This window comes from Streptococcus sp. FSL L8-0526 (assembly GCF_038007145.1).
GTDB classification, from domain to species: Bacteria; Bacillota; Bacilli; order Lactobacillales; family Streptococcaceae; genus Streptococcus; species Streptococcus thermophilus.
Window position 1 is genome coordinate 1 of the sequence record NZ_JBBOWP010000002.1, and the last position, 57,671, is coordinate 57,671.

General features: G+C 39.0%; 59 protein-coding genes, 1 other RNA gene, 4 pseudogenes and 1 riboswitch. Of the genes and pseudogenes, 54 read left to right on the forward strand and 10 right to left on the reverse strand.

Translation table 11 applies throughout. The features are described from left to right. Positions 1-104: 104 nt before the first annotated feature. The 11 genes and pseudogenes from gpsB to NSQ85_RS07235 form a co-directional block, all read left to right on the forward strand. Entirely contained in the window at positions 105-437 is a 333-nt protein-coding gene (gpsB, locus tag NSQ85_RS07185; RefSeq protein ID WP_011680702.1) for a cell division regulator GpsB, read from the forward strand. A 15-nt stretch (positions 438-452) separates the two neighbouring features. Continuing rightward, an RNA gene (rnpB, locus tag NSQ85_RS07190) (RNase P RNA component class B) lies at positions 453-821 on the forward strand. A 149-nt stretch (positions 822-970) separates the two neighbouring features. Next, entirely contained in the window at positions 971-2,137 is a 1,167-nt protein-coding gene (locus tag NSQ85_RS07195; RefSeq protein WP_340781569.1) for a THUMP domain-containing class I SAM-dependent RNA methyltransferase, read from the forward strand. 2 nt (positions 2,138-2,139) lie between these two features. Further along, complete coding sequence (locus NSQ85_RS07200; RefSeq protein WP_340781570.1) at positions 2,140-4,002, forward strand: cell division site-positioning protein MapZ family protein; 1,863 nt, start codon at positions 2,140-2,142, stop codon at positions 4,000-4,002. 109 nt (positions 4,003-4,111) lie between these two features. Then, complete coding sequence (locus tag NSQ85_RS07205) at positions 4,112-7,207, forward strand: DEAD/DEAH box helicase (RefSeq protein ID WP_340781571.1); 3,096 nt, start codon at positions 4,112-4,114, stop codon at positions 7,205-7,207. Between the two features lie 155 nt (positions 7,208-7,362). Beyond that, entirely contained in the window at positions 7,363-8,079 is a 717-nt protein-coding gene (locus tag NSQ85_RS07210; RefSeq protein WP_179972588.1) for a hypothetical protein, read from the forward strand. A 26-nt stretch (positions 8,080-8,105) separates the two neighbouring features. After that, entirely contained in the window at positions 8,106-9,434 is a 1,329-nt protein-coding gene (gene murC, locus NSQ85_RS07215) for a UDP-N-acetylmuramate--L-alanine ligase (RefSeq protein WP_340781573.1), read from the forward strand. A gap of 60 nt (positions 9,435-9,494) precedes the next feature. Beyond that, positions 9,495-9,986, forward strand: a pseudogene (locus NSQ85_RS07220) (GNAT family N-acetyltransferase). A 99-nt stretch (positions 9,987-10,085) separates the two neighbouring features. Further along, entirely contained in the window at positions 10,086-12,059 is a 1,974-nt protein-coding gene (gene mltG, locus NSQ85_RS07225) for an endolytic transglycosylase MltG (protein ID WP_340781576.1), read from the forward strand. Between the two features lie 82 nt (positions 12,060-12,141). Further along, a complete protein-coding gene (gene greA / locus NSQ85_RS07230) occupies positions 12,142-12,624 on the forward strand; it encodes a transcription elongation factor GreA (protein ID WP_179972591.1) in 483 nt (160 codons plus the stop codon). Between the two features lie 315 nt (positions 12,625-12,939). Beyond that, positions 12,940-13,519, forward strand: a pseudogene (locus NSQ85_RS07235) (IS3 family transposase); the annotation flags it as partial. A 54-nt stretch (positions 13,520-13,573) separates the two neighbouring features. Here the strand turns inward: NSQ85_RS07235 and yidC are convergent. Together yidC and NSQ85_RS07245 are read right to left on the reverse strand one after the other, a co-directional pair. Next, complete coding sequence (gene yidC / locus NSQ85_RS07240; RefSeq protein WP_179974206.1) at positions 13,574-14,491, reverse strand: membrane protein insertase YidC; 918 nt, start codon at positions 14,489-14,491, stop codon at positions 13,574-13,576. 86 nt (positions 14,492-14,577) lie between these two features. Beyond that, positions 14,578-14,856 carry an acylphosphatase gene (locus tag NSQ85_RS07245; protein WP_179974207.1) on the reverse strand — a complete coding sequence of 93 codons (279 nt, stop codon included), beginning with the start codon at positions 14,854-14,856 and terminating at the stop codon, positions 14,578-14,580. A gap of 102 nt (positions 14,857-14,958) precedes the next feature. Between NSQ85_RS07245 and NSQ85_RS07250 the strand changes: the two genes are divergently transcribed. The 3 genes from NSQ85_RS07250 to NSQ85_RS07260 all read left to right on the forward strand — a co-directional run bounded on the left by NSQ85_RS07250 (position 14,959) and on the right by NSQ85_RS07260 (position 17,014). Next, complete coding sequence (locus tag NSQ85_RS07250) at positions 14,959-15,696, forward strand: TrmH family RNA methyltransferase (RefSeq protein WP_340781577.1); 738 nt, start codon at positions 14,959-14,961, stop codon at positions 15,694-15,696. Between the two features lie 131 nt (positions 15,697-15,827). Further along, complete coding sequence (locus NSQ85_RS07255) at positions 15,828-16,301, forward strand: HDIG domain-containing metalloprotein (protein WP_037623183.1); 474 nt, start codon at positions 15,828-15,830, stop codon at positions 16,299-16,301. Between the two features lie 23 nt (positions 16,302-16,324). Further along, on the forward strand, positions 16,325-17,014 hold the full coding sequence (locus tag NSQ85_RS07260; protein WP_024704174.1) for a Bax inhibitor-1/YccA family protein: 690 nt from the start codon (positions 16,325-16,327) through the stop codon (positions 17,012-17,014). Positions 17,015-17,124: 110 nt separating this feature from the next. Here NSQ85_RS07260 and NSQ85_RS07265 read toward each other — a convergent pair whose 3' ends face one another. Next, positions 17,125-17,403, reverse strand: a complete 279-nt coding sequence (locus NSQ85_RS07265) for a hypothetical protein (RefSeq protein WP_024704175.1) — start codon at positions 17,401-17,403, stop codon at positions 17,125-17,127. A gap of 392 nt (positions 17,404-17,795) precedes the next feature. After that, entirely contained in the window at positions 17,796-18,134 is a 339-nt protein-coding gene (locus tag NSQ85_RS07270; protein ID WP_179974209.1) for a hypothetical protein, read from the reverse strand. A 187-nt stretch (positions 18,135-18,321) separates the two neighbouring features. Between NSQ85_RS07270 and NSQ85_RS07275 the strand changes: the two genes are divergently transcribed. Next, the gene (locus NSQ85_RS07275) at positions 18,322-19,575 is read left to right on the forward strand and encodes a diaminopimelate decarboxylase (RefSeq protein WP_179974210.1); all 1,254 of its coding nucleotides are present in this window, start codon (positions 18,322-18,324) and stop codon (positions 19,573-19,575) included. Between the two features lie 29 nt (positions 19,576-19,604). Here NSQ85_RS07275 and NSQ85_RS07280 read toward each other — a convergent pair whose 3' ends face one another. Continuing rightward, positions 19,605-19,928 carry a TetR-like C-terminal domain-containing protein gene (locus tag NSQ85_RS07280; protein ID WP_232087351.1) on the reverse strand — a complete coding sequence of 108 codons (324 nt, stop codon included), beginning with the start codon at positions 19,926-19,928 and terminating at the stop codon, positions 19,605-19,607. A gap of 458 nt (positions 19,929-20,386) precedes the next feature. Between NSQ85_RS07280 and NSQ85_RS07285 the strand changes: the two genes are divergently transcribed. From NSQ85_RS07285 to yidD, 10 genes are all read left to right on the forward strand, one after another. Next, the gene (locus NSQ85_RS07285; RefSeq protein WP_179972593.1) at positions 20,387-20,632 is read left to right on the forward strand and encodes a YneF family protein; all 246 of its coding nucleotides are present in this window, start codon (positions 20,387-20,389) and stop codon (positions 20,630-20,632) included. A 64-nt stretch (positions 20,633-20,696) separates the two neighbouring features. Further along, positions 20,697-21,512: a glutamate racemase gene (racE, locus tag NSQ85_RS07290; RefSeq protein WP_179972594.1), complete on the forward strand. Its 816-nt coding sequence runs from the start codon at positions 20,697-20,699 to the stop codon at positions 21,510-21,512. Beyond that, complete coding sequence (locus tag NSQ85_RS07295; RefSeq protein ID WP_340781580.1) at positions 21,505-22,479, forward strand: nucleoside-triphosphate diphosphatase; 975 nt, start codon at positions 21,505-21,507, stop codon at positions 22,477-22,479. The genes racE and NSQ85_RS07295 overlap by 8 nt, the downstream gene beginning before the upstream one ends. Further along, positions 22,461-22,982: a metallophosphoesterase gene (locus tag NSQ85_RS07300; RefSeq protein WP_179974212.1), complete on the forward strand. Its 522-nt coding sequence runs from the start codon at positions 22,461-22,463 to the stop codon at positions 22,980-22,982. The genes NSQ85_RS07295 and NSQ85_RS07300 overlap by 19 nt, the downstream gene beginning before the upstream one ends. Beyond that, entirely contained in the window at positions 22,979-23,461 is a 483-nt protein-coding gene (cbpB, locus tag NSQ85_RS07305) for a cyclic-di-AMP-binding protein CbpB (RefSeq protein ID WP_179974213.1), read from the forward strand. Before NSQ85_RS07300 ends, cbpB begins: the two co-directional genes overlap by 4 nt. Next, positions 23,415-24,176 carry a site-specific tyrosine recombinase XerD gene (xerD, locus tag NSQ85_RS07310; RefSeq protein WP_014607947.1) on the forward strand — a complete coding sequence of 254 codons (762 nt, stop codon included), beginning with the start codon at positions 23,415-23,417 and terminating at the stop codon, positions 24,174-24,176. The genes cbpB and xerD overlap by 47 nt, the downstream gene beginning before the upstream one ends. Continuing rightward, positions 24,176-24,889 (forward strand): segregation/condensation protein A, encoded by a 714-nt coding sequence (locus NSQ85_RS07315; RefSeq protein WP_179974214.1) that lies wholly within the window; start codon positions 24,176-24,178, stop codon positions 24,887-24,889. The genes xerD and NSQ85_RS07315 overlap by 1 nt, the downstream gene beginning before the upstream one ends. Further along, positions 24,882-25,463 (forward strand): SMC-Scp complex subunit ScpB, encoded by a 582-nt coding sequence (scpB, locus tag NSQ85_RS07320; protein WP_179974215.1) that lies wholly within the window; start codon positions 24,882-24,884, stop codon positions 25,461-25,463. Before NSQ85_RS07315 ends, scpB begins: the two co-directional genes overlap by 8 nt. Positions 25,464-25,555: 92 nt before the next feature. After that, entirely contained in the window at positions 25,556-26,284 is a 729-nt protein-coding gene (locus tag NSQ85_RS07325) for a pseudouridine synthase (protein ID WP_179974216.1), read from the forward strand. Continuing rightward, the gene (gene yidD / locus NSQ85_RS07330; RefSeq protein ID WP_179974217.1) at positions 26,281-26,529 is read left to right on the forward strand and encodes a membrane protein insertion efficiency factor YidD; all 249 of its coding nucleotides are present in this window, start codon (positions 26,281-26,283) and stop codon (positions 26,527-26,529) included. The genes NSQ85_RS07325 and yidD overlap by 4 nt, the downstream gene beginning before the upstream one ends. Before the next feature lie 22 nt (positions 26,530-26,551). Here the strand turns inward: yidD and NSQ85_RS07335 are convergent. Together NSQ85_RS07335 and trkA are read right to left on the reverse strand one after the other, a co-directional pair. Continuing rightward, positions 26,552-27,990 (reverse strand): annotated as a pseudogene (locus NSQ85_RS07335) (TrkH family potassium uptake protein). Between the two features lie 6 nt (positions 27,991-27,996). Then, positions 27,997-29,343 carry a Trk system potassium transporter TrkA gene (trkA, locus tag NSQ85_RS07340; protein WP_340781587.1) on the reverse strand — a complete coding sequence of 449 codons (1,347 nt, stop codon included), beginning with the start codon at positions 29,341-29,343 and terminating at the stop codon, positions 27,997-27,999. 289 nt (positions 29,344-29,632) lie between these two features. Between trkA and NSQ85_RS07345 the strand changes: the two genes are divergently transcribed. The 3 genes from NSQ85_RS07345 to NSQ85_RS07355 all read left to right on the forward strand — a co-directional run bounded on the left by NSQ85_RS07345 (position 29,633) and on the right by NSQ85_RS07355 (position 31,663). Continuing rightward, on the forward strand, positions 29,633-30,142 hold the full coding sequence (locus tag NSQ85_RS07345) for a tRNA (cytidine(34)-2'-O)-methyltransferase (RefSeq protein WP_179974219.1): 510 nt from the start codon (positions 29,633-29,635) through the stop codon (positions 30,140-30,142). Positions 30,143-30,248: 106 nt separating this feature from the next. Then, positions 30,249-30,371, forward strand: a riboswitch (FMN riboswitch). 81 nt (positions 30,372-30,452) lie between these two features. Further along, on the forward strand, positions 30,453-31,010 hold the full coding sequence (locus NSQ85_RS07350) for an ECF transporter S component (RefSeq protein WP_179972601.1): 558 nt from the start codon (positions 30,453-30,455) through the stop codon (positions 31,008-31,010). A gap of 2 nt (positions 31,011-31,012) precedes the next feature. Further along, positions 31,013-31,663 (forward strand): phosphatase PAP2 family protein, encoded by a 651-nt coding sequence (locus NSQ85_RS07355; protein WP_340781589.1) that lies wholly within the window; start codon positions 31,013-31,015, stop codon positions 31,661-31,663. 170 nt (positions 31,664-31,833) lie between these two features. On the opposite strand, the gene NSQ85_RS07360 is transcribed toward NSQ85_RS07355, so the two are convergent. Beyond that, positions 31,834-33,009 (reverse strand): IS256-like element IS1191 family transposase, encoded by a 1,176-nt coding sequence (locus NSQ85_RS07360; RefSeq protein ID WP_179972202.1) that lies wholly within the window; start codon positions 33,007-33,009, stop codon positions 31,834-31,836. A gap of 170 nt (positions 33,010-33,179) precedes the next feature. Between NSQ85_RS07360 and NSQ85_RS07365 the strand changes: the two genes are divergently transcribed. The 5 genes and pseudogenes from NSQ85_RS07365 (at position 33,180) to NSQ85_RS07385 (ending at position 36,791) form a co-directional block, all read left to right on the forward strand. Then, positions 33,180-34,079, forward strand: a complete 900-nt coding sequence (locus NSQ85_RS07365; protein WP_179974221.1) for a helix-turn-helix domain-containing protein — start codon at positions 33,180-33,182, stop codon at positions 34,077-34,079. A gap of 173 nt (positions 34,080-34,252) precedes the next feature. Continuing rightward, the gene (locus NSQ85_RS07370; protein ID WP_179974222.1) at positions 34,253-34,867 is read left to right on the forward strand and encodes a cysteine peptidase family C39 domain-containing protein; all 615 of its coding nucleotides are present in this window, start codon (positions 34,253-34,255) and stop codon (positions 34,865-34,867) included. Between the two features lie 17 nt (positions 34,868-34,884). After that, entirely contained in the window at positions 34,885-35,499 is a 615-nt protein-coding gene (locus NSQ85_RS07375; RefSeq protein ID WP_179974223.1) for an ABC transporter transmembrane domain-containing protein, read from the forward strand. 285 nt (positions 35,500-35,784) lie between these two features. Then, a pseudogene (locus NSQ85_RS07380) lies at positions 35,785-36,353 on the forward strand (ATP-binding cassette domain-containing protein). Positions 36,354-36,479: 126 nt separating this feature from the next. Next, entirely contained in the window at positions 36,480-36,791 is a 312-nt protein-coding gene (locus NSQ85_RS07385) for a DUF805 domain-containing protein (protein ID WP_095559231.1), read from the forward strand. 220 nt (positions 36,792-37,011) lie between these two features. On the opposite strand, the gene NSQ85_RS07390 is transcribed toward NSQ85_RS07385, so the two are convergent. Together NSQ85_RS07390 and NSQ85_RS07395 are read right to left on the reverse strand one after the other, a co-directional pair. Continuing rightward, positions 37,012-37,359 (reverse strand): DUF4153 domain-containing protein, encoded by a 348-nt coding sequence (locus NSQ85_RS07390; protein WP_232086208.1) that lies wholly within the window; start codon positions 37,357-37,359, stop codon positions 37,012-37,014. Continuing rightward, complete coding sequence (locus NSQ85_RS07395) at positions 37,284-37,586, reverse strand: hypothetical protein (RefSeq protein ID WP_232086872.1); 303 nt, start codon at positions 37,584-37,586, stop codon at positions 37,284-37,286. The genes NSQ85_RS07390 and NSQ85_RS07395 overlap by 76 nt, the downstream gene beginning before the upstream one ends. 999 nt (positions 37,587-38,585) lie before the next feature. On the opposite strand from NSQ85_RS07395, the gene NSQ85_RS07400 reads away from it, so the two are divergent. From NSQ85_RS07400 to NSQ85_RS07500, 21 genes are all read left to right on the forward strand, one after another. Beyond that, positions 38,586-39,101 carry an AmiS/UreI family transporter gene (locus NSQ85_RS07400; RefSeq protein ID WP_179974225.1) on the forward strand — a complete coding sequence of 172 codons (516 nt, stop codon included), beginning with the start codon at positions 38,586-38,588 and terminating at the stop codon, positions 39,099-39,101. Between the two features lie 24 nt (positions 39,102-39,125). Continuing rightward, positions 39,126-39,428 (forward strand): urease subunit gamma, encoded by a 303-nt coding sequence (locus NSQ85_RS07405; protein ID WP_179974226.1) that lies wholly within the window; start codon positions 39,126-39,128, stop codon positions 39,426-39,428. A gap of 11 nt (positions 39,429-39,439) precedes the next feature. Next, positions 39,440-39,751, forward strand: a complete 312-nt coding sequence (locus NSQ85_RS07410; protein WP_002886559.1) for an urease subunit beta — start codon at positions 39,440-39,442, stop codon at positions 39,749-39,751. A 15-nt stretch (positions 39,752-39,766) separates the two neighbouring features. After that, positions 39,767-41,485, forward strand: a complete 1,719-nt coding sequence (gene ureC / locus NSQ85_RS07415) for an urease subunit alpha (RefSeq protein WP_179974227.1) — start codon at positions 39,767-39,769, stop codon at positions 41,483-41,485. Positions 41,486-41,625: 140 nt separating this feature from the next. Beyond that, entirely contained in the window at positions 41,626-42,078 is a 453-nt protein-coding gene (gene ureE / locus NSQ85_RS07420; RefSeq protein WP_179974228.1) for an urease accessory protein UreE, read from the forward strand. Then, entirely contained in the window at positions 42,068-42,781 is a 714-nt protein-coding gene (locus NSQ85_RS07425) for an urease accessory protein UreF (protein ID WP_002946398.1), read from the forward strand. The genes ureE and NSQ85_RS07425 overlap by 11 nt, the downstream gene beginning before the upstream one ends. Positions 42,782-42,809: 28 nt before the next feature. Next, positions 42,810-43,424: an urease accessory protein UreG gene (gene ureG / locus NSQ85_RS07430; RefSeq protein WP_002889928.1), complete on the forward strand. Its 615-nt coding sequence runs from the start codon at positions 42,810-42,812 to the stop codon at positions 43,422-43,424. Between the two features lies 1 nt (position 43,425). Next, positions 43,426-44,265 carry an urease accessory protein UreD gene (locus NSQ85_RS07435; protein ID WP_179974229.1) on the forward strand — a complete coding sequence of 280 codons (840 nt, stop codon included), beginning with the start codon at positions 43,426-43,428 and terminating at the stop codon, positions 44,263-44,265. Positions 44,266-44,268: 3 nt separating this feature from the next. Next, a complete protein-coding gene (gene cbiM, locus NSQ85_RS07440; RefSeq protein ID WP_002949556.1) occupies positions 44,269-45,246 on the forward strand; it encodes a cobalt transporter CbiM in 978 nt (325 codons plus the stop codon). Beyond that, positions 45,243-46,022: an energy-coupling factor transporter transmembrane component T gene (locus NSQ85_RS07445; protein ID WP_011225458.1), complete on the forward strand. Its 780-nt coding sequence runs from the start codon at positions 45,243-45,245 to the stop codon at positions 46,020-46,022. The genes cbiM and NSQ85_RS07445 overlap by 4 nt, the downstream gene beginning before the upstream one ends. 1 nt (position 46,023) lies before the next feature. Then, positions 46,024-46,737, forward strand: a complete 714-nt coding sequence (locus NSQ85_RS07450) for an energy-coupling factor ABC transporter ATP-binding protein (protein WP_179974230.1) — start codon at positions 46,024-46,026, stop codon at positions 46,735-46,737. A 180-nt stretch (positions 46,738-46,917) separates the two neighbouring features. Continuing rightward, positions 46,918-47,766, forward strand: a complete 849-nt coding sequence (locus tag NSQ85_RS07455) for an amino acid ABC transporter substrate-binding protein (protein ID WP_179974231.1) — start codon at positions 46,918-46,920, stop codon at positions 47,764-47,766. A 160-nt stretch (positions 47,767-47,926) separates the two neighbouring features. Beyond that, entirely contained in the window at positions 47,927-48,832 is a 906-nt protein-coding gene (locus NSQ85_RS07460; RefSeq protein WP_179972606.1) for a MetQ/NlpA family ABC transporter substrate-binding protein, read from the forward strand. Between the two features lie 61 nt (positions 48,833-48,893). Beyond that, positions 48,894-50,267, forward strand: a complete 1,374-nt coding sequence (locus NSQ85_RS07465) for a M20/M25/M40 family metallo-hydrolase (RefSeq protein ID WP_179974232.1) — start codon at positions 48,894-48,896, stop codon at positions 50,265-50,267. Further along, positions 50,260-51,327 (forward strand): methionine ABC transporter ATP-binding protein, encoded by a 1,068-nt coding sequence (locus tag NSQ85_RS07470; protein WP_084828480.1) that lies wholly within the window; start codon positions 50,260-50,262, stop codon positions 51,325-51,327. The genes NSQ85_RS07465 and NSQ85_RS07470 overlap by 8 nt, the downstream gene beginning before the upstream one ends. Then, on the forward strand, positions 51,327-52,019 hold the full coding sequence (locus NSQ85_RS07475; protein ID WP_084825771.1) for a methionine ABC transporter permease: 693 nt from the start codon (positions 51,327-51,329) through the stop codon (positions 52,017-52,019). The genes NSQ85_RS07470 and NSQ85_RS07475 overlap by 1 nt, the downstream gene beginning before the upstream one ends. Before the next feature lie 122 nt (positions 52,020-52,141). Continuing rightward, positions 52,142-53,350: a serine/threonine transporter SstT gene (gene sstT / locus NSQ85_RS07480; protein WP_179974233.1), complete on the forward strand. Its 1,209-nt coding sequence runs from the start codon at positions 52,142-52,144 to the stop codon at positions 53,348-53,350. 152 nt (positions 53,351-53,502) lie between these two features. Further along, entirely contained in the window at positions 53,503-54,351 is an 849-nt protein-coding gene (locus tag NSQ85_RS07485) for an SAM hydrolase/SAM-dependent halogenase family protein (protein ID WP_014607963.1), read from the forward strand. Positions 54,352-54,360: 9 nt separating this feature from the next. Continuing rightward, positions 54,361-54,906 (forward strand): ECF-type riboflavin transporter substrate-binding protein, encoded by a 546-nt coding sequence (locus NSQ85_RS07490; RefSeq protein WP_002946071.1) that lies wholly within the window; start codon positions 54,361-54,363, stop codon positions 54,904-54,906. A 65-nt stretch (positions 54,907-54,971) separates the two neighbouring features. Continuing rightward, positions 54,972-56,648 (forward strand): ABC transporter ATP-binding protein, encoded by a 1,677-nt coding sequence (locus NSQ85_RS07495; RefSeq protein ID WP_179974235.1) that lies wholly within the window; start codon positions 54,972-54,974, stop codon positions 56,646-56,648. Next, positions 56,641-57,471, forward strand: coding sequence for an energy-coupling factor transporter transmembrane component T family protein (locus NSQ85_RS07500; RefSeq protein WP_179972614.1), 831 nt, complete (start codon positions 56,641-56,643; stop codon positions 57,469-57,471). The genes NSQ85_RS07495 and NSQ85_RS07500 overlap by 8 nt, the downstream gene beginning before the upstream one ends. Positions 57,472-57,671 lie beyond the last annotated feature (200 nt).

Consider the following 57,671-nt stretch of genomic DNA (forward strand, 5'->3'; position numbering starts at 1 on the left):
TAATTGCGTTTTAAACTTGCATTTTTATATTTTTTTCTGTATCATGAAAACAATAGACTGTAAAGTATTAGTAAGTTAGATAAGACAAGTATTGGAGAAGAATAATGGCTAAGATTAATTTAACGCCCAAGAAAATCTACGAACAAGAATTTAAAACAAGCATGCGTGGATACGATAAAACAGAAGTTGATGAGTTTCTAGATGATGTGATCCAAGATTACACTGTCTACATTGCTCTAGTTAAGGAATTGCAAGAAGAAAATGCAAAACTGAAGGCTAAGGTGACATCGGCTTCTGCAAGCCGTCCCGCATATGCAAGTGCGACAAGTGAACCATCACATGCCACTGGCAATATTGCTTCGGCTTCAAACTATGATATCTTAAAACGTATCAGTCGTTTGGAAAAAGAGGTCTTTGGAAAACAAATCGTCGAATAAAACTGGTTTTGTGCAATTTTCGGATAATCGCATGGTTGCAAGTCTTCCATGAGGAAAGTCCATGCTAGCACTGGCTGTGATGCCAGTAGTGTTTGTGCTAGGTGAATCAATAAGCCTAGGGACTTGATTTTCAAGTTACGGCGAGCGAACCGGCTAAGTCTTCGGATAGGTTTTAGTAGCTCTGAAAGTGCCACAGTGACGGAGTTTTTAGGGAAACCTAAAAAGTGGAACGCGGTAAACCCCTCAAGCTAGCAACCCAAACTTTGGTAGGGGCACGGGATGGCCGGAAACGAACGGACCATTCTGACTGCTATGCAGTAGACAGATGATTATCGAAGGAAGTGGTTACCTAGTCACTTCTGGAACAGAACATGGCTTATAGAAAATTGCATATAGGTGGGGCTGGGACACATGTCTCAGCCTTCTTTTAGCAAGAATCGTCTCTTTTGCGTCTACCATCTAAGGGCAAGAGTGAATAATAAGCTATAGCTTATGGAAATTTGTACTCGTAATAATTAGGTAAAAGGATGACAATGAAAGAAACATTTACATTAGTTGCAACTGCTGCAGCCGGACTTGAAGCTGTGGTTGGACGTGAACTACGTGAGTTGGGGTATGAGACCCAGGTTGAAAATGGTAAGGTTCGTTTCCAAGGTGATGTTCGTGCAATTGCTGAAACTAACCTTTGGTTGAGAGCTGCAGACCGTATCAAGATTGTGGTGGGTGAGTTTCCAGCACGTACTTTTGAGGAGCTTTTTCAGGGAGTTTTTGCTTTGGACTGGGAAAATTATCTTCCCTTAGGTGCAAAGTTCCCAATTTCAAAAGCTAAATGTGTTAAATCAAAGCTTCATAATGAGCCGTCTGTTCAGGCGATTTCTAAAAAAGCTGTCGTTAAAAAACTACAGAAGTATTTTCACCGTCCGGAAGGAGTACCTCTTCAAGAAACAGGTGCGGAATTTAAGATTGAAGTTTCAATCTTAAAGGATAAGGCTACTGTTTTAATTGATACTACAGGCGATAGTCTTTTTAAGCGTGGTTATCGTACTGATAAAGGTGGGGCACCTATTAAAGAAAATATGGCAGCTGCTATTCTTGAACTTAGCAACTGGTATCCTGACAAACCTTTGATTGATCCAACTTGTGGTTCGGGGACCTTCTGTATTGAAGCTGCTATGATTGGAATGAATATCGCACCAGGTTTTAATCGTGATTTTGCTTTTGAGGCATGGAATTGGGTGGGTAAAGATTTAGTACAGTCAGTACGAGATGAAGCTGATAGTAAGGCAAATTACGATGTTACATTAGACATTATGGGGTGTGATATTGATAGCCGTATGGTTGAGATTGCTAAGGCTAATGCTCGCGAAGCTGGTCTTGAAGATGTTGTTAAATTCAAACAAATGCGTTTACAGGACTTGAAAACAGATAAAATAAACGGTGTCATTATTTTAAATCCTCCTTATGGGGAGCGCTTGTTGGATGACAAGGCCGTGGATATCTTGTATAATGAAATGGGTCAAACTTTTGCGCCCCTTAAAACGTGGAGCAAGTTTATCTTGACCAGTGATGAACAATTTGAAAGTAAATACGGCATGAAAGCTGATAAAAAACGTAAGCTTTATAACGGAACACTTCGCGTTGATTTGTATCAATATTTTGGAGAGCGTGTTCGCCGTTCTGAGGCTAGAAAGGTAAATTAAACGTGTCTGAAGATAAAACACAAAACAGCTATGAAGAAAGCCAAGAGTTAGATTTCCAAGATGCCAAGGAAATGACAGTCGGTGAGGCTGTCCGCAAAGAAGCTGAGATTAATGCTGGTGTGACCGAAACAGATAGTATTTTGGATAAGTATATTAAGCAACATCGTGAAGAAATTACCCCACAAAAATTTTCAAAGAAAATTGAAGCAGATGGCGATACATCACCCTTGGATGCCTTCATTCAAAAGCAACGTCAGGAATTTGCTGATTCAGGTTTGATTGGTCAAACATTGGCTAATGAGTCAACTAACTCAACGACTGCTGACGAAACAGTAACACCTATTACATCTGGTTTTGGCACAACTGAAACTAAGGCAGATGATACTCAAGCTCCTGTTGACTCTGAAATCACTGTGAAACCAGAAAGTGAAAGCTCTGAAACCATCATAACATCAACTAATGCTGATCGTTTTATCACGTCAGAAACAGAAAAATTCGATCTTGGTGAAGCCCTTGCTGCGACGACTACCTCAACTAATCAACAAGTTGATAACACTGCTATGGTAGACAATGTTGATGATCCGGAACCAGAAAGTACTTTACCTGCTGATGACGAGGCTTCTGAACCACAAGCTTCTAAACCTCTGTTGGAAGATGTTGAAGTCTCAGAAACAATCGACTCAGAAGCTATTGCCACAACAGTTGCTGGTGCAACAGGAGTTAAAGCTGATGAAGCAAAAGCGACACCAAAAGTGTCTATGACAGTTAGTCGTCCATCAGCAGAAGATAAAATCTCTTCAGGGTCTATTTCTCCATCTCATAAAGGTGTCTTTGATGGTGATATTCCAGTTTATCGCCGTAAGGGTGTTGTTATCGGTGCTCTCACGGTTCTTGCTCTAGCTATAATTGGTGGGAGCTATGCTCTTTATAAAGCAACACATAGCCAATCTGCGAAAACTACAAGCACTGCTTCTTCAGCAGTGATATCATCATCAAGCAAGGGCGCATCAGCTTCTGATAATAAAGCCTTCGAAGACATGTATAAGAATTTCTTCACAGATGATGAGCAAACAAAACTAGCTAATGATCAATTTGGTAAGCTATCAGACTTGGAAAAACTACTTAAAAAATTGGAAAAAACCAAGTATTATGATGCAGCTAAGACCAAATACGATAACTTGAAGAAACAAATCGAAGCTATTGAAAAAGTCAATAGTAAGTTTGAATCAGATGCTCTTGTAGACGGTAGCTATAATGCCTCTACCTCAGTTAAATCTGATGCAAAATTTAATGATCTTTCAGAACGTGTAACAAATACTGGCAATGCTAGTCTTGATAGCATTATCCAAGAAGTCATTAAGGGCGGTAAAACGCAGCTTGAAGAAAAGGATAAGGCTGCAAGTACAACGTCTGCAGCGACAGCTTCTGAAAGTGTTAATACTGCTACTCCTTCGGAAGCTAACACATCTGGAGCAGCTAGTTCAGGTGTAACAGGTGCGGCTGGTGGAGTTTCTAGTGGTACAGCTGCAACTTCAACAGTTGTGACACGTGGCATCATGAATTACAATCCATCTATCCTTCAACGTGATCGCTCTCGTGTGCCTTATAATGCAAACGTAGTAGCGGATACAAGTAATCCAGCTTGGATTTGGGCTAATGGTGTTCTTGATAAGATTATTGCAACATCTCACTCACGTGGGTACTTCTCGGGAGATAACTTTATCCTTGAGCCAGTCAACATCATCAACGGAAATGGTTACTACAACATGTACCTTCCAGATGGAACTTATCTCTTTAGTATCAACTGTAAGACAGGTTACTATGTAGGTAATGGTTCAGGTCACGCAGATAAACTTGATTATTGATAAAAATCGACGACACTCCCTAGGGAGTGTTTTTTTGTTTTATCTTTGTGAAGTCCGAGTTTATAAGAGTTTTGTGCTATAATAGGGGGATAAGATAGGGGTGAATACTATGGCGAAATTGATGCCGGGTAGAGTCCGTAATGAGGGGATTAAACTTTTTGAAAAGGGTTTAATTGCCATTAATCAGGTCTCAGAAACTCAGTTGGACACGACAGTTGGCCAACATCATTTAATTTATGCACTCGATGATCCTGAAATCATGTGTGACTGTGATTTTTTCGCTCAAAAAGGCTATTGCTCCCATTTAGCAGCGGTTGAGTATTATCTAAAAAATGCTAAGGAGGGCCAGTATCTCTTAGCAAAATTAGAGGAGAAACAAGAGTCCGCCCAGGACCAAGATCGGGGGCGTTCTTTTGGTGGTTTATTTTTAGAGGGCCTTTCTCTGAATGAGGATGATACTGTTAGATATAGCCTCACGGTAGAGGGAGAGGAATCTACCTTTGGTTCAGAGATTTGGTGGAGTTTACGTTTACGTCGATTACCAGACGAACGTTCTTACGTTATTCGAGATATCCCAGCCTTCCTCAAGATTATAGAGACTGAAGGCTATTATCAGATAGGTAAGAATTACTATGAACCTCTATCACTCATTCAGTTTGACCAGGCTTCACAAGCATTTTTAGACTTTTTAGGACGGATGATTCCAGATGAAGCCAAAACAAATTTAACCTTTATTTTACCGAATAATGCACGACACTTTAGTCTCCCCTATGTTTTTTTTGAGGAGGGATTGAGGTTGATGCAAGATTTGGATGGCTTCAGGTTTGAATGGGAAGGTATTGAATATCGCTGCTTTTTGGTAGAGGACTTGACTGCTGAAGCCAATCTTTTCTCGTTTGATATTTGTGTTGAGCCCAAAATGATTGAATTGACTGTTACTGAAAAAAATAGCCAAACATTTTTTAATAATCGTATTATCTTTTATCAGGGTGTTTTCTATCGTCTTAATAGAAAACAGCAAAAAATTTTGCTTGGCTTACGTTCTCTCCCTATCGGAAGCGATTTGAATAAACATGTCAGTTTTAATCTAGAAGAACAAGCTATCTTAGCTGCTAGTCTTTCTGATTTTAAGACTATGGGACCGGTTAAAGCCCCAAAAGCGTTTAATATCAAAGATTTCACCCCGAGATTTCACTTTGATTTGAAAGGTGAACGCGAGGTTGTGCTCACATTGGCTTTTGATTTTGATGGATATGTTGTGGATAATCGTTATGAGTTAAGTCATTTAGGCTTTACTAGTAACTATCGTCATGAACAGGCTATTTTTCGTTTGATGGTTAAACATGGATTTACCCCTGATTTTCAGTCATCTAAACGCTTAAATAGCAATCAAGAGCTCTATGATTTCTTTATAAATACCCTACCAGCTTTTGAAAATGCAGGGCCAGTTCTTATTGGACAGGAGTTGTGTGATTTACGTGTTGAACAGAGTCCACAAATTCAGGTAGAGCGTCAAGGAAATCTATTAGATATTTCGTTTGATTTTTCAAGTCTCAATGATGAGGATGTGGATCATGCTTTAGAAGCTTTGATGGCCAGAGCGCCCTACTTTGTTAATCGTAGTGGTCAGTTGATTGTCTTTGATGAGGGGACACAACGTATCAATGAGAGTCTAAGAACTTTGAGGGCCCGTTATTCGGGGCAAGGGCATCTAGAACTCCATCAATTAGCTGCCTATCAATTGATGGACTCTCTTTCAGAAAATGATTCTGTTCGTTTTTCAGAAGATTTTCAACAGCTAGCGCAACATTTGAGAAAACCAGAAACGTTCGACTTGCCGTCCTATCAGGTAGAAGTTGACCTTCGTCCTTACCAAGAAAGAGGAGTTCAATGGCTATCAATGTTGCATCACTATAGTTTTGGTGGTATTTTAGCCGACGATATGGGGTTGGGGAAAACTTTACAGACCATTGCTTATCTTTCTGCACATTTAGAGGATGGACAACGAGTCTTGGTTCTATCGCCATCGAGTTTAGTTTACAATTGGCAGGATGAGTTTAAAAAATTTGCTCCTCAGTTAGATGTAGCAGTTTCTTATGGACTTAAGCCAAAACGTGATGAGATCATTGCAGAAGATCATCAGATTATTATTACTAGCTATGCTTCATTCCGTCAGGATTTTGATGTTTATAAGGCTGGTCAGTATGATTACCTCATTCTAGATGAGGCACAGGTCATGAAGAATACTCAGACGAAGATTGCTCAATATTTACGTGATTTTTCTGTTCCGCATTGCCTAGCTCTATCTGGAACACCTATTGAAAATCATTTGTCGGAGATTTGGTCTATTTTCCAGATTGTTTTACCGGGGCTTTTACCAGCTAAGAAAACTTTTCTTAAGCTAACACCTATGGAAGTGGCACGGTACATTACTCCGTTTATTCTTAGACGTAAAAAGGATGAGGTTCTTCCTGATTTACCGAACCTGATTGAAATTACGCACCAAAGTGAATTGTCGGATAGTCAAAAGTCTATTTATTTAGCACAATTGCAACAAATGCAACAAGGTTTAATTTCAGCAAGTGATCAGGAAATCAATCGTCGTAGGGTGGAAATCTTGTCAGGAATTACCCGCTTACGCCAAATCTGTGACACGCCAGCCCTCTTTATGGATTACGCTGGTGACAGTGGAAAATTAGATAGTCTTAGAGACCTACTTAGTCGAATTAAGGAATCAGACCATCGTGTCCTTATTTTTTCACAATTTCGTGGGATGTTAGATATTGCAGAGGAACTTTTACAAGAGTTAGGTATTTCCTCTTATAAGCTAACAGGGTCGACCCCATCTGATAGTCGTCAGGAGATGACCAGAGCCTTCAATCAGGGGAGTCGAGATGCCTTTTTGATTTCTTTAAAAGCAGGGGGGGTAGGGCTCAACTTGACTGGTGCTGATACAGTTATTCTGATTGACCTTTGGTGGAATCCAGCGGTGGAAATGCAGGCTATTAGTCGTGCTCATCGTATAGGTCAGGAACAAAATGTCAAAGTTTTCCGTTTGATTACAAGAGGTACTATCGAAGAGAAGATTCTTGAGCTTCAAGAAGGTAAGAAAAATCTCGTTACAACAGTATTAGATGGCAATGAAAGCTGTGCTAGCATGACAGTTGAGGATATTAAAGAAATTCTTGGTATTGCAATATCTTAATCTGTTATATTTAATATTGGAATACTAAGATATAAAAATGACACTAGGCAAATCTTTTGAATTAGGCTATAATAGAATATTGCAAGACGTATCTCCCCATTCCCGATTGTTTATATTAAGATACGCATCATCTCGAAAATGAAAGGAAGTCTTTTATGTATCGCCAAAGACGACAATTTCCGCTGATTCCGGACGGAGAATCTTGCTTGCAAGACCCTATCCCTATGCGTCTATACGAAAATGAAGATTTAATCACTAATATCCGTGGTCCTTATCAGGATAAGGACTATAACGATTCCTTGCTGAACCATGATTTCTTGTCAGCTAATCCTCATAAACGTAAGCAGGCTCCAGACCGAGCTGAAACACAAGAGGATGGAATGACTTATGCTGAAGAAGCCCGTGAAAAGGCGAAGCGTGACGTACGTGATAAACACAAAAAATACCTACGCCAAGAAGTTCAATCAACTAAATCTACGAATATCCGTTCACTAGCTGCTAAGCCTAAGGTAGAAAATAAGCCAAGCTTTGAGGCTACTGTTGAGGCAGTTGCTGTAACGACGGATAAGGAGCCAATGACGGCGTCTATCTTGGGAGCTCCTGTAAGTGCTATTAAGAGAACATTAGCACCTAATGGTAAACACTCAAAAATCCATCACTTGGCAAATCGTCTGAAACAAGATACTTATATCTTGGCAGAAGTGGCTCCGACTTATCAACAACCTAGTAATCCATGTCGTAAGAACGTCAAGAAAAATAGCTATGACTTCTTGAAACATAGCCAGATTTATAATTACCCAGAACGTCAAATTCACCGTGAACACCGAATTGCTCAAGAACTAAATTTGACGCATTTAGAAGATGCAAATTAATAGCAGTTTGATTGCAAGGAGAAACTATGTCAAAAACTTATCATTTTATTGGAATTAAAGGATCTGGTATGTCGGCTTTGGCTTTGATGCTCCATCAAATGGGACATAAGGTTCAAGGTTCCGATGTGGAAAAATACTACTTCACTCAACGTGGTCTTGAGCAAGCGGGCATTCCAATCCTTCCTTTCGATGAAAAAAACATCACTGAAGATGTTGAATTGATTGCTGGGAATGCTTTTCGGGAAGATAACAACGTTGAAATTGCTTATGCCATTAAAAATGGTTATAAGTTCAAGCGTTACCATGAATTTTTGGGTCATTTCATGAATCAGTTCACTAGCTTCGGTGTGGCTGGTGCACATGGTAAGACCTCTACGACAGGACTTTTGTCACACTCTATGAAAAACATCACAGATACGTCATACCTTATCGGTGATGGAACAGGACGTGGTTCTGCCAATGCGCAATACTTTGTCTTTGAAGCAGATGAATATGAACGTCATTTCATGCCGTACCATCCTGCTTACTCAATTATCACTAACATTGACTTTGACCATCCAGATTACTTTACAAGTATTGATGATGTTTTCTCGGCATTCGATGATTATGCAAAGCAAGTACAAAAAGGGCTCTTTGTTTACGGTGAGGATTCTAACCTCCGTAAAATTACATCCAATGCACCAATCTATTATTTTGGATTTGAAGAAAATGATGACTTCATGGCAACAGATATTATTCGTACAACCACGGGGTCTAACTTCAAGGTGAAGCATGATGGACAAATCATAGGGGAATTCCATGTACCAGCTTACGGTCGTCACAATATCTTGAATGCAACTGCGGTTATTGCTAACTTGTATGTAGCTGGTTTTGACATGGATTTAATTGCTAAACATCTAAAAACTTTTTCAGGGGTTAAACGTCGTTTCACAGAGAAAATTATTAGTGATACTGTTATCATCGATGACTTTGCTCACCACCCAACTGAAATTATTGCAACACTAGATGCAGCACGTCAAAATTACCCATCTAAAGAGATTGTTGCTATTTTCCAACCACATACTTTTACCCGTACCATTGCTCTTCTTGATGACTTTGCTGAGGCTTTAAATGAAGCGGATGCTGTCTACCTGGCACAAATTTATGGTTCTGCGCGTGAAGTTGACCATGGTGATGTAAAGGTCGAAGATCTTGCCGCTAAGATCAATAAACCTGCCAAAGTGGTTACAGTTGAGAATGTTTCACCTCTCCTTGACCATGACAATGCTGTCTATGTCTTTATGGGAGCTGGGGACATCCAACTTTATGAACGTTCATTCGAAGAGCTCCTAGCAAGCTTGCAAACCCACATGTAATATATTAAGGGCTGTAGCGATTTCGCTCGGCTCTTTCTCTTGGATAGAAAGGAATTTTAGATGATTATTCGACACGCTAGAACGAATGATTGGACTGATGTTGTTCGTATCGAATAAGATAATTTTTCGCCTGAAGAGGCTGCTACACCAGAGGCTCTTGCAGAGCGTTTAGAGACAATTTGCGATACTTTCCTAATTGCTGAAATTGATGGCACTGTAGCTGGTTATATCGAAGGACCTGTGATTTCGGAACGTTATCTTACAGATGACTTGTTCTACAAGGTAACTCCTAATGCTAGCCATGGAGGCTATATCGCGGTTACTAGTTTATCTATCTCCAAAGACTTTAAAGGGCAAGGTGTTGGAACATCCTTGATTGCAGCTTTTAAAGATCTGGCTATTGCTCAAAAACGTCAAGGGATTAGCTTGACTTGTCATGATTACCTGATTACCTACTATGAGATGAATGGTTTCATTGACGAAGGTGAGTCCAAATCAAACCAAGGCGGTAGTATTTGGTATAATATGGTCTGGGAGAACCCAGAAGGCTAGCAATACCAGTGTCACGTTACTGTGACAAAGAACCAATTGATTTGCATTAACTGACTTTTTAAGATATAATGGCGTTTGTTACTATAGAGGAGGTATGCCTTGACGGACAAGCATAATGAATACTCGGAATCTGCTGAAGATAGCCTAAGCTTTAAAAATCAGATTCTTCGAGATTTACAAGAAGCGACACGGCTCCGTTCTCTTCGTGAGGAGGAGCATAAAAAAAGTGCAACTATGCCCGAGACACCACTTTCAATGTCAGCTGATAGCCATGCAATAGATTCTGGATCAGCGTCAAATAAAGTAAGTAACCAAAATTTGAGTTCTCATTCTGTTGCTCATAGTGCTATAGCTAAAACTATGACTTCTGAGACGGTTCGAGATTTTCAAGATAGTGTTGACTTGTCTTCTAATTCTCAAGCTGATTCTTCAGCCCCTGATGTCCATTCAAACGTAATATCAAGTCCTAAAGAGCAAGTTGATAAGGAGAAAAATTTAAGTATTCCTCAGGAGACTGAAATATTGAAACGTCGTTTTAAACGTCCAGTTTGGGAAACTAGTCTTAACGCGGAATCAAAGGAAGAATATATTCCTGCAGATGTTGCTAAGGAGCTTATTGAAGCTAAGGCTAAAGAATCTATCTACACGAATCCTAAAGAATTGGTGTCCAAGATGACATCAGAACGTCAAAAAGAAGCATTTTTGCGGGAACATCATATAGTAAGTAATCACTCTGAACCAGTAAGGGTTCAGTCAGATCTAGTAACTGATGACAAAGAGGGTGATGAGAGTATTGCTTTAGCAGACTCTGAAAAATCTAACAAAAAGAAACGTAAGAAAGTGAAGAAGAAAAAGTCTTCGCCAAAAGATGTTAAACAGGACGGAATCATCAACGAAGAACCGATTTCACGCTCCAACCGCAATCAAAAACGCGATAAAAATAATCGTCGTGCAGGACGAATTGCAAGAAATATCATTGTCTTCTTGATTCTTATCTTATCATTAGCTGGATTCTTTGGTTATCGATATGTTAGTGATGCAGTTGGTGCAAAAGATGTCAAGTCGACTAAGTTTATTAGTGTTGAAATTCCTGAAAATTCAGGTAGCAGTTACATCGGTCAGTTGTTGGAATCAGCTGGTGTCATTAAATCTGGTAAAGTCTTTAATTACTATACCAAGTTTAAGAACATTTCAAATCTAAAAAGTGGTTACTATAACCTTCAGCCTAGTATGACTATGGATGAAATTATTGAGGCACTTCAGAAAAAAGGAAGTGATAAGCCTCAGGAACCATCTCTGGGTACAGTCTTGGTTAAAGAAGGATACACCATTGAGGAAATCGCCAAGGCGGTTGAAGTTAATTCATCAGCTAAAAAAGGTAAACATTCATCTACTGGACTTAAGGAAAAAGACTTCTTGAGACTTATGAAGGATGATGCTTTCATTACTAAGATGAAAGCGAAGTACCCAACCTTGTTGGCAAACCTTCCGAATTCTACAGATGCTAAGTATGTCCTAGAGGGGTATCTGTTTCCAGCGACTTATAATATTCATGACGATACGACGGTGGAATCTTTGGCAGAGGAAATGCTATCTACGATGGATACCCATCTATCACCATACTATGCAACCATTTCATCAAGTACCCACAACGTTAATGAAATCTTGACTCTAGCTTCTCTTGTTGAAAAAGAGGGAGCAACTGATGATGACCGTAAAAACATTGCTAGCGTTTTCTATAATCGTCTTAATTCAGACATGGCCTTGCAAAGTAATGTCGCGGTTCTTTATGCTCTTGGAAAACTTGGTCAAGAAATAACCTTGAAAGAAGATGCAACGATTGATACGAATATTAACTCCCCTTATAATGATTATGTTCATAAAGGGTTGATGCCTGGTCCTGTAGATAGTCCTAGTCTGTCGGCAATAGAAGCGGTCATCAATCCATCTTCTACCAAGTACATGTACTTTGTGGCGGATGTATCAACTGGTAATGTCTATTTTGCTGAGAGCTATGAAGAGCACCAGCATAATGTTGAAACTTATATTAATAGCAAACTAAAAGATAAATAGTCTGATTGGTTAATTAAAATTCAGTAACCGACTACTGTGTTTGATTTCAAACCAACTGGCTAAAAATAGGAAAGAGAAAAAAATGGCAGAAAAAACATATGTAATGACCCTAGCAGAAAAAAAACAACTTGAAGCAGAATTGGAGGAGTACAAACTCGTACGTCGTCCGGAAGTTGTAGAACGCATCAAGATTGCCCGTTCTTATGGTGACCTTTCAGAAAACTCTGAGTATGAGGCCGCTAAAGATGAGCAAGCCTTTGTTGAAGGTCAAATTCAAATTCTTGAAACAAAGATTCGTTACGCAGAAATCGTTGATAGTGATGCTGTTGCTAATGACGAAGTTGCGATTGGTAAAACAGTTGTTGTGCAAGAAGTTGGTACAAGCGACAAAGATACTTACCATATCGTTGGTGCAGCCAGTGCTGATATTTTCTCAGGTAAAATTTCAAATGAAAGCCCAATTGCTCAAGCCTTAATTGGTAAGAAAGTTGGAGATAAAGTAGCTATCGAATCACCAGCAGGTAGCTACTCTGTTGAAATCCTTAGTGTAGAAAAAACATCCTAAGCAAATGTTAGGACAAAATTGTCTAGTATTTAAATAAACATCGAAATACCTACATGATGTAGTAGCTTTTTGATCTTTGTGGGAGTGAGGCAGAACATTTGTTCTGTCTCACTCCCTTTTTAGTTACCAGAGATATTAGGAGCTAGATTAGTCTTAGTTTATCTATAAGAAGACACTCTTGAAGTTTTTTGAACTAAATCCCAAAAGTTAGACAGAAACAATCTACCTTTTGGGGTGTTTTATTATGAAATTAGCTTATGAAGATAAAGTTCAAATATATGAATTGAGAAGACAAGAGGGAGAGTACCTAAAATGGGGCGTAAACGCAAGTATTCTTCATACCAAGGAGAAGTTGGCAAGAAAGCAGATAACCTTATTCAACGGCAGTTTGAAGCATCCAAACCAATGGAAAAGTGCTACACAGGTGTGACAGAGTTTGCTATTCCAGCAAGCAACCAAAAACTCTATCTATCACCAGTTTTAGATGGTTTTAATAGCGAAGTTATCGCCTATAATCTTTCTACGTCGCCCGACTTAGCACAAGTAAAAATGATGTTGGAACAAGCCTTGAACATAGGAGCATTATGAAAATACAATTCTCCATAGTGACCAAGGATGGAAATACCAACATGATTTCTATCATCATTTTTAGAGAATAAAGGGATCCAACCGTCCATGTCACGTAAGGGAAATAGTCCAGACAATGGTATGATGGAGTCCTTCTTTGGCATTCTTAAGTCTGAGATGTTTTATGGTTACAAGAAGATGTTTCACTAACTTGAGCAATTGGAACAAGCTATTATAGACTATATTGATTATAACAACAAACAAACGCATTAAGGTAAAACTAAAAGGACTCAGTCCTGTGCAATACAGAACCAAATCCTTTGGATAAATTAGTTGTTTAACTTTTTGGAATCAGTATATTCTTCCAAGAGTGTTTTGTAGCCTATTTACGATTTTGCTTACCAGCGTTACGATTTTTTTTGGCTTTATTTGCAATTGCTTGGGTATTTTTTGGAGTAACATCTTTACGCTTGTTTGGTGTTGTACGAGGGGCTTTTGGAGGATTCTTTTTGAACTCTTCAGCAACTCTCTCTTTTAAGCGAGGTTTGATGATATAGTTAGTAATCAACTGCTGGATAATAGAGAAGATACCACCAACGAACCAGTAAAGGATTACGGCTGCAGGTGAGCTGATACCAAAGAAAATCATCATGATTGGCATGCTGTACATAGTCGCCGCCATTTGCTTACGTTGCTCCTCAGGAACTTGTTGAATAGACAACCAAGATTGGAAATAGTAAAGAGCGGCAATGATGATAATCAATGGGAAGTCACGATCACCGAGGTTAAACCAGAGGAAGTCATCCTTGAGTACACCAGGAGTGTAACGTGCTGCATAGTAAAGCGCTGAGAAGAATGGAAACTGAATCAATAGAGGAAGACAGCCAATACCGCCCATCAAGCTAAGACCGTTTTCACGTTGAGCTTGCATGAGTTCAGATTGAGCAGCCAATTTTTCTTCTTGAGTTTTAGCGTTACGCAAACGTTCGTTGATTGGTTCCAAGATAGGAGCTAGGTACTCACGTTTTGCTGATTGGTAGGCTGCACTACGAGATTGGTGAAGACCAAGTGGTAATATAATCAAACGAACAATGATAGTTACGAAGATAATACCAAGACCAAATCCCAGACCAAGATTGTTTGCGAAGTAGGTGATGACGTGGCTCATAGGACGACCAAGTAGGTTCCAGACCCAGCCAGTGGGATTACCAGACTTATCAAGGCTCACACATCCTGATAGGAAGAGAAGCATGCTGGCAGCAAGCCCCATAAGGGCTAGACGTTTTTGAATTTTATTCACAATATCATTCCTTTTGTTTTTTAGTTATACTTTTCTATTTTACCCTTTTTTAAGGAAGAGAACAAGCTAAAAACGGAGGCATCATCTTAATTTGCCACGCGAAAATCACTGTAATTTGAGAAGTTAGCCATGGTTACATCAACATAGGTAACATTAGACCATTTTGAAGGTCCTTTTCGAACTTCTTGGATAAACTTAGCTAACTTAGCAGGTTTATCTGATTGCGCTAGAATTTCAACAGTTCCATTATCGTTGTTCCAGACTCGACCGTAAATATCTCCAATTTCGAGTGCTAATGCATAGGTTGAATAACGAAAACCAACACCTTGGACTCTTCCTGAGACTAATAATCTTACTTTTTGCATGGTCCATGACCTCCTTTTGAAAACTCTTTCTTTCAGTATAATCCTTACTATAAAGTCGGTCAAGTCCTAGATTTATCAAGAAATTTCTGCTATAATGAGTGTATGGAAGTCATTCAATCAAAGCAAAATGCTAGTATCAAGACTGCTAGAAAATTGTTGCAACGCAAGCACCGTAAAACCAGTTATCTTATAGAAGGATGGCATCTCTTCGAGGAAGCAAAGGTAAGTGGTGCGCATATTCTTCAAATTTTTGTGCTTGAGGAGATGGCTGACCGTGTAGCTAATATGTCTAAGGTTAAGTTGGTTAGTCCGGAGGTTCTTAAGGAGCTTTGTGAAACTCAGACGCCTCAAGGGATTGTTGCAGAAGTTGCTAAACAAACTCAAGCTTTGCCAGACTCTCTTTCAGGGAAGTATCTGCTCTTGGAGGATGTTCAGGATCCTGGTAATGTTGGGACAATGATTCGAACAGCAGATGCTGCAGATTATGATGGGGTCTTTTTATCAGATAAATCCGCTGATATTTATAATCAGAAGACCTTACGTTCTATGCAGGGAAGTCATTTTCATCTGCCAATCTACCGTGGACCGATTCTTGAGATGGTTGAAACTTGTAAAAAACAAGATTTACCAGTCTTAGCAACGACTCTCTCAGAGGTTTCCGTTGACTATAAAGCAGTTAAGACAGACGGTAATTTTGCCCTAGTGATGGGAAATGAAGGTCAGGGAATCAGTAAGGAAATGGCTGAGTCCGCTAATCAACTGGTACATATTAACATGCCAGGCCAGGCAGAGAGTCTTAATGTTGCTGTTGCTGCAGGGATTCTCATGTTTAGTCTCTAGGTCCTAAGGATGATTTTATTGAAAAACATTCGCCTTTTAAAATAAATTTAAGCTCTAGTGATATAATGAAGAAGTATTAGAAACATTCGTGAGGTATTATTGTGAATCGACCAGAAGATGATAAAGAATTCATGGAAGTTGTTGGACATTTAATTTCACACCCACGTTTTCAAAAATTGGATGGGATTGTCCAACATTATCATTCGACACGTTTGGAACACTCGGTTAATGTTAGTTACACCAGCTACAAGATTGCAAAAAAATTAGGTTGGGATGCTGAGAGCACTGCCCGAGGTGGTCTCTTGCATGATTTTTTCTATTATGATTGGCGAGTAACCAAATTTAATAAGAGTCACGCTTGGGTGCATCCACGGATTGCTGTTCGTAATGCTAGAAAGCTTGTTAATTTAAACAAAAAAGAAGAGGATATCATCCTCAAACATATGTGGGGAGCAACTATTGCACCGCCGAAGTATAAGGAATCTTATATCGTTACCATGGTGGATAAGTACTGGGCTGTTAAAGAAGCAGTGACACCTTTACGAAATCGTATTAAAGATACTAAGTTTTTCCGTCGCAAGACTCTACAAAGTAAACACAATTAATTTATTAAACTCAGGAGATATTTATGAAATCAAATGCAATTTATACAACTAGTGATGCAGGATTAAATCGCTTTTTTGGGAAGGTTTATGGCCTTGTTGGTATTGGGGTAGGGCTTTCAGCAGTCATTTCTTATCTGATGTTATTCCCTCTCTCTCATCTTTTTGTCAACATTCTCATGAATTATTCTTGGATCTATATGGCAGCTATTTTTATTGAGTTAGCCTTGGTTTTTTTGGCTAGTGGTGCTGCACGAAGAAATACGCCTGCGGCTTTGCCTTTATTCTTAGTTTATTCCGCTCTGAATGGCTTTACACTTAGTTTTATCATCGCTCAATATACGCAAGCTATTGTTTTCCAAGCTTTCCTAAGTACTGCCATTGTCTTCTTTGTCATGGCACTTATCGGAGTTTCTATTAAGCGTGACTTGTCAGGAATGGTCAAATTCCTTATGGCAGCTTTGATTGGAATCATTGTGGCTAGCTTAGTTAATATTTTCTTTGCAAGTAGCACGATGAGTTTTGTGATTAGTATTGTATCGGTTCTCATTTTCTCTGGTTTAATTGCTTATGACAATCAGTTAATTAAAAAGGTTTATTATAGTACTAATGGTCAAGTCACAGATGGATGGGCGGTTTCTATGGCGCTTAGTCTTTACTTGGATTTTATTAATTTGTTCTTGAATATCTTGCGAATCTTTGCAAGGCGTGACTAGTTTAAAAAATCAGCCGTTCGGCTGATTTTTTTGTGTTTAACGTTTTTTGTAATTGTTTCTTGTTGACCTGTATAGGTGTAGGAGAGTAGATAGTAATCTCATTTTTCGACCTAGCCATCTTTGTCGGAAAAGGCCCACTTATCGTCTTTTTTAGTGAGTTCAACTGAGCAATCCTTAAAGATATTTGTTTCGTCTGTCTTTGCTACTAATGGACTTACTTTTTTGATTGAATTAGGTAAATAAGTTTCCATGCAGTATTGTCTAGTCAATTGGTCGCGATTTCCAGCGTTAGCACCATTGCTTTGTAGGTGGTTTTTAAGATCGTCAATAAGACTTGGATGGTTAGCCGCATATGCATCATCTGCAGATTTCATACTGATAGTTGACATGTCAATGTTAAACTCCGTTTTATCTTTAGTAACGAAAATGTTGTCAACAGAGTAACTACCCCGTTCACGGTTAGAAGTTTGAGTCCATCCGAAAACTTTTGAAATTTCATCTCCAGTTGGTTTGATATGATCAGTTTCATCATAGCTATATTGAAGACTATCTGAGAAATATTGACTAAGTTCACTCTTAGCCTTGTCTAAGTCAGTAGAAACAAATTTATTGTAATTTTTACTTTCTCCACCCAGAAGAACTGCGTTGAAATAAGCATCAACATTTTTTTAACATTGGTAGTTGTTTGACCATCGAAATTTTTTTGGACTAGTTAAAACAGTCTGCCCCTCTGTCTTTTCATCTTTTGATTTAAAATAGAGTTTATATTTTTAATCGTTGTTCATTTCGAAAAAGAGAGACTGGTCTTGTAGTCATTAGCCTCAACTTTTCCAAAGTCATCTGTAGCATTCTCTATGTTATTATTTTTGGTGAAGAGAGTAGGTAGGTCATCTTTGTCAATCTTAGTTGCTGTGACTTTTTTACCATCCTCATCTTTGAGGTAAAATTGTTTAGCAGATGTTTTTAGCTCATTTTTCATATCTTCAGAAATTTGCTCAAGTTTGAGTGAGGCTTCAACCAACGTCTGATTATCTTTAAGTTTTAGGGCTCTTCTGGACATATAGACAATGGCGTTAACAGAAAGCTTAGCATCGAGTTTTGGTTTGGCACATGCTGACAATGTAAAGACAGCTATTAGAGAAATCGCCCCAGAATAAAGATATTTTTTTTATATATAATCCCCATTAGTTCATTAAGGTTATACGTCTATTGTATTATGAAATATCCCTTGAGATTATTAGAAATTTGGGTTTCAAGCCTTTTCTTATGCTATAATAAGGTTACTATTGTAAAAAATGGAGAATAAAATGACAAAAACACCCTTTATTACGGCGGATAAACTCGATCAAATCACTGCAGAATTTCCAACACCTTTCCACCTTTACGATGAAAAAGGTATTCGTGAAACAGCGCGTGCAGTCAATGCAGCCTTTTCATGGAATCCTGGTTTTAAAGAATTCTTTGCAGTAAAGGCAACACCTAATCCAGCAATTCTCAAAATCTTGAAGGAAGAAGGGTGCGGTGTAGATTGTGCGACTGATACAGAGCTTGTCATGAGTAACAAAATTGGTTTTGATGGTACTGCTATTAGTTTTACGTCTAATGATACACGAGCAGAAGAATTTGTTTACGCGCGTGATATCAATGCGATAATTAACCTTGATGCTTACGAAGATATTTTCTTTTTGGAAGAGTCTGCAGGGCTTCCTGAAACGCTTTCTTTACGCTTTAACCCAGGTGGTGTCTTCTCACTTGGTACAGATATTATGGATCATCCTGAAGAATCTAAATTTGGGATGACTAAGGAGCAACTTTTCAAAGGTTATGCCTACCTTAAAGAAAAAGGGGTGAAATCATTCGGTTTGCATGCCTTCTTGGCGTCAAATACAGTAACGAATGAGTACTATCCAACCTTGGCTGCTCAACTCTTTGAATTGGCTGTAGAAATCAAGAATGAGCTTGGTATCAGCCTTGACTTTATCAACTTATCAGGTGGTGTTGGGGTAGACTACACGCCAGCGAACAAGCAAAACGATATTGCTGCTATCGGCGAAGGTGTTCATACTAAATTTGATGAAATCCTTGTTCCAAATGATCTTGGGGACATCAGTATTTACACTGAACTTGGTCGTTTCATGACAGCGCCACACGGACTCCTTGTTACTAAGGTTCTCCATATTAAGGATACTTATCGACGTTATGTTGGTGTTGATGCTTCTGCAGTTAACTTGCTTCGCCCAGCAATGTACGATGCCTACCACCACATTACTAATATGTCTAATCCAAATGGTGATATTCAAGTGGTTGATGTCACAGGTTCGCTTTGTGAAAACAATGACAAGTTTGCTGAGAACCGTGAATTGCCTGAGGCTCGTATTGGGGATACCTTGGTTATTCATGATACTGGTGCCCATGGTTTTTCAATGGGTTATAACTATAATGGCCGTCTTCGTTCGGCAGAAATCCTCTATCAAGAAGATGGAACAGCGCGAATGATTCGTCGTGCAGAGACTATGAATGATTATTTTGCGACACTTGATGGATTTGATTTTGAAATTTAACAAAAAAGGCTAGACCTAGGAGGTCTAGCTTATTTTGCTTTAATAATAATTGCTTCAAGAAGTATATTGGCCGTCCCTTCTGGAGATTCAATGCAGCCTTCCTTTAGCCAGAGTGCCAAAATGGTAACAATGGTAATGACGTAAACTTCCGAAGAATACTTGACTGGAATATGATAGCTTCTTTCCATAAGTTCTGTGACATTTTCAATATCAGAGTTAAGGATGGTCTCGACAATGAACTCACAAATCAATTCATTGATGTTTGGAGTATGTGTCATTAATTTGCGACAGAGCTTATGATTTTCCTTAAGATATCGTAGCATCTCGGTTAAAACACCTTTTTGATAGGTCATATACTTTTGCAGAATACTTGAAACTTTATCTAAAATCTTAGATAAGGTAGTTTCAACCAAGTTATCTTGATTTGAATAGTAGTAGAAGGTTGGTCTGCTGAGATTTACTTTTTTTGATGATGTTTATGGTGTTGATTTGTTCGAGTGAACTCTCTTCTGAGAGTTCAGTAAATGCATTGACAATTTTTTTGTTTGGAAATAGTTGCTTCCTTTAGCATAAGTAAGCCCCTTTATATAAACATAATAATTTCAAGACTTATATAAAAACCTAATTTTTCCCTGAAATCTTACAAGTATTTCGTAGTTGTAAGCAAAAGAAGCTGAAACTCTCATTTTATCAGTATTTTAGAGAAGTAATTTTTTTGGCAGACTCGTTAAGAAACTAACGTCTTATTTGTCAGTAAGGCCTATTTTTGCTATAATATAAGGTAAATCAACGTTATAGGAGAATTAAATTTATGAACACCGTCCTTTGGATTATTCTTGTTTTTGTAGCCCTTTTGGGTGGCTTCTACGGAGGCGCATATTTTTCCCGCAAACAAATTGAGAAAGAATTAGCTGAAAATCCTCGTTTGAATGTGGACGCTGTTCGTACAATGATGTCGGCAGCAGGCCAAAAGCCTAATGAAGCTAAAGTGCGTCAAACATATAATCAGATTATTAAACAACAAAAACAAGCACTTGCAGATAGCAAGAAAAAATAATGGTGGGGAGCTGGGACGTGAATCTCAGCTTTTTACTTGTAATGTAAGGGGATAAGGAGACAAGATGGATAATCGACCTATAGGATTTTTGGATTCTGGTGTCGGAGGCCTGACGGTAGTACGTGAACTTAAACGTCAGTTGCCTCACGAGTCCATTGTTTATATTGGTGATTCTGCTAGGGCTCCATATGGCCCTAGACCAGCAGGACAAATCAGAGAGTATACCTGGCAGTTGGTTAAATTTCTCCTGACTAAAGACGTAAAGATGATTGTTATTGCTTGCAATACGGCGACAGCAGTGGTTTGGGAGGAAATTAAAGAGGCTTTAGACATTCCAGTACTAGGTGTGGTTTTGCCTGGTTCTAGTGCTGCCATTAAGTCTAGTCGGTCTGGTCAAATTGGTGTCATTGGTACTCCTATGACAATTTCGTCTAATATCTATGAGCAAAAAATTAAGCGTCTGGCGCCACAAATAAATGTCCTGAGTTTATCCTGTCCCCGTTTTGCCCCAATTGTTGAATCAAATGAAATTAATTCAAGTGTGGCTAAAAAGATTGTCTATGAAAGCATGGCTCCTTTAGTTGATAGGGTAGATACCTTGGTTTTGGGTTGCACCCACTACCCACTTTTACGCCCGATTATTCAGAATGTTATGGGGCCAAGTGTCAAATTAATTGATAGCGGAGCTGAAACTGTTCGTGATGTTTCTGTCTTGCTCAATTACTTTGAAATTAACCGTAGTCGTGAGGTCGAAGACAAGACGGAAGAATACTACACCACAGCTAGTGTGCTTGGTTTTAAAGAAATTGCTGAGCAGTGGCTGGGTGAGGAAGTTACTGTCCAACATGTAGATTTGGATAAGGAGTTAGAAAATGACTAAATCAATTTTTGAATATAAGGATGATCAAGACTGGTACTTGGCTAGTTTTGGAAGCTATAATCACTTGACATGTTTTGGTGATGATGAGGCCTATGAACAATATGTTGACTTTTTTCAGGGCTTGACTAACACCTTGGCTGTTAGTGGTTTTCAGTTACATGTTGTTAAACACTCATCGGATCTTCGCTTAGTGTCTTTTATCTTGGATTGTTTGAAAGAGGAGCTTGGTCGAGACTTGGTTGTTACGCAACATCAAGGAACTTTGCTTGTAAGTGAAGGGGATAAGCTTCTCTATGTCCACGTACCTAGAGAAGGTATATGCTTGGATGATTTCTTTGGTTCTGACAATAAATCAGACTTTGGTGATGTTTTGTTGATTGCGACACGCAACGAAGGAAAAACCAAGGAGTTTCGGAAACTCTTTGGAAAGCTTGGTATTAAGGTAGAAAATCTTAATGATTATCCAGATCTTCCTGAGGTTTCTGAAACTGGTATGACCTTTGAAGAAAATGCACGCTTGAAGGCGGAAACTATTTCGAAATTAACTGGGAAGATGGTTCTTTCAGATGATTCAGGTTTGCAGGTAGATGTTCTTGGAGGTTTGCCGGGTGTGTGGTCTGCTCGTTTTGCGGGTCCAGAAGCTACCGATGCTGAAAATAATGCTAAGTTACTGCATGAACTTGCCATGGTACTTGATAATAGCAAACGCTCTGCCCAGTTCCATACAACCTTAGTTGTTGCAGCACCTGGACGTGATAGTTTGGTTGTTGAAGCAGACTGGAAAGGTTATATTGGCCGAGAACCTAAAGGTGACAATGGTTTTGGTTATGATCCCCTTTTCTTAGTTGGTAATACGGGTAGGACAGCAGCAGAGCTTTCTACAGAGGAGAAAAATGAACAATCTCACCGTGGACAAGCTGTTAAGAAACTTATGGAGGTATTCCCAGCATGGCAGAACAAACAATAATCGTAATGAGCGACTCCCATGGAGAACGTGATATTTTAGTAGAAATAAAAAAACGTTATCAAGGGAAGGTAGATGCCATTTTCCATAATGGAGATTCTGAGTTAGAATCAAGTGATTCTGTTTGGGAAGGTATCCATGTGGTTCGTGGTAACTGTGACTATGATTCAGGTTATCCAGAACGTTTGGTCGTGAAACTTGGTGATGTGATTATTGCACAAACGCATGGTCATCTCTTTGGGATTAATTTTACCTGGGACAAGTTGGATCTTTGGGCACAACAAGAGGATGCTGATCTCTGTCTATATGGGCATTTACATGTGGCAGCAACTTGGCGAAATGGTAAGACAGTGTATATCAATCCAGGTTCTATTTCACAGCCACGTGGCCCAATCCATGAGAAACTCTATGCTAAGGTGATTATAAACGATGCAAAGATTCGTGTGGAGTATTACACACGTGACCATGAACTTTATTCAGAACTTACACAGGAATTTGAACGATGATTGCTAAAGAATTTGAAGATTTTTTGTTGGCTCATTTAGACAACTATTTGATCCCATCAGATCAAGTTACTATTTTTATTGATAGCCATAACGCTGATCACGTGGTTCTGCTTTTGACAAGCAATGGTTATTCACGTGTGCCCGTTTTGACTAAGGACAAGCATTATCTTGGGACAGTATCTTTGGCGGATATCAAGCGTTACCAAGATGAACATAACTTGCAAGAGTGGGAGATGGTTAATCGCGATATCGGACCGATGACTTCAGATGTTGTGGCAACAGTGAAAGATGATGCTAATCTGAGTGAGGTAATGCATAAGCTTGTTGATAATCCTTTCCTTGCAGTAGTTGACAGCCAAGGTATTTTTAAAGGGATTATTACACGAAAATCAATTCTCAAGGCAGTTAATAGCCTCTTACATGACTTTACACATGACTATATCATCATTCCAAAAACAACTGACAACTCAGATTACTGATTTTCTAGCTAGGAAGACCATTTCTGATAGCTCAAAACAAGCTTACGCTTATGATCTTAAGCAGTTCGTAAACTGTCTTCCAGGACGAGTAGATCAAACCAGTCTCAAGCTTTATGAAAATCAACTCAAGGAGTGGAAGCCTTCTGTGCAAAAACGCAAGCGCTCGGCTGTTAATCAGTTTTTGCTTTATCTTTATCAAAAGGGTGAGCTAGAGGAGTTTTTTAAACTGTCAGAGACTGCACCACTCCCTTCTCAGCAAGAAGAGTTAGAAAGATTTGATTTGTCGTCACTCTATGAGGGACAAGAAGGGCCCGGTAAACTGGCTTGTCTGTTTATTCTAGAGTTAGGACTCTTACCTTCGGAAATCTTGGAGCTGAAATGGGAAGATATCGACTTGGATTTTGGTGTTGTAACCGTGGCTAAGGGAAGTACTAAGCGTGTTCTCAGACTGGATGGAGCTTTGAAAGAGCTCTTATTTAGGATTAGAAATGACAATAGTCAGGGATTGATTTTGAGTAAGGCTTTTACCCGTCAGTGGCTGTATAAGCAGATTCAATCTTATGTTGGTGGATGCGGCTTATCGGGGGTAACTGCCCAAGTCTTGCGCCAGCAATATATTCTTAGACAGATTGAAAAGGGAACGGGCGCCTTTGAACTTGCTCGTTTACTTGGGCTAAAAAGTCCAGTGACCTTGGAGAAATACTATAAAACCTAATGGATATTAAGTTAAAAGATTTTGAGGGGCCACTAGATTTGTTGCTCCATCTGGTTTCTAAGTATGAAGTAGATATTTACGATGTTCCCATTGTTGAGGTCATCGAGCAATACTTGTCTTATTTGGCGACCTTGCAAGCTATGAAGCTAGAGGTTGCTGGGGAATATATGCTTATGGCTAGCCAGCTCATGTTGATTAAGAGTCGAAAACTATTGCCGACAGTTGTAGAGGCTGAGCCTGAAGCGGATGATCCAGAACTAGAGCTTTTGAGTCAGCTAGAAGAATATGCACACTTCAAAGCAGCTAGTCAAGAGTTGGCTAAGAAGCATGAAGTGCGAGCTCAGTATTTTTCAAAACCAAAAGTAGAATTAGTTTATGAAGATGTGACGCTGAATCAGGATAAGACGATTCAAGATATTTTCTTGGCTTTTTCAAAAATCATGGCTGAAAAGCAAGAAGAAATTCGTCAAAGTCACACGACTATTGCACGTGATGATTATAAGATTGGAGACATGATGTTAATCATTGAGGAGGCCTTTAGTGCGAAAAATAAATTGTTTTTAGATGAGCTTTTTACAGATGCTAAGGATATGAATCATGTGATTACACTCTTTTTGGCAACTCTTGAATTAATTAAGATACATCGAATCTCGGTACAGCAGGAAACAATTTTTGGAACAATCACTCTAAGAAAGGAATGGACGAATGAGTAGTCACTTAGCACGATTAGAAGCCCTACTTTTTGTAGCTGGTGAAGATGGTCTTAGTCTAAGGACTATGGCACAGCTCTTAGAAATGCCAGTGACGGGACTGACTCAGTCCTTAGAAAAATTGCAAGCCAAGTATGAGGCAGATGAGGACACGGCACTTTGTTTATTGGAATCGTCAAATACCTATAAGATCGTGACTAAGCCTGATTTTGCAAGTCTTCTGCGTGACTATTCCAAAACCCCAATCAACCAAAGTCTATCCCGAGCGAGTCTCGAGGTACTTTCTATAGTTGCTTATAAACAGCCCATTACTCGCGCTGAAGTTGATGACATTCGAGGTGTCAATTCCAGCGGCGCTATTGCCAAGCTTCAGGCTCTTGATCTCATTCGAGAGGCTGGTAAAAAGGATGCTGTGGGTCGTCCCAACCTATATGTGACAACTGATTATTTCTTGGATTATATAGGAATTAACAGTTTAGACGAACTTGTGGCCATTGATCAACTAGAACTTGAAGAGCAAGAAACGAGCCTATTTAGGGAGGATGCTCCAGAAGATCTTGAGGATTTGGACAATTAAGAGTAAACCTTGTTGAAACTAATCATTAAAAATTAAGAAACATAGCGGAAATGCTAGGTAGAAAGGATACAGCTGAAGCTGTAGAAAAAAGAATGCGAATTAATAAATATATCGCCCACGCTGGTGTGGCTAGTCGTCGTAAAGCTGAGGAATTGATTAAAGAAGGCCGTGTGACTTTAAACGGTAAGACCGTTATGGAATTGGCAACAATTGTCAAAAATGGCGACATTGTCGAGGTAAATGGAAGTCCAATTTATAATGAAGAAAAGGTATACTACCTTCTTAATAAACCACGTGGGGTTATTTCTTCAGTATCTGATGAGAAAAATCGTAAGACAGTTATTGATCTAATGCCCCACGTTAAGGAACGTATCTATCCTGTTGGTCGTCTTGATTGGGATACGACTGGCCTTCTTATTTTAACAAATGATGGTGACTTTACCGATAAAATGATTCACCCACGTAATGAGATTGATAAGGTTTATTTGGCGCGTGTTAAAGGTATTGCGACTAAGGAAAATCTTCGTCCTTTGACTCGTGGTGTGGTGATTGATGGTAAAAAAACTCAGCCGGCCCATTACAATATTATCAAGGTGGATCATGAAAAGAACCGATCAGTCGTCGAGTTGACGATTCATGAAGGGCGAAACCATCAGGTTAAGAAAATGTTTGAATCAGTAGGTTTGATTGTTGATAAGTTGTCACGTACCCGTTTTGGTACCCTAGATTTGACAGGACTACGTCCAGGAGAGTCACGCCGTCTAAACAAAAAAGAAATTAGTCAGCTTCATAACATTGCTGTTAACAAGGTTAAAGGATGAAGAAGTTTCTGATTGCGTTAGTAAAGGCTTATCAGAGATGGATTTCTCCCCTGTTTCCACCGTCTTGTCGTTTTCGTCCAACTTGCTCAGTCTATATGATTCAAGCAATAGAAAAACATGGTTTAAAGGGAGTTCTTATGGGAATCGCCCGTATCTTAAGATGCCATCCCCTATCAGAGACTGGTGACGACCCAGTACCAGATTATTTTAGCCTAAAACGTAAAAAAACTCCCTTGGACAATTGAATCCAAGGGAGCTTTTTTATGCTTAAATTTTTGACCATGTTTTTGGTAGGAATAGGAGCAATAAAGGATAGATTTCCAAACGTCCAGCAATCATAGCAAATCCCATGATTAGCTTAGACAAAGGACTAAAAATAGCGAAGCATCAGTTGTTCCAAGTAAAGGTCCAATATTGTTAAATGTTGAAGCAGCAGCACTTGTCACAATCAAGAAATTTTGATTATCCAAGGACAGGATTGTAACTAGACTTAGTATGATCAACACATATACAGCCAAATATTTAAGAACGCTATGCTGTGTTTCTTTATCAAGAACACTTCCATTAATGTGTAGAGATAGGACACGGTTAGGATAGAGGCTAGCTAAGGTCTGATTACGTACAATTTTAGCAATAATCATAGCACGGATAACCTTGAAGCCACCAGCTGTAGAACCCGCTGATCCCCCGATAAACATCAGGAGAAGCAGGATGTACTGAGAAAATAGTGGCCATTTGGTAATATCTGTTAGGCCAAATCCCGTCGTTGTGATAATCGTTGACACTTCAAAGAATGAGTATTTAAACGAGTTAGCTAAACTGTGGTAAATTCCAAAAATATTGAGGATAATTAAACTTGTTGATACCGCAACAATCGTAAGATAGGTACGTAGCTCTTCATCTTGGAAGAAGAATCTGATTTTGCGAAGCAGGATATAGAAGTACAAGTTGAAGTTAACGCCAAATAGTAGGGTACCAACTGTAACCACATAAGTAATTAAATCGCTGTTATAGTGGGCAATAGAGTCATTATAGACTGCAAATCCACCGGTACCAGCACCTCCCATCGCAATGACAATACTATCGAAGAGTGGCATGCCACAAATCCATAGAATCATAGCAAAGATCACAAACATGCCCAGATAGATGATGTACAAAATCTGAGCTGTATTTTTGAGCTTGGCAACGACCTTACCAAAGACTGGACCAGGCACCTCTGCACGCATAACCTCATGATGACCATTTTTACTGTTGTTCATTATGGCTAGAGCAAAGACCAGCACCCCCATCCCTCCAATTAGGTGAGCGAAGCTTCGCCAGAAGAGGAGAGAATGGGTCAAGACCCCAGTATCTGTGAGAATAGTAGCCCCTGTAGTTGTGAAACCTGAGCTCATTTCGAAGAAGGCATCGATGACACTTGGGATTTGCCCGGCAAAAACAAACGGTAATCCCCCAAAGAAGGACCAAAGTACCCAACAGAGGGCTACAATGAGCATTCCTTCTTTGGTGTAAATGCGGTAGTTCTTAGGTTTAAAGAGAGTACCAAGCACTCCGATAAAAAGGAGGATCGCCATAGTCCCCAAAATGCTGGCAAATACCTTGGCGTCTTCTTGATAAATAAGAGCCACGATAAGAGGTACAACTAAGAGTCCAGCTTCAATGAGGAGCAGTTTAGAAATAAGAAAACGGACAATAGATCGATTCATGGCAGCTTACCTCTTCAATAAGTCGTAAATGTGGGTTACGTTTTGCAAGAGAGTAACGACCACGATTTTATCACCAATTGCCAATTTATCTTCTCCAGTTGGGAATATGGCTTTTCCATTATGGATGATAGCAGCAATAAGCACACCATGAGCGAATTTAAGTTCAGAAAGTTTCTTCCCAGCGATTTTATTGTTTTCCTTAATTTGGAATTGTAGGGTCTCGATACGGCCATTAGCTACGTGGTGAAGCGCGTCAAGACTAGAATCTTTGGCGTTATAGCGACCACGAACAAAGTGCATAACGGTATCAACAGCAATACTCTTAGGAGTGACAATTGTTGTCTCACGTGTGTCGACAATCTCTAAAAGACTGGTACGGTTGACCTTGGTAATATTTTTATGGATACCAAGACTTTCAAGGAACATAGAGGTTATTATATTTTCCTCATCTACTCCAGTTAGAGTAGCAACAGCATCATAACTAGCTGCGCTCTCTTCAAGAAGAAGGTTTTTAGCAGTACCATCCCCTAAGATAACGGAAACTTCAGGGAATACTTGACTAAAGGTTTGCGCACGGTCCATTTTCTGTTCAATCAATTTGACCTTAATACGGTTGTTTTTCAAGATATTTAGTAAGTAGTAGGAGATACGTCCAGCACCAATCAACAAAAGTTTTTTGATGCTTTTTGGTTTAATATAACTGTGGAAAAGTGCCATGTCAACACGTTTCCCAGTTACATAGATCTTATCCCCAGCTTGCATGGTAGCATTCCCGTCTGGAATGGTGAGGTCGCCTTGACGATCAATCGTACAAACCAAGATGTTACCGAATTTCTTACGAAATTGTTCCATTGTCATACCGGACAATCGGCTCGTTTCAGTGACCCTAAATGCCATAAGGATAACCTGTCCATTAGCAAAGGTTTCAACTGATAGAGCGTTTGGAAATTCAACGGTATTGGCAATATAGCGAGCTGTTAAAAGTTCAGGGTTAACTACTAATGAGAATCCGAGGAAGTTTTTGTCTTTGAAATAAGTATTAGAATATTCTGGGTTACGTACACGAACGATAGTTTCTTTTGCACCCATTTGTTTTGCCAGAACTGCTGATATCATGTTTACTTCATCTTTATCAGTCATGGCGATAAAGACATCGCAGTTGTTAACCTCGGCTTGTTCCAAAATCTTGAAATTTGCCCCATTTCCAGCAAAGCCCATAACATCGTAGCGTTTACTGATGCGTTTGAGGACCTCTTCCTTTTCTTCAATTAAAATGACGTCGTGCTTCTCATCAACAAGAGAACGACAGAGTGCTGTACCGACTTTACCAGCACCTACGACAATAATACGCATGAATTACCTCCAAATAATCATTACTATGATACCTTATGTTGGCCGAAAAATCATCCTTTTCAGCCAGCTTTATAGGTTATTCCTGTAAAAAAGGTGATGAAGTTAAAAATATTAATTTTTTTTCTACTAATAGTGTTGACTTTTACAGCTAAAGTGCTAAAATATACTCAACCATTCACTATTTTAAATCTAACCTGTCATGATTTAAGCTAATGAATGTCCACAACCATGTCGTCTGCTGAGCTTGACTCCGGGCGACATGGCATTTTTTATGTCTAGGAGAAGTCAGATGTCACGTAATCATATTGTCTTGTTTGAACCCCGTATTCCACAAAACACTGGAAATATTGCGCGTACCTGCGCAGCAACCAATAGCCCCCTCCACATCATTCGACCTATGGGGTTTCCAATTGATGACAAGAAGATGAAGCGAGCAGGCCTGGACTATTGGGATAAGCTTGACATCACTTATTATGACAATTTGGCTGATTTTATGTCTAAAAATCATGCTGGTCGTTTGCATCTAGTAACGAAGTTTGCGGATAAGACATATTCAGAAGAGGCCTATGCTGATGGTGAGGATCACTATTTTATGTTTGGTCGTGAGGATACAGGCCTACCTGAGGACTTTATGCGTGAGCATCCTGAAAAAGCTATTCGTATTCCTATGAATGATGAACATGTCCGTAGTCTTAATGTCTCAAATACGGTTTGCATGATTGTCTATGAAGCTCTTCGTCAGCAGCAGTTTGAGGGGTTGGAGCTGAGTCACCACTACCATCATGATAAATTAAAATAGATACTTCATGTTGTCTTAAAAGAATAAGTATAGTTATTGACTATCAATAAACTAGAAATCCATAAATTAAGAACCTTGTCACCAAGGTTTTTTTATGTTATCCTTAAAGGGTCTTCAGGGCAGGGTGAAACTCCCGACCGGCGGTGATTCTTTGGATAAGTCCGCGAGCGCAAGCTGATGAGGTGTAATTCCTCAACCGACAGTATAGTCTGGATGGAAGAAGACCAGTCTTTTTGCGTAGGCTTTTTTTGGCATAGGCAAATACATTGGGAACTTCTTTCAAATTGTTAAAATTTGGAGGAATTTTTTTATGACAAACACACGTAAATTGGCTTACATTGCCATTTTATCTGCAGTTTCATTCTTGTTGCTTTATTTTTCATTTCCATTGATTCCAGCAGTAGACTTTTTGAAGGTTGATTTTTCAATCCTTCCTGTTCTTATCGCCTTGGTTATCTTTGATTTTAAGAGTGCTATTGGTGTTCTCTTGCTTCGTTCATTGTTAAAGCTCTTACTAAACAATGGTGGCCCAGGATCATTGATTGGGCTTCCTATGAATTTTGTTGCTCTAGGAGTCTTTGTTTGGGGCCTAAGTTATTTTTGGAAGAAAAATCAAACAACCAAGAATTATATTCTTGGTTCTGTTTTAGGAACGATTTTGCTTACAGTTGCCATGGTTGTTCTTAATTACATTTATGCAGTACCACTCTATGCTAAATTTGCTAACTTTGATATTGCGCAATTCATAGGTCTCTATAAATACCTTTTCGCTATGGTAGTACCTTTTAACTTACTGGAAGGCTTGATTTTTTCAGTAGCTTTTGCTCTTATTTATGCCCCACTTAAGTCTATACTAGTAAAATTATAAATATGAAACACAAATACACACATTATATTTACGCTTCCTTTGCCTTTTTGTTATTTGTTACTCTCGGTTACATGGTTAAGTTCTACCCTGAAGCCTTGACAGAATTTGATAGCAGCATACAAACTAGGGTTCGAGGAGACTTACCAGCAGGACTGACACGCTTCTTTAAAATAATTACCATTCTTGGAAACACGCCGGTCCAGACTATTATTGCAATTGTAGCAGTAATCTGGCTTTATTTACGTCAGTATAAATCAGAAGCTATCTTTGTAGGTACCAGTGGAGTTATCGCTAGTGTTATGATTGTAAGTCTGAAGTACATTTATCAGCGTCCTCGCCCATCAATTACGCATTTGTTACATGCGGGAGGCTACTCTTTTCCTAGTGGCCATTCTTTAGGGACATTTATGATTCTTGGAGCTATTGCTATTGTCCTTGCTCAGCGTATGGAGAAAAAAAAATCCCAAGTAGCAGTTTATGGTATTACTGGCCTTCTGATTGCTCTTGTTGGACTGTCGCGTATTTATGTGGGTGTTCATTATCCAACAGATGTTTTAGCTGGCTTTACCCTAGCGTTTGGCTTACTTAATGCTGTCTATCCAATTTATGACCGTATTCGCTTTGAATGGCGATTTCAAAGCAAACAGAAATAAAACAATATGCAGTTCTAAACTGCATTTTTTTGTTGATTAATCAAGACTTATCTTATAAAAAACATTATTTTGTTATTAATGTATAAAAATATAGTATTTAAGACTAATATTCTGTTAAAAATGATACTGTCAATAATTATGTGTAAACACTCAAGTAGAGTTGAAGAATGTTAATCAAATAAGCTTTCAAGTGTGTCAGCACATTGGCCAAACCCTTTATGGATGCGTTGATTTTGCTTGAAATTATAATCTTCAAACAGGGTAACTAAATAACGTCCCAGAGCCTCCTCGTTAGGAAAAAGAATCTTCTTTTTCGTTTGACGTTTGATCTCTTTGTTAAGAGACTCAATGAGGTTTGTCGAATAAATGCTATGCCAAATCTGGTAGGGAAACTGATAAAAAGTTAAAAGATTATCCGTATTCTCCAGACTTTCCATGACTTTCCTATACTTTGGTTTCCATTCGGAGATAAAGTTCTCTAAAGCTTGCACTGCCATTTCTAAATTTTCAGCACGATAAATCGTTTTAAATTGCTCCAGAATAACCGCTCTATCTGCTCGTTTCACTTTACTAGCTAGATTTCGACTAATATGAATTAAGCAACGTTGTTGTTTAGCTAATGGGTAAGCCTGATTGATAATCTCTTCAAGCCCCTTGAAGCCATCGGTCACTACAAGAGAAACCTGTTGGATTCCTTGGTTTTGAAGCTTGTCTAACAGGGTGGACCAAGAAGCATTGTTTTCATTTGGGGCGATTTCATATCCAAGAACAGCCTTCTGTCCTTCTGGTGTAATGCCAAGTGCGATATGAATACATTCTTTACTAACGGTTCCACGTCTTAAGGGAAGATAGGTTCCGTCAAGAAATAAAACAGAGTAATTGGCTTCTAAGCTTCGCTCATGAAAAGTAGCGACATTCTCCTGAGTTGCTTTTGAGATATTAGAAATTGTGGCAGGACTATAGTGATGACCATACATTCGCTCGATGATATCACTAATTTCTCGAGTCGTTACACCGGTTTGATAGAGTTTGATAACCATCTCTTCCAAGTGGTCATCTCGACGTCCATAAGCGGGAAGCAAAGCTGGACTAAAGTTCCCATTACGATCTCTAGGAATACTCAACTGAACAGTCCCATATTTGGTTTCGAATTTCCGTGCATAGCTTCCGTTACGACTATTCCCAGAATTATAGCCTAATTTATCGTAAGGTTCATACCCTAAAAAGGCTGATAACTCTGCTTGAAGCAGATCATTCATAGCTGTTTCAAGAGAAGTACGGAAAAATTCATCAATATCTTGCTTTTGGGCTAGGAAGTTAAGTAGTTCTGTGGTAAACTGAGTCATAGGAATAAATCTCTTTCTAGTAATGTTTTGCAACTCTACTATAACGGATTTATTCCTTTTTGTGTTTACACAACTTATTTTACACTACCTTAAAAATGCATTAACTGTATATTAAATATATTACAATTGTGATATAATATTTTTAAAGTTTTGATATAAAGGAGATTCTCTTGAACATAAAAGACAGCATTGGACTAAGAATCAAAACTGAGCGTGAACGCCAACAGATGTCACGTGAAGTGCTATGTTTAGATGGTGCGGAATTGACTGTTCGCCAGTTAATTCGTATTGAAAAGGGGGAGTCTCTCCCGTCTTTAGATAGATTATCGTATATTGCTAAACGTTTAGGAAAAAGTATGACAGAGTTATTGGATCAAGACAATATTACCATTCCTGACGAATATTATGAAATGAAGAATCGTTTGATTAAGTTTCCAACGTACAGAAACCCTGACAGAATAAAGTCTAAACTTACTTTGATTGAGGAAGTCTATGAGAAATTTTTTGATATTCTTCCAGAAGAAGAATTATTAACTCTAGACATTCTCGAAAATATATTGAGTTTTACTAGCTGGCAGGAGAGTCCAAAAGTTGAGGAGATATATGAAGACTTGTTTGAACAAGTCAAAAGGAAGAGGAAATTCTCAACTAACGATTTATTAGTCATTGACTATTATTTCTTTCATCTTTATGGGAGAAAACAGTATGACAAAAAACTATTTGAAAGAATTATAAAGAGAGTATTAAATCAGGAAATTTGGACAGATGATGTTTACAATATTGTTTTATTTAATGATTTGATGGCTATTGCTGCTTTAAAGATTTTTCACAATTCCTTCTCAGACTTCTTAACAGTTGTGGATAAGGCCTTAGCTGTCATAGAAAAATCACAATTATATAGCTACAAGCCTAGTGTTTTTGTACTTAAGGCTAAATATGAACTTCTGCATAAAGAAAACAAGAAAGAGGCTGCAGAGAATTATGATAAGGCCATAATGTTTGCTTCCGTTTTGGAAGACTCGGTTTTAGAGGAAAGTATAAAGGCAGGAAAATTGGCAGATGGTTTATAGAAATGGTGGTGACATAAATGTCACTACTTTTTTAGGGTTAAATGTGTACTATAGAAATATAAATAATAGTTAAAAGGAGTTATATTTTGAAAACCCTGAAAATATTTGTACTATTTTCACTACTTATTGCTATCTTGCCTTATTTTGCAGGATGTCTTTAATAAGGAGCTATCATGCCAAAATGTCCATATATTTCACAGGTTGATCAGCGTGATTGTGGGGTAGCTGCCTTAGCTATGATTCTCAAGCACTATGGTTCATCCTATATCTTGGCTTATTTGCGGGAGGAGTTAGCTCAGACTTCTCGTGAAGGAACTTCTGCGCTTGGTTTGGTTGAAGCGGGCAAGCAGTTGGGGTTTGAAACTCAGGCCATTCGTGCAGATTTAGACTTGTTTAAACAAGGAAACCTATCTTCTCCTTTTATTGTACATGTGATTAAGGATGGTGGTATTCAACATTATTATACATTATTTGGTAAGGACAAGGGGCAGGTTGTAATTGGTGATCCAGATCCTAGCAAGAAGGTCATTAAACTGTCCCTAGAGGATTTTGACAAGGAATGGACAAGGGTTGCTCTATTTTTTGAACCAGGAGAAAACTACATTAAATATAAGGAAGAGGTACCTGGTCTTCTTTCGTTTTTACCAATTTTATTTCGTCGTAAAAGTTTGATAGCAGTCATCGTCTTGCTGAGCTTTCTGGTGACCTTTGTTAATATTATTGGTTCTTATTATTTGCAGTCTATTATAGACCGCTTGATTCCTCAAGAAAAGACTATTCTCTTCTGATTGTGATTTCTCTCGGTTTGTGCATCGCCTATCTAGCCCAACAAGTCTTCACTTTTTTCAAAGATTATCTTCTACATCGATTGGGTAATTACTTTTCCATTTCTGTTATCATTCCTTATATTAAATATGTCCTTTCTTTGCCTATTAGTTTCTTCGGTTCACGTCGTACTGGTGAAATCATGTCACGTTTTGGAGATGCCAACACCATTATCGATGCTCTAGCTTCAACAATCTTATCGATTTTCCTAGATGTGACCATTGTGATAACTTTAGCTGTGGCCCTTATTTTACAAAACCGTTCTCTTTTTTTGATGACCTTAACTGTAGTTCCTCTTTATGGTTTGATTATTCTGGCCTTTTATAAGCTTTTTGAGAAGGGAAATTATCAATTAATGGAGGCAAATAGTCAGGTCAATACTGTTATTATTGACGATTTACGTGGTGTTGAAACTTTAAAATCTTTAAGAGTTGAAGAGAGAGGTTACCAAGAAATTGAGGTGAAATTCCATGACTACTTGAAGAAATCTTTGTCTAAGGTCAAGTGGAAATTAACTCAGTATGGCTTAAAAACAGAGGTTCAGTTAGTTTCCAATGTCTTTATCTTATGGTATGGGGCACAATTGGTTATGTAAGGGCAACTATCTGCTGGTCAGTTGATTACCTATAGTATGTTGTCTAATTATTTTACGACTCCTTTAATTAATATTATCAATCTTCAATCTAAGATTCAGCAAGCCAAGGTAGCCAATAATTGTCTTCAAGAAGTTTATGTTGTGAATAAGGAAGAAAAAGGTCAACTCAAAGATTTATCCTTTAAACAATTAGACTTAAAAGGTGTTAGTCATCGTTTCAGATACCAACAAGAGACACTTCATAATATTGATTTGACCATTAATAAGGGAGAGAAAATCGCCCTCATGGGTCAGAGTAGTTCTGGGAAAACGACTTTAGCGAAGATTTTGTCAGGTTATTACACAAAATCTAGTGGTCATGTAATCCTAGATAAAGCTTCTATTAGCCAAGCGGAGTTGCGCCAGTTGGTGACCTATGTTCCACAACAGACCATGTGTTTACGGGAACAATATTAGAAAATCTATTGTTAGGCCTTGAAGGAGAAGTTGATGAGCATCTTATTCTGAAAGTCTGTGAACAAGTCGATATTTTGGCTGATATTCAAAAGATGCCCCTAGGTTTTCAGACCAAAGTATCTGAAGACGGAGGTCTGTCTGGCGGTCAAAAACAAAGATTAGCTATAGCAAGGGCTCTCTTGTCCAATCAACCAATCTTGATTTTTGATGAAGCTACAAGTGGTCTGGACAGGGAAACTGAAAGTAGAGTAATGGGCAATCTTTCTGAACTGACACGAACAATGATTTTCATTGCTCATCGTAGCAGTGTCTACCAACATGTCAGTCGTGTAGTAACTATGGCAAATGGGAAGCTTGAAGCAGCTAGTCCCAACTTCAATCCATTCCAGTTCATTTAAAATCATCTTCCTAATTTAAAATCATCTTCATATTTATATAGAAAAATTAAGAAATCTAAAAATTCAAATCTTGCAGCCGCCTTCTTTATGTAGTATACTGGGGGCATACTATTAAGAGGTGTAAACATGTTAGAGGCATATAAAAATTTTTGGTTAGACTATCTCGATTTTTATGGTCGTACAAAACGATTAGACTATTGGTGGGTTGTCCTGCTTAATGGCGTTATCGGTAGCTTGGTTTTCCTACTGATGTACTTGCTTGGGCAAACAAAAGCTGCTGGATTTACATTGACGGATTTCATTCTATTTATAGCAGCAACGGCACTTCCTACAATTGCAATTCAGATTCGTCGTTTACGCAATGCTGATTTTAATGTTGCTTGGATTGTTTTAAAGGCAACTCCTTTAACGGTAGCTCTTTGGGTAATGTACGCCTAAAATAAAGCTACCTAAGAGGCTAACGAGGGTGAAGCTGATAGTTGCATAAAATACAGCGAGACGGGTCGCCTGGATAGGTTTCTAAAGTCTAATAAGTGTTAGGACACACCAAATAAAGAGTACTGTGACAAACCAACCTGATAGTAAGCGACGTGGCGTTACACCATAGAGTGCTATATAAACGCCAAAGAGTTTCCAGCCGGCGATAAGGGCAAAGAGGCTAGCAAAAGTAAAGAGTAGGGTACTCAACAAACGGAGGCCCCTTGTGGGTGAAGAAGTTTTCTTTAGAAAAAATGTAAAGTCCAGCTAGGATTCCCAAGTTAAGGGTAGAGACTCGAACTAATTGCCAGAAGCCCTGAACAGCAATATGTGAGGCTTGATGGGCTGGAATGTTGACTTGGTTGAGAGAAAGGAGTTCTCCCATTTGACTAGTGGCAGTTAATATGAATAGGGCATAAGTAAGGCAGAGGCTTCTGAGTACGATATAAGCTGCTACTTTTGGAAACTGACGGGTTGTTTTAAGACGGCCTTCAAATCGTTTTTGACTAAGTGGCTTTTCTTTTGCCAAATAGGTTGCAATAAGTTGAGCAAAAAGTCCTGAGCCATAGGGATACTGGTTATTAAACGAGAGAATAATAATCCGTTATCCTTGAAGGTGACAGTGAAATCAAGTAGAGTAGCAAGTGTATGGAAGAACTGTTGCCAAAGTTGTCCGAAAGCAGGCAAGACCTGACTAAGCTGACTAGCAGCGAATACCGTCAGTATCAAGGCAATCATGATACTAATGAGAATCATCCATTTGTGGTTCTGAACTGCGTGTTTTTCTTCTTCAGAGAGCTCTTGTTTAGGTGCTGTTTTATAGAGTAGTGTCCAGGCTCTGATAAAGAAATATTTCAGTGGGAAGATGCAGCTAGTGTATAATGAGGTCTAGCCAAACCATAATTCCCAAACGGTCTTGACTACTTTGTCCAGTACGTGCTATTAAGTAAAGGAGGATACTCGCATGAAGGCAAAGAATCTAAGCGCTCTCCCAGTTGTCGTGCAGACCCCAAAGACTAATTTGTAAACCTTGTAGTAGACTAGTGACCATAAGTATTGCCGATTCAAGTCGCATTCCCTTTGCTTTTCCACCTAATAGACGACAACCCAGTTCAATCGTACTTATCAAGACAACGATTGCTGGAAAGGCAAAGGAAAAATGGGTCAAATAAGTGACATATAGGAAGCAGGCCACGAGACAGGCGACAATCAGTCCCTTAATTTTCCAAATGTCTTTTGGTGAAAAATATTCCAAGAGTTTCTTGGTTTTGGTTTGAAGACTAGTCTTTTCGTCGGGCTATTCCTGGGAGACTAGCTGTAAATTAGTAGTATAGTTATTTGTTTCCATCATAATTCTCCTTTTGGATGTTAGTCCAAAAAAGACTTTATTATAAAAAATGTTCAATTTTGTCACCCAATTGTAAAATTACTAAAAATAGGTCTATGGACTTAGGTCTGGAGAATGAGTTGGAAAAATAGGTGAGTAAAAAATATTATGCTCACATTGAATGATAGATTGTACGGGATATATTGTCAGAAACTGTCAAATGCTAAAGATAGTTTTTTAGAGATTAACTGTTTGTTTATCTGGGATTGAGCAAAGGACTTCTATCGAGGATCACCAAAGGTGATGTCATTTTTTGACACTATATGTTAGATTGACTGCTATCTAAATGTTGCAAAATTTCTGAAAATTCGTTGACATGTGTTTTCAAAATAGTATGATATTAACATAAAAAAACTTAGGAGGTTCTTATGTTAGGTGTCATCCTACTCTATGTTGGTATGGTTTTGATGAGTAATGGACTCCATCGTTTAGAGGGTATTCCTGATAAATCAAATGTTGTCATGAATATCTTTACGGGTGGTCTGGGTTTGATTCTCAACATTATTGTCGTTGCTTACGGAGCTTGTACAGGGCAAGGTGCTGAATGGTTTTATGGTAGCGCTACTGGTCTTTTATTTGCTTTCACCTATCTTTACTCAGCAATCAATACGATTTTCGATTTTGATCAACGTTTGTATGGGTGGTTTAGTTTATTTGTGGCAATTAATACGCTACCAGCAGGGATTCTTTGCTTAACATCTGGATACGGTGGTAATGCTTGGTATGGTATTATTTGGTTCTTGTGGGGTGTCCTATGGCTAACTGCCTTTATTGAAATTAATCTTAAGAAGAATCTAGGGAAATTTGTCCCTTACCTAGCTATTTTTGAAGGAATTGTAACAGCTTGGATTCCAGGGCTTTTGATGCTTTGGGGCAAGTGGTAAGCATTGATTTAAGGAGGAAAAACGATGCAATTGACAATGCGCGAGCAGGAAAAAATGATGATTAGCCTTGCGGCTATGATTGCTCAACGACGTAAAGACAAAGGAATCAAATTGAATCATCCAGAAGCAGTTGCTTTAATCACTGAATATGTGCTTGAAGGTGCAAGAGAAGGTAAAACTGTTGCCCAATTGATGGATGAAGCTCGCAATCTCTTAACACGTGAAGATGTTATGGAAGGTATTGCAGAAATGATTCCAATGATTCAAGTTGAAGCTACTTTTACGGACAGTACAAAACTGGTTACTGTTCATGATCCTATTCAGTAAGGAGAAATGTAATGATTCCAGGTGAATACCATGTGGCGAGTGAGCCAATTGATTATAACGGTGGTTACGAAGCCATTAGTCTTGAAGTGAAAAATGTGGGTGACCGTGCTGCTCAAGTGGGTTCTCACTACCATTTTTATGAAGCAAACGAAGCTGGTCTTCAATTTGATCGTGAAAAGGCGCGAGGCAAACGTCTAGATATTCCAGCAGGTACAGCCATTCGTTTTGAGCCAGGTGAAACGAAAACAGTACAACTTATTGACTTTGGAGGGAAACGTCGTATTTTTGGTTTCAATAACAAGGTCAATGGTTTCTTAGACTAGAAAGAGGACAAATCGATGAGTTTTAAAATGGATCGTGAAGAGTATGCTCAACACTATGGACCAACTGTAGGGGATAGCGTACGTCTTGGAGATACCAATCTTTTTGCTGCCATTGAAAAAGACTTTACTGTTTATGGACAGGAATCTAAGTTCGGTGGCGGTAAAGTTTTGCGTGATGGTATGGGTGTTAGTGCTACGGAAACACGTGACAATCCATCAGTTGTTGATACCATTATTACAGGTGCAACCATCATTGACTATACAGGTATTGTTAAAGCAGATATCGGTATTCGTGATGGTAAGATTGTTGCTATTGGTCGCGGTGGTAACCCAGATACAATGGACAATGTGGACTTTGTTGTGGGTGCTAGTACAGAAGCCATTGCTGCAGAAGGTTTGATTGTGACTGCTGGTGGTATTGACCTCCACGTACATTATATTTCTGCTGACCTTCCTGAATTTGGTTTGGATAATGGAATTACGACCCTCTTTGGTGGTGGTACTGGTCCCGCTGACGGTAGTAATGCAACAACATGTACACCTGGTAAATTCCATATTACTCGTATGTTGCAAGCTGTTGATGATATGCCTGCTAACTTTGGTTTCCTTGCCAAAGGTGTTGGTTCTGAGACTGAAGTGGTTGAAGAGCAAATTAAAGCTGGTGCAGCAGGAATTAAGACACACGAGGACTGGGGTGCGACTTACGCAGGAATTGATAATTCCCTTAAAGTTGCGGATAAATACGATGTTTCTTTTGCGGTCCACACCGACTCTTTGAATGAGGGTGGATTTATGGAAAATACTTTGGAATCTTTCCAAGGTCGTACCGTTCATACCTTCCATACCGAAGGTTCTGGTGGTGGGCACGCTCCAGATATTATGGTTTTTGCAGGTAAGGAAAATATTTTGCCATCATCAACTAACCCAACTAACCCATATACCACAAATGCTATTGGTGAGTTGTTAGATATGGTTATGGTTTGTCACCACTTGGATCCAAAAATCCCAGAAGACGTATCTTTTGCCGAATCACGTGTTCGTAAACAAACTGTGGCTGCAGAAGATGTTCTTCACGATATGGGAGCCCTTAGTATCATGACTTCAGACGCCATGGCAATGGGACGTGTCGGTGAAGTAGTAATGCGTTGTTGGCAACTAGCTGATAAGATGAAGGCTCAGCGTGGTCCACTTGAAGGAGATTCAGAGTTTAACGATAATAACCGTATTAAACGTTACGTGGCTAAATATACAATTAACCCTGCCATCACCAATGGTATTGCAGACTATATCGGTTCTGTAGAAGTTGGTAAATTTGCAGATTTGGTTATCTGGGAACCAGCACAATTTGGTGCAAAACCTAAGTTGGTGCTTAAGGGTGGTATGTTAACTTATGGTGTTATGGGTGACGCTGGCTCAAGTCTTCCAACACCTCAACCACGTATCATGCGTAAATTATATGGTGCTTATGGTCAAGCGGTTCATAAAACAAATATTACATTTGTCTCTCAATATGCTTATGATCACGGTATCAAAGAAGAAATTGGTTTGAATAAGATTGTTCTTCCTGTTAAGAATACGCGTAACTTGACTAAGCGTGATATGAAGCTTAATGACTACGCTCCAAAAACAATCCGTATCGATCCACAGACCTTTGATGTCTTTATTGATGATGAGTTGGTTACTTGTGAGCCAATCCATACGACATCATTGTCTCAACGTTATTTCTTGTTCTAAGGAAAACGCTATATACATGAGGCTGGATTTTTTCCTCCAACCTCTTTTGTATTTTACAGCCATAACATTTTTAGCACTTTATTAGATTGCTATATGAGTCTGATGCTAGACTTTTAAAATGTAATAGAAAAGGAAAAAGTATGATTTTTACAAAAGTAGATGCTCTTGTTAAGGATATTGATGTGGACAAATACCATATTGAAACAGTCATTCTTTCGAGTGACGATCTTAACAAAAAAATTATTCGTGTGAAGAGTGATCATGGGAATGAATTTGGTATTCGTCTTGATAAGGGACAAAAATTGCAAAATGGATCTGCCTTTTTTATCGATGATCACCATGTCCTAGCTATTGGTGTTGAGTCACAGAATTTGATTGTCATCTCACCTAAAGATATGGATGAAATGGGAATCACAGCTCACATTCTTGGGAATACTCATAAACCGATTGAGGTGAAAGATGCCAAGATTTATTTAGAGGTTGACCCAGTTGTAGAGCAAGTCTTGACTCAAAAAGAGATTGCCTACACGATTGAAGAAGTGGTCCTTGATAAACCCCTACGCCATGTGAATTTAACTGCCCATGAACATTAATCCCTTTGCTAATGTGTCTTTGCAAGATTATCTTGAAATTGTGCAAATTGTCGATTCAACCTTTCCAATTGGATCATTTAACCACTCATTTGGGATGGAAAATTATCTGCGTGAAGACACTGTAACAGATGATAAAGGTTACGAAGAGTGGCAAGAAGCCTATTTAGCCAGTCAGTTTAAATATGGTGAAGGTCTTGTAATCAAACTGGTTTATGATGCTATGGTTACAGATAACATAGACCAGGTTTGGTATTATGATAAGGTCTTGACAGTTTCGACGCAAGCGCGTGAAACAAGACAGGGGACTAAAATGATTGCTAAACAAATGCTTCGACTCATTCAAAGGCTTCATGCTATTCCAGTATTGGATGACTATCAGTCTAAAATACGTAAGGGTGTGGCCTTCGGCAATCCAGCTATTGTCTTTGCGCTCTATGTGTTTAACAAGGGCTTGGGATGTAATGAAGCCATAGCACTTTATGGTTATAGCGTGATTTCGACGATGGTTCAAAATGCTGTGCGTGCCATTCCCCTTGGACAGTTTGCTGGACAGGAGATTGTTTTACGTAGCTTTTCGCAATTAGAAAAAATGACACAAGAAATTCAAGAATTGGATGCGTCCTACCTTGGGGCCAATACGCCTGGTCTTGAATTAGCTCAGATGAAACATGAAACACAGGTATTTCGCCTATTCATGTCCTAAAATATCAACAAGGTTGAGAGGAAAAACAATGACAAAACGTACTGTAATTATTGGAGTTGGTGGACCTGTTGGTTCAGGTAAAACCCTTTTGCTTGAGCGTCTTACACGACGTATGTCTGACTTAAATTTAGCAGTTATTACTAACGATATCTATACAAAAGAAGATGCCCTTTTCTTGGCTAAAAATTCAAGCTTAGACGAAGACCGTATCATTGGTGTAGAAACTGGTGGATGTCCTCATACTGCGATTCGTGAGGATGCCTCTATGAACTTTGAAGCGATTGAAACTCTTCAAGAGCGCTTTAACCATGATTTGGATGTTATCTTCCTTGAAAGTGGTGGAGACAACTTGGCTGCGACCTTCAGCCCTGATTTGGTTGATTTTACCATTTATATTATTGACGTTGCTCAGGGTGAAAAAATCCCACGTAAGGCTGGTCAAGGGATGATTAAGAGTGATTTGTTCTTGATCAATAAGACTGACCTTGCACCTTATGTTGGAGCCAACCTAGATCGTATGCGTGAAGATACCCTTCATTTCCGTAACGAAGATTCTTTCATTTTCACAAATTTGAATAATGATGACAATGTTAAGGAAGTAGAAGAATGGATTCGTAAGAATTTCCTACTAGAGGACTTGTAAGATGACACAAGTTTACGATGGTTTTGTCCATCTTGGATTTTCAAATCGAAATGGTCGTACAATTTCCCACAAGAAATATCAAGAAGGTAACTCTCGAGTATCGGCAGATAATTCAGATGCCAATGGCGTTCCTTACTATTTCCTCATTAATATGGGTGGGGGCTTTGTCGAGGGTGAGCAGTATCAAGTGACCATTGATGTTAATAAAGATGCTCATGCCTTGGTGACATCTCAAACACCTACCTATGTTTACAAGTGTGAGAAAGGACAGTTGACACAACAGAATACGTCTATCACACTTGAAGAAAATAGTTATTTGGAGTACATGGCTGATGAAGTTATTCCATATTTAAAATCACGCTATTTCCAAACAAGTCGTATTGATATGGATAAGTCTGCCCACTTGATTTATTCAGATGGTGTAACGGCAGGTTGGTCTCATGAGGATTTACCGTTTCAATACCATTATTTTCGTAATTTGACACAAATTTACCAAGATAATGAGCTTGTTTATAGCGATCAGACTCTCTTAGAGCCTGAGAAACAAGATATGTTTAAACTTGGTTATTTTGAAGGATGGCGTAATTACAATAGCTTGGTAATGGTGTCCCCAAATATTGACGAGGCTTTTGTTAAGGCTTTGCAGAAGTACTTAGAAGGGCTAAATCTTGAGTCTTATTTTGCCATTTCATCCTTAAATATCTCAGGTTTGGTGTTACGTATCTTAGGAAAAACTGCTGAGGATAATCGTCGCATCATTTATTCTTGTGCAGACTATTTTAGACAAGAAATACATGGATTAACCCCTTTGAATTTGAGAAAAAATGATATGAGGAGATAAAAAATGCATATTCCTGAAAATTACCTAAGCCCTATGACTTGTGCGGCAATGGGGGCAGTTATGTTGCCTATTTGGTATAAGGCTGTCAAGGAAGTGAAGGTAAAGGTTAACACTGATAAAAAAACGATTCCTATGTTGGGAATCGGGACTTCCTTGTCCTTCCTTATCATGATGTTTAATCTTCCAGCCCCAGGTGGAACGAGTGCCCATGCTGTTGGGGCAGTGCTAATTGCTATATTGTTAGGACCTTGGGCCTCCTGTTTAGCAGTTAGTGTGGCTCTAGCTATGCAGGCTTTGCTATTTGGTGATGGTGGGATTTTGGCCTTTGGTGCGAATGCCTTTTGTATGGCTGTTGTCATGCCATTTGTGGGTTATGCTGTTTATAAACTCTTGAATAAGTGGACAAAGAATAGGATAATTGCTAGCTTTTTTGGAGGTTATATTGGAATTGTAGTTGCGGCCCTGACTGTTGCGGTTTTACTAGGAATTCAACCGATTCTCTTTAAAGATAGCAGTGGTAATCCGCTTTACAATCCATACCCTTTGAGAGTGACGCTTCCAGTAATGGGCTTGACTCACCTGCTTATCGGCTTGGTAGAAGGATTTTTCACAGCCGGTGTTCAAGAATTCATTGAACGTTTGAATATTGATAATACTCAGGAAATAACGACTAAAAAACTACGTCCTTTATTGCTCTTTATCCTAGCCTTAATTATCCTAACGCCACTTGGTTTATTGGCGACGGGAACAGCTTTTGCAGAATGGGATGTCAAAGAGTTGGTAGAAAAATTGTCTCATTACCATGTGGAAGCCCAAGCGCCAAAAGGAATGTTGAATGGTTTTTCATTCAATGCCCTTTTCCCAGATTATAGTATCGCAGGCATTCCAGAAGTTTTGGGTTATATCCTGAGTGCTGCCTCTGCTGTTTTGATTTTCTTCATCCTCTATCGCTTGATTTTCGGTAGAAAGATTGAAAAATGATTCTGCCAGATTGGATGTCGGAAGAGCGCCCAGTAGTCACTAAAGTCGGTAGAAATAACTTTCTTATCCGGAATCGTCACCATCTGGAAGCTCTTCTTCAAAAGTTTGAAACGCATCCTTTAAAAGTAGCATCAGTCTTTCATCCAACAGCTAAGGTTTTACTTCTCTTTTTCTTACTTGTTTTAGTGGGAATTAGCCGAAATCTCATAGTTTTGTGGATTGTAGCCTTGTTTTTAGGAGCTGGCGTGGCTTTTTTACCGCATTCTGTTTTAGTAAGAACTTTGAAAAAAACTGTAGTGTTGTTGATCTTCCCTTTAGTTCTTTATCTACCGCATCTCTTACTTAGCGGAGGTCAATCGCTCTTTCTTTTTAGACTTCCTTTGATTGCCGTAGCCATTGCTTATTATTCAGAGACAAGTACAATAAGTGAGATGCTAGTGGCATTAAAAGGGTTGCATTTTCCTGATCTTGTTCTGCTCCAGTTAGATATCACCATAAAATATATCGATGTCTTTGGAAAACAATTAATGGATTTGCTCAAAGGGATTGAAGCACGAAGCTTTGGCGGCAACCATCGTTTCCGGATTGGAAGTAATATCTGGGGAATTTTATACCTTAAAGCTATACGCTATGGTGAGGAACTGACTCAAGCCATGGAAGCACGTTGCTTTGTTGGTGAGTATGTCAAGTCATCACAGTCATTCACATGGAAGGACTGGCTGGCTTTGATAGGTCTAGTAGCAGTGATTTTAGGACAGATTATGTTAGGAGGATGAGATGTTTCAATTGAAACAAGTGGCCTGTGCCTATGAACAAAAAAAGGTCTTTACTGGTCTTGATTTGGAGATTAGACAAGGACAATATGTGATGTTGATGGGGGAAAATGGGACTGGGAAATCAAGTCTTATCAGTTTATTAACTGGCTTCAAGCAGGAAGAATCTGGTCGCATTCTTTTCTTAGGGAAGGACCTCAAAGAATGGCTGAAGGGCAAACGTCAAAAACGAGATTTTTATAGTCGCCTCGGAATCCTCTTTCAGGATGTGGATAGTCAGTTATTTAATAGTACTGTCTATGATGAGATTGCTTTTGGTCCACGTCAGCTAGGTCTTACCGAAGAAGTGTCACAGCGCGTTCAAGACACGCTATCCCTGCTTAAAATTGAAGATTTAAGAGATCGCGTTCCCTATCAACTGTCTGGTGGAGAAAAGAAGAAAGTGGCTTTTGCCAGTATCATGGTAACTAATCCAGATGTGTATATTCTTGATGAACCCTTCAATAATCTTTCTAAAGAATATGAGGAATTTTTTAGGGAACTTCTACATGAGCTTCATTCAGCTGGGAAAACCATTATCATGTCTGCTCATCACTTTAAGCATCTTCATCACGAAAAGGCTGATGTTCTTCTTTTTGAAGACGGCAAAGCTGATTTCTTTCCTGCCCAGGAAGTGCTCAGTAACCAGCAAGTAATTGAGCGTTTGTCACATTATTAATGATTAAATGATTAATAGGGTAGAAAATCGATATTGGTTTTCTATCTTTTTTCTTTGTCAAACAAATGATACTTTGGAGTGATAGAATTTTCTTATCACCTTGATTATGTTTAAGTATTAGTTAATCCGAGTAATTTTTGTTACAATTAGAACAATCAATCAATATCAAAGGAGAGTATTATGAAACTTAAAAAAATTCTTGGAATTGTGGGTGTAGCCATTGCTTCAGTAGCGTTGTTTGCTGCATGTTCCTCTAAATCATCAAAAGAAGCCTCTAAATCTTCAGGTGGCAAAGAAACAATTAACTTTGCTACTGTTGGGACAACGGCACCATTCTCATATGAAGAAAATGGTGAATTGACCGGTTACGATGTAGAAGTGGCTAAAGCAGTCTTTAAAGACTCTGATAAATATGAAGTGAAATTCCAAAAAACAGAATGGTCTTCAGTATTTACAGGTCTTGACGCAGGTAAATACCAAATGGCCGGGAATAACATCTCTTACTCAGAAGAACGTGACCAAAAATACCTCTTCTCATATCCAATTGCTACCACACCAGCTGTTTTGGTTGTTCCAAAAAATAGTGAGATCAAGAAATACGATGACATTGCTGGACACTCAACACAGGTTGTTCAAGGAACAACAACAGCTACTCAATTGACTGAATTCAATGAGAAACATCCAGATAAGCCAGTTGAACTCCACTATACTAATGAAAACATTACACAAATGTTGACAAACTTGAATGAAGGTAAATATGATTTCAAGATTTTTGATGCACCAACTGTTAATACAATCATCAAAAATAATAAGTTGAGTAATTTGAAGACCATTGAACTTAAGTCTGATCAACAACCATACATTTACTTCTTGTTTGCTGATAATCAAAAAGACCTTCAAAAATTTGTAAACAAGCGTTTGAAAGAACTCCGAAAAGATGGTACTTTGGCTAAATTGGCTGAAAAATTCCTTGGAAATAAAAACTATATTCCAGCTGAAGATGCGTTGAAAGTTCCTAGTAAAAAATAATAAAGAAGGCTGGGATTGATTCTCAGTTTTTTCATATAATTAAAATCTAGGGCAAGGTATAGTTAATAGCTATAGAGATATACAATTATAAACAATTTGCTACAATTCTCATCTTATGGGATAATAATTTAACACTTAAAACAATTAAAGGGAGTTCGTTATGAAACTTAAAAAAATTCTTGGAATTACAGGATTGGCAGTCGCTTCAATAGTAGCCTTGGCTGCTTGTGGTGCCGGTGGTAACAAATCTGCTAAAGATGATAAAACATTGACAGTTGGTATCATGACTTTGGATGATACAACTGAGCCAGTGTGGGATAAAGTCAAAGAATTGGCTAAAGACAAGGGTGTTACAATTGACTTGAAAGAGTTCACAGACTATAATCAACCAAATGAGGCTCTTAAAAATGGTGAAATCGACGTTAATGCTTTCCAACACATCTATTTCTTGAACAACTGGAACAAAGAAAATAAAGGTGATCTCGTTCCAGTAGCTGATACACTCCTTAGCCCACTCCACCTTTTCTCAGGAACTGAAAACGGTAAAGCTAAGTATAAGGATGTTAAAGAGCTTCCAGAGGGAGCTACTATCTCAGTACCTAACGATAGTACAAACGAAAGTCGCGCTTTGACTCTCCTTCAAACAGCTGGTTTGCTTAAGTTGGATGTTAAAGATGGCGAATTGGCAACTATCAAGAATATTTCTGAAAATCCAAAGAAATTGGAGATCAAAGAAATCTCTGCTGAACAAGCTGCCCAAACTCTTTCATCAGTAGACGCTGCAGTTGTTAACAACTCATATGCACAACAACAAAATGTTGACTATAAAACAACCCTCTTCCAAGAAGATCCAAGTCGTCAAGATTTGAAAGAATGGGTTAATATCATTGCAGCTAATAAAGATTGGGAAAAATCAAACAAAGCCGATGCTATCAAGACTTTGATTAAGGCTTACCAAAATGATGAAGTTGCCCAAATCATTTATGATGCTTCTAACAAAGTTGACCTTCCAGCATGGAAAGGTGCACCAACACGAGATCAATTGGAAGCTAATTCAAAGAAATAAGCTAAGGGCGAAAGGGCGTGTGAGAGCACGCCGTTTTGTCGTATATGAAGGAGTCTATTTGATGGCATTTCCTAGTGAAGAAGAGCAGCTACGAAAGTTTCGTAATGATGAAGTTGCTCAGCACTATTTTGAAGTTTTGAGAACTTTGATTTCTAAAAAATCTATTTTTGCTCAAAATATTGGTCTCTATGACGTTGCTGCTTACCTCGGTGAAATTTTTTCTCGTGTAGGAGCAGAGGTAACTGTTGACGAGACCTATGCGGCACCTTTTGTCTTGGCTAAATTCAAGAGTCCAAACCCAGATGCTAAGACGATTATCTTTTACCAACATTACGACACTGTTCCAGCAGACAATGATCAACCGTGGACGGATGATCCTTTCTGTTTGACAGTTCGTAAGGGTTACATGTATGGTCGCGGTGTCGATGATGATAAGGGGCATATTACAGCCCGGTTGACAGCTCTTCGTAAGTATATTCGCGAGGTCGGAGACCTTCCTGTTAATATTACCTTTATGATGGAAGGGGCTGAGGAGTCTGCTTCGACTGACCTTGGAAAATATTTAGAAAAATACCGTGATGACCTTCTCCCAGCAGACTTATTGGTTTGGGAACAAGGAAATCGAAATAGTAAAGGACAATTAGAAATTACGGGTGGCAACAAGGGGATTATTACCTTTGACTTGTCTGTCGAGAGTGCGGATGTTGATATCCACTCTAAATTTGGTGCGGTTATTGAATCTGCTTCCTGGTACTTACTCAATGCTATTTCAAGCATGCGTGATGATCAGGGACGTATTCTTATCGATGGTATCTATGGGAAAATTATCCAGCCAAATGAACGTGAGATGGATCTTATCGAGACTTACGCCATTGAAAATGCAGATAGCCTCCGTAAGATTTATGGCTTAAAACTACCAATTTTGGAAAGCGACCGTCGTGCTTTCTTAAAAACGTATTATTTTGAGCCAGCTCTTTCTATTGAAGGGATTTCGACAGGTTATCAGGGGCAAGGTGTTAAGACCATTCTGGCAGCTCAAGCCAAAGCTAAGATGGAGATGCGCTTGGTCCCTGGTTTGACACCTGAGTATGTTTTGGATTGTATCAAGGCTCACCTCAAAAAAGAGGGTTTTGATCATATCAAGGTAACCTTCACTCTTGGTGAAGAAAGTTATCGGAGTGATATGTCAGCTCCTGCTATTGTCAACGTTATTGAGTTGGCAAAAGGCTTTTATGAGGAAGGTGTCGCTGTACTTCCGACAGCTGCAGGCACAGGTCCTATGCATATGATTTACGAGGCTTTGGGTGTTCCTATGGCAGCTTTCGGTATAGGAAATGCTAATAGTCGAGATCATGGTGGGGATGAAAATGTTAGCCTAGCAGATTACTACACCCATATTGAACTAATTAAGGAGTTAATCGCAAGTTATGAGTAATGTCATTATTGATTTGAAAAATATTGATATCACCTTTACGCAGAAACGTCGCACTATTCAAGCGGTTAAGGATGTGTCCATACAGATTGAAAAAGGTGATATTTACGGAATCGTTGGCTATTCAGGGGCTGGTAAATCTACTCTTGTTCGTGCTATCAATCTTTTACAAGTACCTACAGCTGGTAAAATCACTATCGGTGAAGATGTGATTTTTGAGGATGGTCAGGTTCAATTAACGACAAGAGAATTGCGTCAGAAACGTCAAAAGATTGGGATGATTTTCCAACACTTTAATCTTATGGCTCAAAAGACAGCTTATGAAAATATAGCCTTTGCTCTTCGTCATTCTAAACTAAGTAATGAAGAGAAGGATAAAAAAATTCGTGATCTTCTAGAGTTGGTTGATTTGGCAGATCGTGCCGAAAACTATCCTGCACAATTGTCAGGTGGTCAAAAACAACGTGTAGCGATTGCGCGTGCCTTGGCTAACGATCCAGAAATCTTGATTTCAGATGAGTCTACATCAGCTCTAGACCCTAAGACAACTAAACAAATCCTTTCACTTTTACGAGATTTGAATACAAAACTTGGGTTGACAGTTGTTATGATTACTCACGAAATGCAAATCGTCAAAGACATTTGTAACCGTGTGGCTGTTATGCAAAATGGTCAACTTTTGGAAGAAGGAAGTGTTCTTGATATCTTCTCAAACCCACAAGAGGATTTGACACAAGAATTTATTGAAACTGCAACAGGGATTGAGGATGCCTTGGCTAAGATTAATGCACAACCTTTGGTGAAAAACTTACCTGTATCTGCACTTCTTGTTCAGCTTAAATATGTAGGTTCTTCAACAGATAAACCCCTTTTGACTGAAATCTTCAAAGACTTCGGCGTTTCAAGTAATATTCTTTATGGAAATGTTGAGATTCTCGGTGATACCCCTGTTGGTGAATTGGTCGTTGTTTTAGATGGTGATTCTGATAAGGTTATTGCTGCGCAAAAAGCGATTGAAAATGCAGGTGTTAGCTTGCGAGTACTTAAGAAAGGAGACCAATAATGTCAGATTGGATTCAACAAAACTTTCCAGATATTTATCGTATCGGTATGCAGGGGGCTAACTCTTGGCCAGATGCCATCTACGCGACACTTTATATGACTGTGATTTCCTTCATCATTGGTGGGCTTCTCGGTCTCATTATGGGTCTCTTCTTAGTATTGACAGGTCCTCGCGGTGTCATTGAAAATAAATTTATTTTCCAAATATTGGATAAAATTACTTCAATCTTTCGTGCCATTCCTTTCATTATCCTCTTGGCCATTTTGAAAGACTTCACATACTTTATCGTAGGGACTAACCTTGGTAAGACAGCGGCTTTGGTCCCATTATCAGCTGCAACCTTCCCATTCTTTGCACGTCAAGTACAGGTTGTACTGGCAGACTTAGACCGTGGAGTGATTGAAGCAGCACAAGCTAGTGGTGCAAGTCTTTGGGACACGATTAAGGTTTATCTTGGCGAAGGACTCCCAGAATTGATTCGTGTATCAACAGTGACTTTGATTTCCCTTGTGGGTGAAACTGCCATGGCTGGAGCTATCGGTTCAGGTGGTCTCGGTTACATCGCCATCTACTACGGATACAATCGTTCAAGTACATCAGTTACCATCTTGGCAACCTTCTTGATTTTGATTTTGATTTTCCTTATTCAGTTTCTCGGTGATTTCTTGACCCGTAAGTTGAGTCATAAATAGAATTTGAAAGCCTATTTATCAAAGGCTTTTTTCATATCTTGACGATTTCAGTAATTTATCATAACATGGAAACTGTAGAATGCTTTGTGGTTGCCCTAATCACAAAAAGGAGTTAATTAGTTATGAAACGTTTTATTTCAGCTTGGAATAGGACCAGTCTGATTAAGCGTATTGCCATTGGTGTGGTAATTGGCGCTATACTTGGTTTACTGATTCCAAAGATTACGGTTATTGGTCTCTTGGGAGACATGTTTGTTGGTGGATTAAAGGCGATTGCACCACTCTTGGTTTCCGCTTTGGTTGCGAATGCCCTCTCTCAAACACGTGAAGGTCAGCAGAGTAACATGAAGACAGTTATTGTGCTTTATCTCTTTGGTACCTTTGCGGCTGCTTTGACAGCTGTTATTTCTCACTATATTTTTCCAATTTCCTTAAAATTAGGAGCAGCCTCAGCTACTAAGGCGGCTGCACCTCAAGGGGTCGGTGAGGTCTTTAAGGATTTGATGCTTAAAATGGTAGACAATCCTATCAACGCTTTGTCTCAAGCCAATTACATTGGTGTTTTAGTATGGGCTGTCGTTTTTGGTTTTGCCATGCGAACAACTAGTGAGCACACTAAAGAATTGCTGCATACCTTAGCAGAAGTAACTTCTCAAATCGTACGTTGGATTATTAATCTAGCGCCATTTGGAATCCTTGGTCTTGTCTTTGATACTATTTCTAAGAATGGCATTGGTGTTTTGGCAGATTATGGTGTCTTAATCCTTGTTTTAGTTGGAACAATGACCTTTGTTGCTTTGGTTATTAATCCTATCATTGCATTTGTGATGATGGGTAAAAATCCTTTCCCATTGGTTTTCCGTTGCTTGAAAGATTCAGGGATTACAGCCTTCTTTACTCGCTCTTCAGCGGCTAATATCCCCGTTAACCTTCAATTGTGTGAGGACCTTGGCTTGAATCCTGATACCTATTCGGTTTCTATCCCTTTGGGGTCAACTATTAATATGGCAGGAGCGGCTGTGACAATCAATGTTTTGACGCTTGCTGCAGTGACTACTTTGGGAATTGAGGTTGATTTTGCAACAGCCTTTATTCTTAGTGTGGTTTCAACTATTTCTGCTTGCGGTGCCTCAGGTATTGCAGGAGGTTCCCTCCTCTTGGTACCCGTAGCATGCAGCCTCTTTGGGATCTCAAATGATTTAGCTATGCAAGTTGTTGGTGTCGGCTTTATCGTCGGTGTCATCCAAGACTCTTGTGAAACAGCTCTCAACTCGTCAACAGATGTTCTTTTTACAGCAGTGGCAGAAAAAAGTCGTTGGAAGAAATCTTAGATAACTACTACATGGTCAGCCTGTTGGGCTGACTTTTTGATTTTAGAGGGAAACATAGCCAAAGACTATAGCTAGCTCAAGAATCTATCATATTTAAAAAGCCCATAAAATATAGTATAATAAACCATTCAAAGAGAAAGGGTGAAACATTTATGACTAATAATTTATTAGTGCTTCAATCAGACTTTGGTTTGGTTGACGGTGCTGTTTCGGCCATGATTGGTGTGGCCCTTCAAGAAGAACCTAGTTTGGGAGTACATCACCTTACACATGACATTACTCCCTACAACACTTTTGAAGCTTCTTATCGTCTGTTTCAGACTGTCGAGTACTGGCCAAAGGGAACAACCTTTGTTTCGGTAGTTGATCCGGGTGTAGGCTCATCACGTAAAAGTGTGGTTGCCTTAACAAAGACGGGACAATATATCGTCACACCAGATAACGGAACACTTTCTTATATCAAGAAGGACGTCGGTATCGTTGCTGTCCGTGAAATTTCAGAAGTTGAGAATCGTTGTAGTAATACGGAGCTGTCTTATACCTTCCATGGTCGTGATGTTTATGCCTATACAGGTGCAAAATTAGCTTCTGGTCACATCAGTTTTGAAGAAGTAGGTCCTGAGTTACCTGTGGACAAAATTCTAGAGTTTCCAGTGGTTGAAACCATCATAGAGGAAAATCTAGTTCGTGGTGCGATTGACATTTTGGACGTCCGTTTCGGCTCTCTTTGGACCTCTATCACACGTGATGACTTTTATGCGTTAGAACCAAACTTTGGTGATCGATTCGAGGTGACCATCTTTAACAATGATATGTTGGTCTACCAAAACCAAGTTACCTATGGGAAATCGTTTGCGGATGTTCGTATCGGTCAGCCAATTATTTATATCAATTCCCTCTATCGTGTCGGTCTAGCCATAAACCAGGGGTCTTTTGCCAAGGCCTATAATGTTGGTTTAGGGTCTAACTGGCACATTGAAATTAAACGTTTAGGAGATTAAAGTGAGATTATGAAAAATAATTCAATTCGTACAGTAGTTGCGACAGGTATCGGTGCAGCACTCTTTATTATCATTGGTATGTTTGTTAATATTCCTATTTTTGGGAATACCAGCATCCAACTTCAGTATGCTGTTCAAGCTCTATTCTCAGTGATTTTTGGGCCTATTACAGGTTTCTTTATGGGCTTCATTGGACATGCGCTTAAAGATGGTATTCAATACGGAAATATCTCATGGGCTTGGGTTCTTGCAAGTGGTATTACAGGTCTTGTTATTGGCCTATTTGGTAAAAAATATGATGTAACAATGGGTAAATTCTCTGTAATGAGTATGATTTGGTTCAACCTAGCACAAGCATTAGGACTGCTTATTGCTTATGGTGTAGTTACGCCAATCGGTGATAAAATCCAATTTGCTCAAGCCTGGTCATATCTTTATGCACAAAGTTTTGTAGCTGGCGTAGCTAACTTTATTACAATTGCAATTGGGGGAACACTCCTTCTTGCCATCTATGCTAGTTCACGTACACAATCTGGTAGTCTTACCAAAGACTAGCATGAATCATAGGAGAGTGGGACTGTCAGTTTGCTTTGATATCTCCTCTCTTTGTTAGTAGAAACATGGATAAATACATTAGTTTTAATCAGTTTACATTTCAATATGATGCGCAAGCAGAAGCGACGCTTAAAGATATCAGCTTTGATATTGCCAAAGGCGAGAAAGTGCTCATTTTAGGCCCTTCTGGTAGCGGAAAGTCGACCCTTGCTCAGTGTCTCAATGGTATCATACCTAGTATCCATAAAGGTCAGGCAAAAGGCCAGGTAAGGATAGATGGTCAGGATATTTTCAAGCAATCTATCTATGATAAGTCACAGTCGGTATCTACGGTATTGCAGGATCCAGATGGTCAGTTTATTGGCCTAACAGTAGCCGAGGATTTGGCTTTTGCTTTGGAGAATGATTGTGCTGATCAAAGTGAGATGAAGGATAAGGTAGCACTCTGGGCTGAACGTCTAGACTTGACTTCTCTTTTTAATCACCGCCCTCAAGACTTATCAGGTGGCCAAAAACAACGAGTTAGTTTGGCTGGAGTCTTGATTGATGAGAGCCCTATTCTTTTATTTGATGAGCCTCTAGCAAATTTAGATCCTAAATCAGGACAGGAAACCATTGACCTCATTGATAAAATCCACAAGGAGGTGGGAGCTACAACAATTCTTATTGAGCACCGTCTAGAAGATGTTCTTTATCGTCCCGTTGACCGTATTTTGCTAGTCAATGATGGGCAACTTCTCTTTAACGGTAGCCCAGATGAGCTTTTATCAAGTACTCTCTTACTGGAAAATGGGATTCGCGAACCTCTATATGTGACGGTTTTACGTCAGTTGGGATTTGATACAACTAGAGCACAAAATCTTAGCCAACTAGATGCTTTGGATTTGTCTGGATTAGGTATCCCAGATAGCGTTTTGAAAGATAAAAGAGACAGTTCAAGTGATTCTATTTTGAAGGTTGAGGGGCTTAGCGTTTCCTATGGGGATAATCCAGCGATTATAGAGGATATGTCTTTTAGCTTGAAAAAAGGTGAGCGACTAGCGATTGTCGGTAAAAATGGAGCTGGAAAGTCGACGCTTGCTAAAGCTCTATGCGGTTTTGTCCCTAGTCAAGGGAAATTAACTTACAAGGGTCAGGATATCAGTCAGGATAGCATCGCCGAGCGTTCAGAGCGTATAGGCTTTGTTTTGCAAAACCCTAATCAGATGATTAGCCAAACTATGATTTTTGATGAAGTGGCTCTAGGTTTACGCTTGCGAGGGATTGAAGAAACTGAGGTTGAAGAGCGTGTTCATGAGGTACTGAAGACTTGTGGCCTTTATAGTTTTCGTAAATGGCCCATTTCTGCGCTTTCCTTTGGTCAGAAAAAGCGTGTGACCATTGCGTCTATCTTGGTCTTGAGACCTGAAATCATTATCTTGGATGAGCCAACAGCTGGTCAAGATTACAAGACTTACACGGATATCATGAATTTCTTGGACAGTCTTCAGAAGCAAGGTCATACGATTGTGATGATTACCCATGACATGCAGCTCATGTTAGAATATAGCGATCGTTGTCTCGTTGTGGTTGAGGGGAAAATCATTGCAGACGACAATCCTGTTACAATTCTTAATCAGAAGGATTTACTTGAGTCAGCTAATCTCAAGCAGACATCTCTTTATAGCTTAGGTCAGAAGTTGTTATGTGATCCAGTAAAAGTAACCCAGTATTATATCGAAAAAGGAGGCCCTAATGTCTAATCGTTTAATTGGTTATCAGTCAGGTCAAGGTTTCCTCTATGATTTGTCTGGGGCAAGTAAGATGCTTTTCTTTATCTTGGTTTCAGTTGCTTGTATGGCAACCTATGACCCACGTTTTATTCTAGCAGTAGGCTTACTTTCTATTTATCTCTTTTATTTGGCCAAGATTCGTTGGCGAGATATTTCTTTCGTTGTTAAGATTATTGGATCAATTGCTCTCTTTAATTTACTTATGGTCTACCTTTTCGCACCTGGCTATGGTGAAGAAATTTACAGGGCTAAGACAGTTATTATTGAAGGTTGGGGGCGTTTCTATCTAACCAGTCAGGAGCTTTTTTACCTTGCAAATCTATTGCTCAAGTATTTTTCAACGGTCCCTCTTGCCATTCTATTTCTCATGACTACTCATCCGAGTCAGTTTGCGGCTAGCCTGAATCAAATTGGGGTTCCTTATAAATTTGCCTATTCCGTGAGTTTAACCTTGCGTTATATTCCAGATGTTCAAGAAGAATTCTTTACGATTCGTAAGGCTCAGGAGGCTCGTGGTTTGGATTTGTCGCAAAAGGCGGGATTGGTCAAACGTATTCGTGGGAATCTCCAAATTGTTCTTCCTCTAATTTTTTCATCCCTCGAACGAATTGATACCATATCGACAGCCATGGAGTTACGACGATTTGGTCGATACAAAAAACGTACATGGTATGTACACAAATCCTTGACTAAACAAGATTATCTTGTAATTGTATCAGCTACTCTTTTATTGGGAATTAGTCTGGAGTTGATTTATCTTAACCATGGGCGTTTTTACAATCCATGGATTTGAAGTTTTCTTTTAGTGAGTTTTAAATAAACGAAAGAGTTCTGAGATGTCTATAGTATCTTCAGAGCTTTTTTAGTTTTTTATTCCCAATTTTTGAACGGTATTTGTATGAAATTTTCGATAAAGTACTTTATTGTGAAAACGTTTCTGTGATATAATGAAGGGAGTGTTGATGTAACTAAAAGAGTCTTGATATTATTAAG

Bases quoted from the DNA above. Each gene is read 5' to 3' on its own strand.
- gpsB (WP_011680702.1), top strand. From the start codon at position 105: ATGGCTAAGATTAATTTAACGCCCAAGAAAATCTACGAACAAGAATTT.
- NSQ85_RS07195 (WP_340781569.1), top strand. From the start codon at position 971: ATGAAAGAAACATTTACATTAGTTGCAACTGCTGCAGCCGGACTTGAA.
- NSQ85_RS07205 (WP_340781571.1), top strand. From the start codon at position 4,112: ATGGCGAAATTGATGCCGGGTAGAGTCCGTAATGAGGGGATTAAACTT.
- NSQ85_RS07210 (WP_179972588.1), top strand. From the start codon at position 7,363: ATGTATCGCCAAAGACGACAATTTCCGCTGATTCCGGACGGAGAATCT.
- murC (WP_340781573.1), top strand. From the start codon at position 8,106: ATGTCAAAAACTTATCATTTTATTGGAATTAAAGGATCTGGTATGTCG.
- greA (WP_179972591.1), top strand. From the start codon at position 12,142: ATGGCAGAAAAAACATATGTAATGACCCTAGCAGAAAAAAAACAACTT.
- NSQ85_RS07245 (WP_179974207.1), bottom strand. From the start codon at position 14,856: ATGCAAAAAGTAAGATTATTAGTCTCAGGAAGAGTCCAAGGTGTTGGT.
- NSQ85_RS07250 (WP_340781577.1), top strand. From the start codon at position 14,959: ATGGAAGTCATTCAATCAAAGCAAAATGCTAGTATCAAGACTGCTAGA.
- NSQ85_RS07255 (WP_037623183.1), top strand. From the start codon at position 15,828: ATGGAAGTTGTTGGACATTTAATTTCACACCCACGTTTTCAAAAATTG.
- NSQ85_RS07260 (WP_024704174.1), top strand. From the start codon at position 16,325: ATGAAATCAAATGCAATTTATACAACTAGTGATGCAGGATTAAATCGC.
- NSQ85_RS07265 (WP_024704175.1), bottom strand. From the start codon at position 17,403: ATGTCAACTATCAGTATGAAATCTGCAGATGATGCATATGCGGCTAAC.
- NSQ85_RS07275 (WP_179974210.1), top strand. From the start codon at position 18,322: ATGACAAAAACACCCTTTATTACGGCGGATAAACTCGATCAAATCACT.
- NSQ85_RS07280 (WP_232087351.1), bottom strand. From the start codon at position 19,928: ATGACCTATCAAAAAGGTGTTTTAACCGAGATGCTACGATATCTTAAG.
- NSQ85_RS07285 (WP_179972593.1), top strand. From the start codon at position 20,387: ATGAACACCGTCCTTTGGATTATTCTTGTTTTTGTAGCCCTTTTGGGT.
- racE (WP_179972594.1), top strand. From the start codon at position 20,697: ATGGATAATCGACCTATAGGATTTTTGGATTCTGGTGTCGGAGGCCTG.
- NSQ85_RS07295 (WP_340781580.1), top strand. From the start codon at position 21,505: ATGACTAAATCAATTTTTGAATATAAGGATGATCAAGACTGGTACTTG.
- NSQ85_RS07300 (WP_179974212.1), top strand. From the start codon at position 22,461: ATGGCAGAACAAACAATAATCGTAATGAGCGACTCCCATGGAGAACGT.
- cbpB (WP_179974213.1), top strand. From the start codon at position 22,979: ATGATTGCTAAAGAATTTGAAGATTTTTTGTTGGCTCATTTAGACAAC.
- xerD (WP_014607947.1), top strand. From the start codon at position 23,415: ATGACTATATCATCATTCCAAAAACAACTGACAACTCAGATTACTGAT.
- NSQ85_RS07315 (WP_179974214.1), top strand. From the start codon at position 24,176: ATGGATATTAAGTTAAAAGATTTTGAGGGGCCACTAGATTTGTTGCTC.
- scpB (WP_179974215.1), top strand. From the start codon at position 24,882: ATGAGTAGTCACTTAGCACGATTAGAAGCCCTACTTTTTGTAGCTGGT.
- NSQ85_RS07325 (WP_179974216.1), top strand. From the start codon at position 25,556: ATGCGAATTAATAAATATATCGCCCACGCTGGTGTGGCTAGTCGTCGT.
- yidD (WP_179974217.1), top strand. From the start codon at position 26,281: ATGAAGAAGTTTCTGATTGCGTTAGTAAAGGCTTATCAGAGATGGATT.
- trkA (WP_340781587.1), bottom strand. From the start codon at position 29,343: ATGCGTATTATTGTCGTAGGTGCTGGTAAAGTCGGTACAGCACTCTGT.
- NSQ85_RS07345 (WP_179974219.1), top strand. From the start codon at position 29,633: ATGTCACGTAATCATATTGTCTTGTTTGAACCCCGTATTCCACAAAAC.
- NSQ85_RS07350 (WP_179972601.1), top strand. From the start codon at position 30,453: ATGACAAACACACGTAAATTGGCTTACATTGCCATTTTATCTGCAGTT.
- NSQ85_RS07355 (WP_340781589.1), top strand. From the start codon at position 31,013: ATGAAACACAAATACACACATTATATTTACGCTTCCTTTGCCTTTTTG.
- NSQ85_RS07360 (WP_179972202.1), bottom strand. From the start codon at position 33,009: ATGACTCAGTTTACCACAGAACTACTTAACTTCCTAGCCCAAAAGCAA.
- NSQ85_RS07370 (WP_179974222.1), top strand. From the start codon at position 34,253: ATGCCAAAATGTCCATATATTTCACAGGTTGATCAGCGTGATTGTGGG.
- NSQ85_RS07385 (WP_095559231.1), top strand. From the start codon at position 36,480: ATGTTAGAGGCATATAAAAATTTTTGGTTAGACTATCTCGATTTTTAT.
- NSQ85_RS07395 (WP_232086872.1), bottom strand. From the start codon at position 37,586: ATGATTCTCATTAGTATCATGATTGCCTTGATACTGACGGTATTCGCT.
- NSQ85_RS07400 (WP_179974225.1), top strand. From the start codon at position 38,586: ATGTTAGGTGTCATCCTACTCTATGTTGGTATGGTTTTGATGAGTAAT.
- NSQ85_RS07405 (WP_179974226.1), top strand. From the start codon at position 39,126: ATGCAATTGACAATGCGCGAGCAGGAAAAAATGATGATTAGCCTTGCG.
- NSQ85_RS07410 (WP_002886559.1), top strand. From the start codon at position 39,440: ATGATTCCAGGTGAATACCATGTGGCGAGTGAGCCAATTGATTATAAC.
- ureC (WP_179974227.1), top strand. From the start codon at position 39,767: ATGAGTTTTAAAATGGATCGTGAAGAGTATGCTCAACACTATGGACCA.
- ureE (WP_179974228.1), top strand. From the start codon at position 41,626: ATGATTTTTACAAAAGTAGATGCTCTTGTTAAGGATATTGATGTGGAC.
- NSQ85_RS07425 (WP_002946398.1), top strand. From the start codon at position 42,068: ATGAACATTAATCCCTTTGCTAATGTGTCTTTGCAAGATTATCTTGAA.
- ureG (WP_002889928.1), top strand. From the start codon at position 42,810: ATGACAAAACGTACTGTAATTATTGGAGTTGGTGGACCTGTTGGTTCA.
- NSQ85_RS07435 (WP_179974229.1), top strand. From the start codon at position 43,426: ATGACACAAGTTTACGATGGTTTTGTCCATCTTGGATTTTCAAATCGA.
- cbiM (WP_002949556.1), top strand. From the start codon at position 44,269: ATGCATATTCCTGAAAATTACCTAAGCCCTATGACTTGTGCGGCAATG.
- NSQ85_RS07445 (WP_011225458.1), top strand. From the start codon at position 45,243: ATGATTCTGCCAGATTGGATGTCGGAAGAGCGCCCAGTAGTCACTAAA.
- NSQ85_RS07450 (WP_179974230.1), top strand. From the start codon at position 46,024: ATGTTTCAATTGAAACAAGTGGCCTGTGCCTATGAACAAAAAAAGGTC.
- NSQ85_RS07455 (WP_179974231.1), top strand. From the start codon at position 46,918: ATGAAACTTAAAAAAATTCTTGGAATTGTGGGTGTAGCCATTGCTTCA.
- NSQ85_RS07460 (WP_179972606.1), top strand. From the start codon at position 47,927: ATGAAACTTAAAAAAATTCTTGGAATTACAGGATTGGCAGTCGCTTCA.
- NSQ85_RS07465 (WP_179974232.1), top strand. From the start codon at position 48,894: ATGGCATTTCCTAGTGAAGAAGAGCAGCTACGAAAGTTTCGTAATGAT.
- NSQ85_RS07470 (WP_084828480.1), top strand. From the start codon at position 50,260: ATGAGTAATGTCATTATTGATTTGAAAAATATTGATATCACCTTTACG.
- NSQ85_RS07475 (WP_084825771.1), top strand. From the start codon at position 51,327: ATGTCAGATTGGATTCAACAAAACTTTCCAGATATTTATCGTATCGGT.
- sstT (WP_179974233.1), top strand. From the start codon at position 52,142: ATGAAACGTTTTATTTCAGCTTGGAATAGGACCAGTCTGATTAAGCGT.
- NSQ85_RS07485 (WP_014607963.1), top strand. From the start codon at position 53,503: ATGACTAATAATTTATTAGTGCTTCAATCAGACTTTGGTTTGGTTGAC.
- NSQ85_RS07490 (WP_002946071.1), top strand. From the start codon at position 54,361: ATGAAAAATAATTCAATTCGTACAGTAGTTGCGACAGGTATCGGTGCA.
- NSQ85_RS07495 (WP_179974235.1), top strand. From the start codon at position 54,972: ATGGATAAATACATTAGTTTTAATCAGTTTACATTTCAATATGATGCG.
- NSQ85_RS07500 (WP_179972614.1), top strand. From the start codon at position 56,641: ATGTCTAATCGTTTAATTGGTTATCAGTCAGGTCAAGGTTTCCTCTAT.